Below are 57,671 nucleotides of genomic sequence, written 5' to 3'. Positions count from 1 at the left end.
TTCGCTCAGCCGACGAGCGAGGGCCAGTCGGTGTGCACGGCGCCGAGCTCGGGTTTGTCGACGCGCTCGTAGGTATGGGCGCCGAAGTAATCGCGCTGGGCCTGGGTGAGGTTCTGCGGGAGGCGCGCCGAGCGATAGCTGTCGTAGTAGGCGAGGCTCGACGAGAACGCGAGGCAAGGAATGCCGAGGCTCTGCGCGAACGCGATGGCCTTGCGGAAGCCGGGCTGCGATTTCGCCATCGCCTCGCGGAACCGGTCGTCGAGGAGCAGGCTCGGCAGGTCGGCGCGCTTCGCGTAGGCCTCGCGAATGCCGTCGAGGAACTGAGCGCGGATGATGCACCCGCCCTTCCAGATGCGGGCGATCTCGCCGAGCGGCAGGTCCCAGTGGAAGGTGTCCGAGGCGGCGCGGAGGAGGGCCATGCCCTGCGTGTAGGAGCAGATCTTCGCGGCATAGAGGGCGTCGTGCACGGCCGAGACGATCTCGTTCTCGTCGCCCTGGAACGCGCCGGGCCGAGGCCCTTCGAGGACCTTTGCGGCCTCGATTCGCTCGTTTTTCTTCCCCGAGAGGAGGCGCGCCATGATGGCGGCGTCGATCGTGGGAATGGCGACGCCGAGGTCGAGCGCGACCTTGGACGTCCAGAGGCCCGTGCCCTTCTGACCCGCCTTGTCCAGGATGAGGTCGACGAGCGGCGCGCCGGTCTCGGGGTCCTTGGCGCGGAAGATCTTGGCCGTGATTTCGATCAAGAACGAAGAGAGGACGCCCTCGTTCCAGCGCGCGAAGACCTCGGCGAGGCGATCGGCGGAGAAGCCGAGGCCACGATGGAGGATGTCGTACGCCTCGGCGATGAGCTGCATGTCGCCGTATTCGATGCCGTTGTGGACCATCTTGACGAAATGGCCCGACCCGCCGGGGCCGATGTACGTGACGCACGGGCCGTCGTCGACCTTCGCCGCAATGGCCTCCCAGATCGGGCGAATCTCCTCGTATGCCGCGCGCTCGCCGCCGGGCATGAGCGAGGGGCCCCAGAGCGCGCCCTCCTCGCCGCCGGAGACACCCGAGCCGAGGAAACGAATGCCCGACGCGCCGAGCTCGCGCTGGCGGCGCTCGGTGTCCTCGTACCAGGAATTGCCGCCGTCGATGATGATGTCGCCCGGCTCGAGGTACGGACGGATCTGGTCGACGGTCCAATCGACGGGCTGGCCCGCTTTCACGAGCAGGATGATCTTGCGCGGACGTTCGAGGGCACGCGCGAGCTCGGCCGGGCTGTGCGCCCCGAAGAAACGGAGGCCCTTCGCGCGCGTCGCGAGCAGGTGGTCCACCTTGTGGGGTTCGCGGTTGTAGACGGCGATGGGAAAACCATGCCGCTCGATGTTGAGGGCGAGGTTTTCTCCCATCACCCCGAGGCCGACGAGGCCGATCTTCGCTTGCGCCGCTTCCATGTCCTCCTCCGACGCCGGGTTCCCTCCCGGACGGCGCTACTCTAGCAGGTTGCCCGGGAGGTGTCTCCGGCGGAGGACGACGCTTTGAGGCGATAGGCGACGGGCCGCGGGGGCGGTATGTGGGAAGGAGCGGTGGGGAGGGCCGAGGAATGCTACCGCCGCGCGGGCATCACATCCCGTCGCAGACCGGCGCGGCCGTGGTGCAGGTGCTCGTCATCGAGTCGCACGTGCCGCTGCACTCGTCGGGCGTTACGCACGCCTCGCCGTCGGCCTTCCTGGCCGTGCAGACGCTGGTCACGGAGTCGCAATACGAGTCCTTGCACTCACTGAAGCCAATGCACGCCTCGCCGACCGCTTTCTGCGCGGCACACATGCTCGCCTGGAAGTCGCAATAATTCGTGGCGCAGTCGTCGTCGAACTCGCACGCGGCCCCGGCCGCGCCCCGCGGCTGGCACTTGCCGAGCTCCGTATCGGTATCACCGATGCACACGGAGTCGGCGCCCGCGCACTCGTCGTCGCCACTGCAATCGCCGCCGTCGGCCACCTTGCCAATGAAGACGCTTTGGCATTCGGGGTCGGACTCGAAGGGATCGCCGTTGATCACGGTGCAGGATCCCTCGAGCTTGGTGAGACAGCTCGCCGCGAGATATTCGTCGTATTCCATGCGGCCCGCCCCGACGGCCTGCTTCAGGCGCGGGAGCACGAGCATGTCATAAATGCCCTTGAAGGTCTGCGCGCACTCGGCCTCGTTCTGCGGCTTGGGGGTAATGCCCTCGAACGCCTTGTCCTGTTCGGCCATCGTGCAACAGGAGTAGACCAGCCCGCAGTACAGCTTGGCGGTCCCGGTGCCGATGTCGTCGATGGGGATGAGGACGTCGCCGCCGCCGCCGTTTCCGCCGCCGCCGCCGTTTCCGCCGCCGCCGCCGGGTCCGCCGGTCGTATTGTTCGAGTCGTCGCTGCAGCCGATGAGGGAACCCGCGCCGGCGAAGGCCAGCACGATCAAGGAAGTCACAAAACGTTTCATGTTCGTCTCCTGCCCAGGGTCGAGGCCGATGGGCCGGTCCCGCGGGCGACTCGGGGCTAGCACGCCAGGGGCGCGATGGAAAGCCGGAGCAAGAACGAAGGCGTGCTAGGCTTCGAAGGTGAACTTTCTCCTGCACAGGCACCTCGCGGAGGCGCATACGGGCTCACGCGCGGCGGGCGCAGGCGCGATGCTGCCGGACCTCTGGCGAATGGCGGACAGACGCGTGCGGCCGCGCCACCCAGTCGAAATTGGCAGCTCGCTCGGAGGGCGGCTGGCGGAGGTGCTCGTGGGGATCCGGCACCACGTGGCGGTCGACCATTGGTTTCACGGCGATCGCGTCTTCCTCGAGGGCGAGAAGCTCGTCGCGGCGCGCATTCGCGAGGCGGAGCTCGAGGCGAAACGAATGGGGCTCCTCGCGCACGTCACGTGGGAGATGTGCCTGGACGGCGCGCTCCTCCGGCGAGCTGGCTTCGAGGCGACGCGCGCGGCCCTCACGGAGGGCTTTTCGACGATCGAAAGCGATTTCGAGGCCGCCGCGACGATGCACCATTTCGGCACGCACGAGCGGACCGCGGAGGAGCGCGCCGCGTTCGACGCGCGGATGAAGCGGCTCCGCGCCGAGATCGAGCGGGGACCGTGGATCGAGGGGTATCAATACGGCGAGGGGGTCGCGATTCGCGTCTCCGGGGTGCGCGCGCGGCTCGGGCTCGCGCCGCTCGACGCGACCGATCACGCGCGGCTCGGGCGGGCGCTCGACGGCGTGGCGCGCGAGGCCGACGCGATCCTCGAGGAGATCCTGCGAGCGCCCTCGCCCCTCGGCGATGGACGTGTCCGGCCCTCAGCGGTGCTTGCGCTTGGGGCCTGACCTCCGGAACGGGAAACGAAAACGTGGCTTTCGATCGATCCGTTCGCCCTCGCGGAGCCACGCGAAGGGATCGGCGAAGCCGGCCATCCAGGGCAAACGCTTGTAGGCGAGGAACACGAGCTCGCCGCCGCGGATGCCGGCGTCGAGGCGATCCTGCCAGGCGCCGAGGAGCCGCGGATCGAGGTCCGGGTTCGTCGAGAAGAACGTTCCTTCCTCGATTCGCTCGGGGAAACGGAAGCAGATACCGCCGGAGACGCAGACGGGGTGAAAGAGCGTGGCGGCGACGCGCGTGATGGCCCCGACGCGCTCGTTCTCGGGGAGCGCGAGCACGTCGAGGCTGCCTCGCGAGACGATGACGAGCACGAACGAGCGGCCCTCGACGATCGAGAGGTGGAGGTCGTCCACATCGTATTCATGGCGCAGGAAATCCGGCGCGGCCTTGGTGGCGTGGTGGACCAGGCGCCGGACGGGACGGGCGGCGTCGTAGGGGCTTTTTCCCTGGGCAAACAGGGTGCGTGCCCAGTGCCTCGATTCGGCGAGGGCCTGGCCGGGTACGTCGACGCGGCCGTCGAGATCGTCGAAGCCCTCGGATTGCGCGGTTTCGATGTCGTCTAGCCATTTCATGAGATCCGCCTCGCGAAACGACGAAAAAACGAGCGTATGCGGTCGCGGGGGGATTCGCGAGGTGGTGCCTCGCCGCCCCGGTATCGCTTCACGATCTTCTCGACCCGAAATCCTTCGTCCGGGAGAAACTCGACCCAGACGAGGCCCCAGAAGACCTTGAGGATGTCGTGCCTGGAAAAGAGGACGCCGACGCCGCCACAATAATAGCGGGTCGTGCCGCCGTGCGAGAACTCGAGGCACGCCTCGTACCGGTTGAGGCCGGGGCTCACCTTGCCGTCGGGCAGGCGGGTATGCGAGGGCGGGTAGGTTTTTCCTTCCACGACCGGGCCGTCCACGAGTGCCGCGGAGAGGCGCTTTTCGCCGACCAGCATCGTCTTCGACAAGCCCGCGCGGGGATTTTTCTCCCAGTCGGCGACGAGGGGCTTTTCGCCGTTGCCCTGATCCGGATCGGCCCAGACGACGAGCATGCGCGCCTCGCCCGGCGCGCCGATCTGCGCGAGCATGCCCCGCACGAGGCGCACGATGGCCTGGCACTCCCCCGAGGCGGCGACGTAATCGACCATCGGCCACGCGCCGCCGACTTCGTTGAAATAACGCGGATGGTCGAACTCCGCGGGCACGTCGGGGTTCGGGAGGAGCGCGTAATACGGGAATCGGCGCAGGAAGCTCTCGACGATGGCGTGCGGATCCAGGCTGTTCGCCTGCTTCGCCCATTCCACGGCCTTCGCCACGCGTCGCGGGGTCGCGCCGTCCTCCTTGTAGGGCGCCATGGGCGTGGATCGCGGCGGCCCCATCGTGACGAACATGGGAATGGAGGTGACGGCGGGCGCGAGGACCGCGGCCTCGGACGCGGACCAGCGTACGTCGAACGAGAGAGCGTCGAGCTTGCGCGCGAGCGGATGGTCGGAGACGAGTGTGATCGAGGACGTCCCGGGAGAGATCGGAATGGTTTGTCTAAATTGGATATCGCCGGGGCCCTCGCCCTCGAGGGTGATGGAGCCGGGCGGCGCCGCGGCCGCGTCGAGGGTGAGCTCCAGGCGGACCTTTTCGCCGAGGGTATGGCTCACGGGGACGCGGGACGCAGGCGTCCATTCGGGCTCGGGGCAGGCGCGATCGGACCAGCGCCAGCCGCTCGGCTCATCGCAGCCGCGGAGCGTGCCGTGATCGGAGTCGACCCGGATCGATTCGATTCGAATGGTGTTCTCCGGCCTCGGCGCGGACGTGTCCCCTCCGCGCGGCGGCTCGCCGTTCGGCTCCCCCACGATGGCCTCCCGGGGCGCGAGGCCAGACCGGAAGAGCCACAGGCCTCCGGGCCGCTACGCCGCCCTCACGGGAAACCTCCGGTCGAGCCCCCCCGATCGTCAACTGCCGGGAGGGCGGGCCGAGCCGCGGTTTTCGAAGGCGGGAGAAATCGAAATCAGCGAAGGGCGGCGTGTTTCTCCCGCTCGGCTTCGAGGTAGGCGCGGCCTTCCTCGGCGGTATCGAAGAACGCGAGCGGCACGCCGTGCCTGAGGAGCGCGTCCGTGGCGCGGTTCAGCATCGTCCCGAGGACACGCACGGGGAAGGAGGCGCCGACGACGGCGATGCCGCGGATCGCCTTGGCGCCCTTGGCCTCGCGGACGGCCCAGACGCGCGCGTCGCGGGTCACGGAGATCGAGTGCGCGCTGTCGAAGAGACAATAGACCGCGGGCTCTTCGCGGCCCATCTCGTCGATGCGCTCGTAGAGGGCCATCATGTCGCCCCGCGTGACGTCGCCGCTCCAGCGCACGACGAGGATCGCTCCTTCTCGTCTGGACCAGTGCGCCCCCATCTTCTCGAAGCCGGCATCCATGTTCGCCACGACGGAACGAAGATACACGCTCGCGCGTGGTGATGGAAGGAGGCCGGTCCCATGACGAACAATGTCCTACCACCTGTAATTCGCGCGTGACGAGTTCGTCCAATGGATGCAAGATGGACGCGTTCGATGGGTTCGGCGCGGCGCGGAGAAGTCGCCGGCGCGCCCGATCTCGCGATCGAGTCTTTCGCACCGAGGGCGGACGGACGTCCTCGTGAAACCTCAGAGATCCCGGCACAGGAGGGCCGGTCGGGGATCCTTTTTTCCGGGTCGCCCGAGAACCATATCATCATGCCGCGACGCACCGTTCCCGAGCCGTTTGCACTGAAGGTGGGCACCCGTATCCGTGAGCTGCGCAAGGAGCGTGGATTGTCGCTCGGAAAGCTCGCCGACGCCTGTTATCTGTCGAAGGGCCATCTCTCGAGCGTCGAGCACGGGCTCGCCGCCATCACGATCCAGACGATCGAGCGGCTCGCGTTCGGCTTCGGCGTGCCCCCGCTCTACCTGCTCACGTTCGCCGCGGACGACGAGCGCGCGAAGACGGCGGAGCTGCTCCGCGAGATGTCGAACGCCGACGTGCGCAAGATCCGCCGCCGGATCCAGGAGGAGACCGGCATCCGCGTCAAGCGCAGCTAGGACAAAATTCGTCCCACCGTGCCCCGCGCGCCGCGTCACGGCGCGTCGGGCACGGTAGGACGAAAAGCGTCCGATCCGGGACCATTTTTCGGTTCTCCGTGCGTCCGAGGACGTGCATGATAGCTGGCCCCGTGTGATCCGGCCGATTCACGCGGGATCCATTTCGACGAACTTGCGACTTGCCGGCGTGTTTCGCCGGTCGGGCCGCGCTTTTTTGGCCCGAGAAAGACGAGGACCATGCCCCGACGATCCGTTCCCGATCCGTTTGCGATGCAGGTGGGCGCCCGTATCCGTGAGCTGCGCCTCGAGCGAAACCTGTCCCTCGCCGCCCTCGCGGACGCGAGCGCGCTGTCGAAAGGCCACCTCTCGAGCGTCGAGCACGGGCTCGCCGCCATCACGATCCAGACGATCGAGCGCCTCGCGATCGGCTTCGACGTGCCGCCGCTCTACATCCTGACCTTCCCGGCCGAGGACGAGCGCGCCCACGTGGCGGAGCTGTTGCGGCAGCTCTCGAACGCCGACGTCAAGAAGATCCGCCGGCAACTCCAGGTGGATCTCGGCATCAAGAAGGCGCGCTAGCGCTTTCCGCAGGTGATGATCCCGTGTACGCTCGAGGGCGTGCACGGGACACGCTTTTCGCTTCACGCTTTGCTTTGGACCGCTTCCTTCGGGCTTTTCGCCTGTGGCTCCGGGGATCCGGCGAATCCGGACCCGGGGCCCGCAAAGCCCCCGCCGCCCTCCGAATGCAACGGCCGCGCAGAGCTCTGCGACAGGCCCTTCGATACGGTGGCGTTCCCCGCGACGCACAATGCCATGTCCTCGTTCGAGCTCGGCTGGGCCGCGCCGAACCAGAACTTCGGCATGAAACACCAGCTCGAAGACGGCATCCGCGCGATGCTGATCGATACACACCGCTGGAACGACGATCTCTATCTGTGCCACTCGATCTGCGAGCTCGGGAAGACGCTCCTCGTGGACGCGCTCGTCGAGATGCGTGTCTTCCTCGACGCACACCCGCACGAGGTCGTGACGCTCATCATCCAGGACGGCATCACGCCCGAGGAGACGGCGGGCGTGTTCGAAAAAGCGGGGCTCGCAGGTCGCACGTACGCGCACGAGGACGGAGCACCCTGGCCGACGCTGCGGGAGCTGCTCCTCGATGGAAAGCAGCTCGTCGTGGGCGCCGAGGACGAGGGTCCGCCGCCCGCGTGGTATCACCATTTCTGGGGCATCGCCTGGGACACGCCGTATTCGTTCGAAAGCGTGGAGGACTTCAACTGCGCGCCGAACCGGGGGACACAAGGAAACGATCTGTTTCTCTTGAACCACTGGATCGGGCCGATCCCGACGCCCGAGCGGGGCGAGACGGCGAACGCGTACGAGGTGCTGTCGGCGCGGGCGAAGAAGTGCCAGACGGAGGGCGGGCAGATTCCGAATTTCGTGGCCGTCGATTTTTACGATCTCGGCGGGCTGTTCCAGGTGGTGGACGAGCTGAACGGGTTTTGACTGCGGTACGCGGCGGGACCGACTCCCCTACCCCTGCTCCGAAGCCGGCGTCGGCTGCCTGTGCAACATCAACGAGACGCCGAGCAACATCGCGGCCCCCGCCGCGGCGCCGAGGAACGGAGAGATCGGCCCCACGCGGCTGTACATGAAGCCCCACGTCACGGGCCAGATCGTCCGCGCCCAGCTCCCCGTCGATTGCGCATATCCGAGCACCGTGCCCCGCTGGTCCTCCCGCGCGAACTTCGACGCGAGCGACGAAATGGACGGGTTGTTGATCGCCACGCCCACGCCGATGAGGACGTTCGCGAGGACCATCATCCACGAATGCATCGAGAAGGCCGCGAAGAGCATGCCCGCGAGCATGAGCGCGGCCGCACACTCGACCAGCGTGAGCTCGCTGTAGCGCGCCGAGAGGCGCTTGATCAAGAAGCCCTGGATCACGACCCCGGACACGCCGAAGATCGCGAACATGTAGCCGACCTGCTCCCCGGTCCACCCGAATCGATCATGCGAGAGGAGCGGGAACGCGACGTTCAGGACCGTCATGGCCATGAACGTCAAGAAATACATCTGGAGGATCGTCACGACGCGTTTGTCGGAGACGATCTCCGTGAAGGTCGCCTCCTTCCGGGGCTCGTCCCGCGTGGGGCCACGATAGGCGTCGTGCCCGCCGCGCTCGGGCTCGCGCACGGGCCGCGTCTCCGGCATGAGCGCCGCAGCGAGAATCAGGTCGGCCAAGGCCATCACGGCCGCCGCGATCGGCGGCGCCCAGGACGCGATCTTGGCCGTCATGCTGCCGATCACCGGCCCCATGATCATCCCGAGCCCGATCCCCGCCCCGAGCCGCCCCATGGCCGCCGCGCGATCCTTCTTGTCCGTCACGTCCGCGATCGCCGCCTGACACGCGGCCAGGTTGCCCGCCGTCGCCCCCGCGAGCAGACGCGACACGAACAGGCACCAGAGCACCTGGAAGTGCACCGCCGCGGCGAAAAGCACCATGCTCGCCGCATTGCCGGCCAGGCTGAGCACGATGACCGACCGACGGCCCAGCCGATCGGACAAACGCCCGAGCACGGGCGTCGCCAGCGCCTGCGCCAGCGAATAACTGCTGATCAGCATTCCGGTGACGGTGCCCGTCCACTCCTCGGACACCAGCGGCTTCACGTAAAACGGGAGCAGCGGAATCGTGATCCCGAACCCGACGAGGTCGAGGAACACGGTCAAGACGACGACGAAGAGGACGCGGTCGCGCACCTTCTCGCGCGAGACCGCTTCGGCGGTGGACATGGCTGTTTCTGGCATCGGGAGGGACGTGAGGGGGCGTCCTACCCATGACAGAAAGCCAAGCTGCTGTCACGCGAAAATGTCTAATGCCAGCGGACGAGGCGCGCCGCGAAGCGATCCGGCAAGGACTCGTGCGCAGGGATGACGCGGACGCCGAAAGCGTGCTCACCGCTCTCGTGGGTGGGAATTTCGCCCTCGAAGCGATGGCGGCCGCCGCCGAGATCCGACGCGTGACGCATCGAAGCGCCCTCCGCGCCGCGGAGCGCGCCGTTCGGGCCCGGACGACCATAATGAAGCTCGACGACGACGTCGCCCGGCGAGAGGACGCCGAGGTGGATCTCCGCCGCGACGCGCAAAGGCTCGCCGCTCGGGAGGCGCGAGGGGCCGAGCTGCGCCACGGAATCGACACGTACGGAGCCCCAGGCGGCGCGCACGCGGGCCTTCCATTCGCAGACGGCGCGCGCCGCGAGGAGGCCATCCTCCGTCATGCGGCGATGTCGCTCGAGAGCAGGCTCGTAATACATTTCGGCATACTCGCGCGCCATGCGGGTCGTGTTGAACGCCGGGCCGATCGTGGCAATGCTGCGCTTCATGCGGGCTATCCAGCTCCGCGGGAGGCCGGCGGTGTCACGCTCGTAATAAAGCGGGACGATGTCCTCTTCGAGCAATCGATAGAGGGCCTGGGCCTCGACGTGGTCGCCGTGGCCGGTGTCCGCGTACTCCTCGCCGCGGCCAATGGAAAAGCCATTGTCGCCCGCGTATCCCTCGGGCCACCAGCCGTCGAGGATGCTCGCATTGAGGACGCCGTTGAGGCCGGCCTTCATGCCGCTCGTGCCGCTCGCTTCGAGGGGTCTGCGCGGGGTGTTGAGCCAGACGTCGACGCCCGCGACGAGGGTGCGCGCGACGCCCATGTCATAATCCTCGACGAAGACGATGCGGCCGCGGAAGGGCTCGGCCATGCCCGCGCGCACGATGTCACGAATGAGCTCCTTGCCGCCCCAGTCCTGCGGGTGCGCTTTGCCGGAAAAGACGAGCTGCACCGGGCGATGCGGCTCGTGGAGGATCCGCGCGAGGCGCGCCGCGTCGCGGAGGAGGAGCGTGCCGCGCTTGTACGTGGCGAAGCGGCGGGCAAACCCGATCGTGAGCGCCTTCGGGTCGAGGAGGCGCTCGATCCGCGCCGGATCCTCGGCGCGCCCCTTCTGCGCGGAAAGGACGGCGAGGCGGGCGCGAATCTGCTTCACGAGGCGCTCTTTGCGGCGGATGTGCGCGGCCCAGAGGACCTCGTCGGGAATCTCGGCGATTTTCGCCCAGACGCCAGGCTCGGCGGCACGTTCGAGGAAATCGGGACCGAGGTAACTCGCATACAGCGAGGCGAGATCGCCGTCGAGCCAGGTGGGGACGTGGACGCCGTTCGTGACCGAGCCGATCGGGATTTCGGAGGCAGGGAGGCCCGGCCAGAGGACACTCCACATGGCGCGCGCCTCGCGGCCGTGGAGCATGCTGACGCCGTTGTAACGGTCGGCCATTCGAATGGCGAGGACCGGCATGGAGAACTCGCTGCCGGGCCGATCGGGATCGACGCGGCCGAGGCGCATGGCCTCCTCGGCCCCGAGCCCGAGGCCCTCGCCGAGGACCTTCAGATACGGGAGCGCGAGGTCGTGCGCGAATGCATCATTTCCGGCCGGCACGGGGGTGTGCGTGGTGAAGACGTGGCCCGCCGCGGCCGCCTCGGACGCCACGACGAAAGGCGCGCCGGTGCGCGCCATGATCTGACGGACTCGTTCGAGCGCGAGGAACGCGGAATGGCCTTCGTTCATGTGGCAGACGCGCGGCTCCTCTGCCAGCGCGGAGAGGAGCCGGACGCCGCCCACGCCGAGCAGGACCTCCTGGCAGATGCGGTGCGCGCGATCGCCGCCATAGAGGGTATTCGTGAGCGCCCGATCCTCGGGCGGGTTTTCGGGGATGTCGGCGTCGAGCAAATAAAGCGGGACGCGGCCGACCTGCGCGCGCCAGGCCTGGAGCTTGACCTCGCGCCGGGCCGCCTCCCCGCGCGCGGGGAGCTCGACGGACGTGAACACGCGCCGGCCCTTTTCGTCGTTCACGGGCGAGACGGGCAAATCGTGCCAGTCGTTCGGCGGATATCGCTCGTTCTGCCAGCCCTCGATATCGAGGCTCTGGCGGAAATACCCCTGCGAGAACGCGATTCCCACGCCGACGAGCGGCAAGCCGAGATCACTCGCGCTCTTCAGGTGATCGCCGGCGAGGACGCCGAGCCCCCCCGAATACACGGGCAAACACTCGTGGACGCCGAATTCCATGGAGAAATAGGCCACGGTGCCGCGCGACGCCGCGTTCTTGCCGTATTTCCGGTCGAACCAGGTGGAGCGGTCGAGGTAATCGCGCAGGGAGCGCTCGACCGCGGAGAGGGCCCGGAGATACCCATCGTCCCGCGCGAGCTCGTCGAGGCGGCGCTGCGAGGCGAGCTGGAGCAGGAGGATCGGGTTGTGCGCGACGCGCTCGTACAGCTCGGCGTCCACGCGCCAATAGAGCTCACGCGCGGCCGGGGTCCACGTCCACCACAGATTTTGCGCAATCGTGACGAGCGGCGCGAGCTCCGGCGGTATCGTCGGGAAGATCTGGTACCGGTGGACCGTGAACATGGGCGCACCGTAGAGCATCGAGCGGTTCGATGCTCGCGAGATCGGCGAGCCCGAGATCAATCGCAGTGGCCGGCTCCGTCCGCGTTGAGAAGGCCGGATCGGAGAAATACTTCGAGGCGGCCACGCTCGCCCATACCGAGGAGGCGTGCCCCGCGCGGCGAGACGATCACCGGGATTCTCCGGTCGAACGAGCCCTGCTCCCATTCTTTTTGCCAGGACTCCAGGGTCTTTTTGTCGTTTTCCCCGACGATGAGCTCGGGCAAACCCGCGACGCGGCGGAGCTCGTCGAGCACGCACGAATCGGAGATGTCCCGGGCGTGAACCCACAAGGCCCGATACAAGAGCGTCTTCAAGGACTCCGCGCGGGCCGGGTCGTGCCGGCGAGCGGCCGCGACGAGGAGCGTCGCCCGCTCGGTGTTCGGCCGCGCAGGCGGGGTGCTGATGCTGACGGCAGGCTCGCGTTGCCGCACGGAGAGGACCTCGCGCTGGAGCTCCTCACGCTCGGGGGTCGTGTTTTTCGCGGGGATGGGGAGGTGCGGCATGTGGCGGATGCCGCGCCATTCGACCTTGCGCTCCGCGCCGAGCTCCAGGAGCCGCTCGTTCTGCGCGTGGCAGAATGGGCAATTGAGGTCGCCGTAAAATACGTACGGCGCGCTCGAGGCCGCGCCCTGGGCCGGCTCATTCATGAATGATCACCGTGGTCCCTTCCCCGAAATCGTCGCCCGCGTTCACCGCATGCCAGCCGTCCGGCACGGGCGGGTCGGTCCAGAGGAATACGCGGTGCGCGTCGACGGGGGAGAGATTGACGCAGCCGTGGCTGCGCGGCGTGCCGAAGACGTCGTGCCAGTAGGCCGTGTGGAGCGCGTATCCACTCTCGAAATACTGGATGTACGGGACGTCGCGGAGCTGGAACGTGCCCTCGCCGCGGCGACGCGTGACGCCGTACTCGCCGTCGCCCTTCGTCGGGATCTTCTCCGCGCCTCCGGCCGCGGGGGCGGGTTTGCCCTTCGCCGCGCCGGGCTTCGCGGCGGCCGGCTTCGCCGCGGGTTTGCCGCCCTTCGCAGCCGCCTTCGGGTCGGGCTTGCCGCCGGGCTTTGCGCCTTTGTCGCCGGCCTTCGGCGCCGCGGGCTTGCCGCCGCCGTCAGGCGAATGCGAGGCCGCGACGGTCGTGACCTTGGCGCCGCCCACGCTCGAGCCCTCGTTCGAGTCCATGGTGGCCGTGATGTGCTTGTTGCGAATCTTGAAGACGCCGCGGACCGTGGCCGTGGTCTTCTTGGGATCGTCGAGGCCAGCTTTGCCCGTGGAGACGAGCGTCGCGTAAATGGGGCGCTTGCCCTCCCACATCACGAAGGTCTGGTTCGTGATGGAGATCTCGATCCATTTCTTGCCCTTCTCGGCGTCCTCGGGGAACGAGGCGGGCGGGACGGCGAGGCCGACGTCGAGCTGGCTGAGCCAGCGTTTGTCCTTCGTGCGGTAATACTTGACGCCCTCGACGGTCTTCATGGTGCCGGCGAGCGCGTGGGCGCTGCGCCATTCGACGTCGCTGTCGGGAATGGCCTTGCCCTTGGAGATGCGGTACGTCTTGGCGCCCTGCGTGCGGACGAACGCGAGCGGGAGCGAGAACTCGTCCGTGAGCTCGAGCCCGTGCCAGGGCGAGCCGAGGTCGGGCTTGATCTTGGTATTCGGCGCGAGGCGCAGATCCGTGGTGATCGCGAAGCGGCGATTGAGGTTGTCCTCGCCCGTGGGGAAGGAGCCGATGAGCGAGAGGCCCGTGTGGCGACGCGCGCGGTCGGCGAAGACGGCGAAATCGGGGACCTTGAAATCGCTGATGTTGGGGACGAGGCGTTTTCCGCCTTCGAGCCAGAAAGGAATGGGATCCGCGTCGGTCTCGCCGCCGAGGAGCTGGCCGAGCGCGAGCTCCTGCGAATTTTTCCCGAGGCCCATCTCGCCGATGTGCTTGCCGGGAACGGGGACGCCGCGCTCGTCGATCGGTACGTCGGGCGCGCCGAGGACGACCTGGTTCACCGTGGCCTCGTTCTGCTTGTACCAGTCGAGGTGCTCCTGGAGCTTGAACTCGGAGTCGAACTGCTGCTTGGCCGTCGGGACCTTGATGTAGAGCGGGAGGACGGCCCGGACGAACGCATATCGATACGGCAGCGCTGCCTTGAGGTCCGGGCGCTTGGCGGCGGCCTTGAGGATGGGACTTTCGAGGTCGGTCGTGGCGTCATCCCCGGCGCACACGAAGCCCTTCGGGTGAATCTCGTACCAGCCGCCCGGACAACCGGCCTTGCCGACGGGCTCTTCCGAGCGGGCGACCTTGGCCCCGACGCGCAGATAACCGAGCTTCTTCGCAGTGTCGCGCGGCTCGGCGTAGACGGTGGTGACGAACGCCGTGATGCCGAGGAGCGGTTTGTCCGGAGGCGGCGGGGGCTCGGGGACGGAGTTCTGGCCCTGGGTAGCGGGCGGCGGCGCGGCCGCGTCGTCGGGGACGCCGCCGTCGGCCTGCGCGGTCGCGCCGGGGCGCTTGCAGCCGAGGGCGGCGAGGGCGGCGAGGGTGGCGAGGGTGAAGGCGCCGAGCCGCGCGCGGCCCGAGCCCACAAAAAGCGAGGGTGCGGAGGAGCGAGCGCGCGGGATCATGGGGGATGGATGCCAAAAGATGCGGCCGGATGCAAAGGGAAGGTGCGAGGTGGAGGGAGAACGATCGGCCCGAGGTGGGATGCGACGTACTTCCGTGCGCCGCCGCGCCGTGCGAGGCTTCGCGCGCGAGCCATGATCGACGTGAGCGTGCCTTGCCCATGTGGAGCGGGCGCGCGGAGCGGCTGCTTGAAGGAGGGCTAGACGAGCAGGCCCGGCAGCGGCCCATTGCAATAGGCCGGATTGCCGAACGTCGTGACGGGCACGCCCATGGCGTGGGCGATCGCGATCAGAAGATCGTTGTGGTAGGCGCCGGAATGCTTGAACCATCGCCCGGTGTTCAGCGCGCCGCCCGCGCCGCCCATGAGGAGCAGCGGGACGTCGCGGCGCGCGTGGGTGTTGCCCTGCGCAATGTCGCTGCACCAGAGGATGACGGTGTTGTCGAGGACCGTGCCGTCGCCCTCGGGGACGCTGTCGAGCTTCTGGCAGAGGTACGCGAGCTGCTGCGCGTGCCAGTTGCCAATGTCGATGAGCGCCTGCTGCCGCTTCGTGTCCGAGTCGCTCGAATGCGAGAGCGTGTGGTGCGGCTCGTCCAGCCCGAGCCAGGTGAAGACCTTGCCCGTCTGGACCGTGGTCCACTGGATGCTCGCGACCCGCGTGAGGTCGCAGATGAGCGACATCGCGAGGAGGTCGAGCTGGGTCTTGGCGATCTCCGGATAGTTGTCGTTTTCGAGGGGCTCGACGGGCGCGCCGAGGAGGGGCGGGTTGCAAGAGCCGCCGATGACGCCGGGCGCGTCGAGGCGCTTTTCGATCTCGCGGACGGCCTCGAGGTGCGCGTCGACCTTCATGCGATCACTCGTGCCGAGGCGCGAGGAGAGGTGCTTGTAGTCGCCGCTCACGGCGTCGAGCACGGTCTTTCTCTGCGCGCGCAGGCGCGCGAGGGCCTCGGGGTCGGTTCCGAGGTCCGAGAAGATGCGCTTGTACGCCTGGTACGGGTCGTCCTCGGGCGGGACGGGTTGTCCGGGGCCGCGGTAGGAGATGCGCGCCGAGACGTTGGCGTACTGGACCTGGACGCCGAACTCGAGCGAGGGGAAGCGCGTGGTCTGGCCGAGCTGGTCCGCGAGGAACTGGTCGAGCGAGATGCCGCCGGCCCAGCCGACCATCTTGCCGGGGTTACACGCGTACGGGAAGAGCGAGCCCTCCTGGAGCTCGGTGCCCGTGAGCGCGTGGCCGATGCCCTGCTGGTGCGGGTCGCCGGGGCCGTGGTAGGCGGACTCGTAGTCGACGCCTTCGAGGAGGATCGCCTTCTTCTTGAAGGGCTCGAGCGGCGCGAGGATGGGGCCGAAGGTGAAGTCGGTCTCGGTGCCCGTGGGGATCCACGCGGGTCGGACCGTGCCGAGGCCCGTAAAAAAAACGACAAAACGCTTCGGGAAGGCGGTGGCGCGGGCCGAATCGGCCATGGCCCCGAGGAACGGCAGGCCAACGGCCACGCCGCCGAGGCCGCGAAGGAGCGTGCGACGGCTCAGGGTCCTCTGTTTCATGGTGCCTGCGTCACGACGGCCCGGCGATACCGGAACGCGTCGGTCTGGGTGAGGGCGACGAGCAGCTTCTGGACGTTGAAGCCGCTCTCCGCGAAGGCCTTCTGGATCTCGCTCATCGAGCAACGATCGTCCTCGCCTTCGACTCTGCCGTAGGCGAAGCGGAACCACTGGGTGGCGACACACTGGCGCGCCTCCTCGCTCTGCGCGAGGCGCTGGCCGAGCTCGACGACGCCCTCGAAGGGGCCGTCGATGCCGCGGGTGTCGACGAGCTCGCCGGAGTCGTCGATGGGCAAACCCTGTTCGGTGTCGCGGTAGAGGCCGATGCCGTCGTAGTGCTCGAAGCCGAAGCCGACGGGATCCATCTTCACGTGGCAGCCCGCGCAAGCCGGGTTCTCCGAGTGCTCGGCGAAGCGCTCGCGCGTGGTGGCGTCGGGGCGGATGTCGGGCGCGTTGAAGGCGGCGTTGTTCGGCGGCGGCGGGAGGATCTGGCAGAGGAGGCGCTCGCGGACGAACTTGCCGCGATGCACGGGCGAGGTCTGGTTCGGCTTGCCCGTGGCGGCGAGGACGCTCGCGTGCGTGAGGATGCCGGAGGTCTTCGTGGGATCGAGCTCGACGCGCTCGAAGCTCTGCGTGGCCGGGCCATCCTCGACGCCGTAGAACGAGGCGAGCTCGGCGTTCAGTAGCGAATAGTTGGCGGTGAAGACGCTGCCGATGTCGCCCTGGCCCTCGAAGATGACGTCTTCGAGGAAGGCGAGGGTCTCGGCCCGCCAGAGCGGTCGCAGGCCCTCGTAGTACTTGGGGTACGCGGAGCTGTCCTTCTTGATGTTGTCGAGGTGGGAGAGGCCGAGCCACTGGGCGTTGAAGTTCGCCACGGCCTCGCGCGCCCGCGGATCACCCAGCATGCGGCGCGCTTCGTTGGCGATCTCTTCCTTCGTGCCGAGGCGCCCCTCGTCCGCGGCCGCGAAGAGGGCCTCGTCCGGCATGGTGCCCCAGAGCATGTACGAGAGGCGCGAGGCGATCTCGTGGTGGGAGAGCGGCACGACGTCGGCCTCGACGGGGTCGGGCATGCCGAACTCGACGCGGTAGAGGAAGTGCGGGGACTGGAGCATCACCTGGAGGACGAGCTCGACGCCCTTGGAAAAACCGTCCTCGCCGAGGCCCCACGAGAAGACGTCCTGGAGGCGCGAGACCTCGTCGTCCGTGAGGGGTCGGCGATACGCGCGGCGGCCGAAGGTCTGGATGAAGGTGGTGGCGCACGCCTGCTGCCCGATCGTTTCGGGATTACAGGGGAGCAGGGCGCCGAGGTCCTTCACCGCGCGGGCGGCGATCTGCTCGGCCGCGACCATGTACTGCTCGGCGAGGATCTGTGTGACGCCGAGGGCCGTGGCCTGGTTGTCGAAACCCATGGCCTCTTCCTCGGGCACGAAGCTCGAAGCAGGCTGGGTGTCGTCACCGAGCAGGTCGCGGACGGTGTTGTTGTACTCGAACCGGGTCATACGCCGGATGGGCGATTTGCCGGGGATCGTGCCGACGCACTGGAAGGCAGGAGCCTCCCCGGTATCTTCGCCCGGCGGGTCGCCGATGTGACCCGAACAAGCCGCGAGGGACGCCGCCGCAGAAAGGGCGAGGGCGCCACCGAAAAGCCAGGGCAAGCGCACAGCGTGGGTCATGAGCAAGGATCCGCGGGGGCTTGGCCGCGGCTCTCCGAGCGTAGAAGAAGGTGGGCCGGGCGTCGACCATTTCCTGATGCCGTACGCGTGCTTCGGCTCGACGGCGAAGGAGAGATCGCTACCCTGCGGGCCGTGCCCAGAAGGGGAATCCGCCGCGCCGCCGGGATGCTCGCGCTCACGACCGCCGCCGTCACCGCCTCCGCGGCCGCATCCGCCGCCGCTCCCGCTCCCCCCTCGCCGGTCGGGGGCCGCTTGCGCTTCGGCGTGGAGGTCGCGGCGCGCTGGTTCGCGTACTCGGACCCGCTGAAGGTCGCCACGAACCTGCGGCCGTACGACGTCGTCGGGGTGCCGATGATCTCCCTCGGCGGTGAGCTCGAGCCCTTGCGATGGACACGCGTGCCGGTGCTCGAAGGCGTGGCCATCACGGGCGAGTACACGTTCGCGCCGCACCTCACGTCCGCCGTGACCGAGGGGCGCGATATCCAGACGAGCTGGGATCACGGGAATCTGGGGCTCCGGGTGCCGATCCGGCTCGGGCGCGGGGAGCGCGCGCCGGTGGTCGCGCCGCGCGTGGGGTACGGCTGGCTCGGTTTTTCGTTCCAGGAGACAGGGCCGCTCGCGGCGGAGATCCCGACGGTGAGCTACACGCTCGTGCGCGTGGGCCTCGACGGGCGGATCCGGATCGCGGGGCCGCTCACGCTGGTGGCGGCATTCGAATATCTAGAGCCTACCTCGGGCGGGGCGCTCTACGAGCGGTTTCGGGATGCGACGATCGGCGGGATCGACGCGGATCTCGGCGTCGCATTCGCGCTGACGAAGGGGACGGAGCTCTCGCTTTCGTTCGGGTATACGCGGTTCTTCTCGACGTTCGTGCCCGTGCCGGGCGACGCGTACGTGGCCGGCGGGGCGCTCGATCAATTCGGCGGTGTGAAGCTTGGGATCGACTATGCCCCGTGAAAACCGTCCCCTCGGGCGCGCGCTCGTCTCCGCGCTCTTGCCGCTCGTGATCACGCTGCTCGCCGCGGGTTGCCCCGGCCGGCTGGAAGACCCCGACCGCTTCCTCGACGGCGGCGGCGGCTTCACCTGCCCGGACATCGTGACGGAGCTCTTTCCGAAGAGCTGCGGCGGATCGATCTGCCACGAGGGCGCCGAGCCGGCAGCGGGGCTCGATCTGATAGCGCCGGGCGTGGTTTCACGGCTCGTCGACAAGATGGGACGCGATTGCCCGGGGATCCTGGTGGACCCGGTGGTCCCGGAGTCGAGCTTGCTTTACGAAAAATTGCAGCCGCTGCCGAGCTGCGGGTCGCCGATGCCGATCGGACAACCGACGCTGACGCCGGAGGAGCTCGCCTGCGTACGAGAATGGATCTCGGCGCAGTCGCCGACGGGCGGTGGGAACGGAGACGGCGGGGGCGGGCCGTAGGGATCCGGGCGGCCGTGTCACGCGGCCGTGACAGCGGGCGTCACGCGGCCATGACACCCGTCATGGCGTCGTGTCGATGGGAGGGATGCGCTCGTGGCCGCGCGGCGGAAACCTGCTGCATCCGTCGGCCGTGCGCGACTGGTATCGCCTTTGCGATGGGCTTCGTACCCCCCGACGCGACGGATGGTCGCAAGCGATATCCGCCTCCGCGAGAAAGAAAGCGTGACGAATCCATGACGAAGAAAATTTTTGGTTTGCCGGCGTTCGCCCTCCTTGCCTGCATGCTCCCGGCCTGCGCCGTCGATTCCATGACGGAGGTCGAGGACGGCATCGACATGCCGGGAGCGGCGCCCGCGAGCGCACAGGTGGATGGAAAGATCGCGACACTGGAGCTGTCCGGCGGGAAGGTGATCTTCGTCGACGAGGGGGACGGCGTTGGTTTCTGGGAGATCGGGAACGTCGATCTCTCGTCGCTGCTCCACGAGCAAAATGCCTCTGCGCTCGAGGTCTTCCTCGCGCTCGCGCCGGAAGGGACGCCCGTCCCGTCGCGGCTCGTGGAGCATCACGCCGAGGTCGCCGCGCGGACCGGCACGGTGCCCGCGGAGCCGCGAAAGCTCGCGCCGACGTTCGTGATGCCCGAACTCGCGTATCTCACGAACGAGCCCTTCGACTACCACGGCTCGGGCCTCAACTGCTGGGGCTGGGGAGGGACGCTCAGCGATTACAATGCGTCGACGGGCTACGACTCCTTCGATCTCGCGACGTTCCGGAGCAGCTTCATCGCCGACTCGCAGATCACCGGAACCGTGGCCGCGGTCTCGAACGGCTCCGGCACCCTGTACTCGACGTCCGCGGGCGGCGGCGGGTGGTTCGATACCTCGTGGAGCCACGAGCGCGAAATGGCCATTTGCGCGTCGAAGGCCATCCCGTACGGCCAGCCGGGGAGCTGCGACGGCAATGGCGTCTTCGTGAACGTCACCGTGCAGCGCACGGACGACGCTGTAACGTTCGTGGGTGTCGACACGCTCGACCTCGAAGCGTTCGGCGTGGGCGCGCGCTTCCGCTCGAACGCCACCAATACCGGGAGCCGCGCGCGCAAGTATCGCATCCAGGCCACGTTCAATGCCGAAAACGACACGAGCCCCACCGCCGACACGGAGTGCCAGGACCAGGCCGCGGTGGTCTGGCGGTCGAAGCATACGGGCGGCGGCATCATCCTCCCGTAGACAAACTCTGGTTCCAGGACACTATACGCGACCACGAGTAACGCATTGTCGTGACGCAGCCAACCGGCCATCGCGCGCTGCGCATTTCAGGTCTCGAGCATCTCCACACGCCACCCCGATCGGAGGTATACCGCCAGGGACGTATGCCTGAGACCACCCTCGTGGAGCGCTTGCGTGGTGTGGAGCGGCTCTGCCTGCCGGTATGGGTCTTCGACGTGGAGCGGGCCCGCATGGCCTGGGGGAACGCCGCCGCCCTCGAGATCTGGCGCTCGCCGAGCCTCGACGAGTTCCTCGCCCGCGACTACTCCGATGCCTCCGCCGCAACCCGCACCCGCAACGAGGGCTTGCTCCGCAAGCTGCGCGCGGGCCACGACGCGCACATCGAGCACACGTTCACGTTCTATCCCCGCGGCGAGCCCTTGCACCTGCGGGTCTTCATGTCCGCCATCGAGCTCGACGACGGGCGCTTCGCCCTGCTTTACGAAGGCCACGTGCGGACCGAGGAGCAAGACCCGAGGATCCTGCGTAGCGAAGAGGCGCTGCGGCACGTCTCCGCGATGGTCGCGCTTCTCTCCACGGAAGGCGCAGTACTCGTGACGAACCCGGCCGCCGAGCGCGCCTTCGGCAGGTCGAGCACGCCGTCGGCCTGGTTCGAGGACCCAAGCGCGGCGGCGCGGATCCTGAAGGTCGCCCAGACCCAGGAGGTGCTGCACGAGGAGCTCGTCGCGCTCACGAACGACGGGCCGCGATGGCACGCCGTGGAGGCGCGGCGGACGAGTGATCCGGCGACCGGGAAGCACGCGGTCGTCGTGCATCAGGTGGACGTGACCGAGCGGCGGGAGCGTGAGGCGCTGGTCGAGGCGCAGCAGCGCGAGATCCTGGAGCTGTCGGCGCCGCTGCTCGACGTCGCCGAAGGGATCGTCGCGGTGCCGATCGTCGCGGCCTTGACCGAGGCGCGGAGCGCCGAGCTCGAACGGCGGCTCCTGCCCGGCGTGGCTTCGCGCGGGGCGCAGGTGGTCGTGTTCGATCTGACGGGCGCGACCGCCTCGGAGGGCGAAGGGCTCGCCCAGCTCGTGCGGCTGATCAGCGCCGTGCGGCTGCTCGGCGCGCGGCCGATGGTGACGGGCGTGCGGCCGGCGCTGGCGAGAGAGCTCGTCCAGAGCGGCGCGGAGCTCGCGGGCGCGTCGGTGATGCGATCGCTGCGGGATGCGCTTTCGGCGTCGCGCCCGCCGCAGCGGCCTTTCCGGCGCTGAAGCGCGATTCGGGCGGCGAGGGTCTGTCTCGGTCGAAGGACGGCGCACGTTCGACGGGCCCGATTTTGAACAATCGGGATGCCATGCCATAATGCGTCTGAATTTTGCGTCGAGGGTGGGGCCGGACGGGACGAAATCGGCCGAGACGGAGGGTCGACGCAGGGGGCGCCATGAGTTTGCCGGTCGCAATCGGGGACGTGATCGCGGACAAATACCGCGTCGATCGCCTCCTCGGCTCCGGCGGAATGGGCGTGGTCGTCGCGGCCACGCACCTCGAGCTGCGCACGCGCCGCGCGATCAAGGTGATGCAGCCCCACGTGGTCGCCTCGGCCCTCTGCGTCGAGCGCTTCCTGCGCGAGGCGCGGGCCCTGTCCGAGCTCCGCAGCGCGCACGTCGCGCGCGTCTACGACGTCGGACGCCTGCCGAACGAAGCGCCCTTCATGGTCATGGAGTACCTCGAAGGACAAACCTTGCTTTCGCGGCTCGCCGAGGTCGGTCCGCTGCCCGTGGAGGAGGCGGCGACCTACGTGCTGCACGCGTGCGAGGCGCTCGCCGAGGCCCACGCGCTCGGCATCGTGCACCGCGACCTCAAGCCCGACAACCTCTTCCTGACCCAGGCCCACGACGGCTTGCCCTGCGTCAAGGTGCTCGATTTCGGGGTGTCGAAGCTCCTCCGCGACGAGGGCCCGACCCGCACGAGCACCGGCGCGATCGTGGGCTCGCCTCTCTACATGTCACCCGAGCAGATCAACGCCGCGCGTGACATCGACGGGCGCAGTGACATCTGGTCGATGGGGATCATCCTCTTCCAGCTCGTCACGGGGGAATGTCCTTTCGGAGGCAGCAACGTGCTGCAAATCCTCTCCCAGCTCGCGAACAAGAAGCCGCCCGTGCCGTCCTCCCTCCGCGAGGACCTGCCGCCGGGCCTCGACGCGGTGATCCTGCGTTGCCTGGAGAAAGACCGCGAGCGGCGTTATCCGGACGTGGTCGCCCTGGCGCGTGATCTCGCGCCGCTCGCGCGCCCCGACCCGGAGCCGCCGGCGGCGCTCGTCGCGCGCATCGAGCGTGTCCACGCCCAGGCGACGAAAAAAGCCGCGATGGCGATCGCCGCGGTGCCCGAGGTCGATGCGAGCTTCGCGCTGCGAGCCGATCAAGCGATGGACCTCGCCCGCACGCCTCCGCCGTGGACGAGCCCGGGCATTCGAACGACGATTCCGGCAGGCGGCGCGACGCGCCCGTCGGGCGACGCGCCGACCGAGACGCATGCGGCAAAACCACGGCGCGCCATGCTGCGGCATTTCGCGGCGGCCACGATCGTGCTTTCGCTCAGCGTGTCGCTCGGCGGATTCTTTTACAAGATGTCCCCGGGGGACCATGCGACCGCGTCGCCGGTCCCCGCCGCATCGTCCTTTCTGCTCCCTCCCCTCCCCGCGACGCTCCCGAGCACGGGTTTGTCCGCGCCGGAGGAGGCCCCAAAAGAAGCAAAAACCGTCGCGTCCGCGGCCGCTTCCGTCGGGGTCGTTCCGATTTCGTCGGGGTCGACGCATCCTTCGACCACAGGGCGGACGGTTTTTCCACAGAATCGCTCGACACCCCGACCTCCTCCGCGCTATTGACGAACATCTTCTGCGCGAGGACGGCTGCGCCATGGCGCACGGGGGCTTGCCTACGAATGGTCCTATTGGCTCGCGTGATGATCGGTAGGAATCACCCCCGCGTCGCGGCCCTCTTCCTCGGGGCCACGTTCGCCGTGACGCTCGCGGACAGCGCGTCCGCCGAGGCGCCGCCCGATGTCCGGGCGACCGCGGAAAAACTCTACCAGGACGCCTACGTGCTCGCGCTCGAAGGCCACCACGCGCGCGCCTGCGAGATGTACGAGGAGAGCGATCGGCTCGATCCGGCGAACGGGACGAAGCTCGAGCTCGCCCGATGTTACGAGGCGACGGCGCGTCCCGCGAGCGCGTGGGCGCTCTACGTCGCGGTCGCCGAGGCCGACAAGGCGACCGGGAAAAACCGAGCACGCGAGGCCGAGGCGCGCGCCCGCGCCGACGCCCTCGAAGCCGAGCTGCCGAAGCTCGTGCTGATGGTGCCCGCGTCCGTCGCGGACCGCGCAGGCCTTTCGATCACGCGCGATGGCGTGTCGGTCGGCGAGGCGCTCTGGGGCGCGCCGATGCCGGTGGATCTCGGAAAACACACGATCCGCGCCATCCGGCCGGACAGACTCCCCTGGGAGAGCGTCGTGAACGTGTCGAAGAATGGCGAGACGGTGACCGTGGCCATCCCCCCGCCCGCGGCATGGGCGCCGCCGCGCATACGCGAGGTGCCACGTGGACGCGACGAACGGCGAAGCCTGGGCCCTCCGCCCGTCCTGGCCCTGGCGCTCGGGGGCGTGGCCCTCGCGGGGTTCACGGTCGGCGGCGTGACCGGCGGGCTGGCCTTCGCGAAATGGGAGGAGGTCAAGGAGATGGCGCCCAGGCAATGCGGCGCGCCCGCGAGTTTGTCCGGGTGCACGCAAGCCGTCGCCGACAAGGGGGCCGAGGCGTCGCGGTTCGCGGGCGCGTCGACGGCGGGGTTCGTCGTCGGAGGCGCCGCGCTCGCCGCGGGCGCGATCATCTGGCTCACGAGCGTGCCGGGCAAACGGCCGGCCGCCGGGCGTTTCGAGATCCTGCCGGCCGCGGGGCCTTCGGGCGTGGGCGGCGTCGTGCGAGGAGCGTTCTGATGCGAGGCGCGGCTCGTCCTTCTGGTCTTCGTGTCCTCGGGGCGCTCGCCGTCGCGACCGCGAGCCTCTCGGCTTGCGGGATCGTGGTGGGCATCGAGCCCATCGGCGTCACCTCGGGCGCGGGCGGCAGCGGCGGCAGCGGCGGTGGCGACGGCGGCACCGGCGGCGGCGAGCCGGACGGCGGCACCGGCGGCGCGCCTCCGCAGGGGCTCGGCTGCGACGACGCGATTCCGCTCTTCTTCGTGGATTGGGGCACGGTGGAGTTCGACGCCGAGACGACGGAGGCGCCGGGGACGATCGAGAGTGGCCCGTTCACGGGGTGCACGACGTCGAGCGGCCCGGAGCACGTGTACGTCTTCGACGCGGAGCAGACCGGATATCTGACGGCGAGCCTGCCGGCCACGGCGACGACCTTCGACAGCGTGCTCTACGCGCGCCGGACGAGCTGCTCGAACCCGGACGGGGTGGTGCTCTGCCATGACCAGGTCGCCCTCGGCGGCGAGCTCCTTTCGTTCCCGGTCACGGCGGGCGAGCGGATCTACCTCTTCGTGGACGGCCGGACGTCGGAGGATCGGGGCGCCTACCACCTGACCGTGAGCTTCTTTTCGGGCACGAGCTGCACGGGCCCGGTGCCCGTCGTGCTCGGGACGGCGATCGGCACCTCCGCCATGGTGCTCGGCATGAACAAGGCCGGTCCCGACAACGACGCGAAATGCGGAGCCTGCGCCACGAACGATTGCGCGGGGCAAGGGCGGCAGTCGATTTATTCGATCAAGGCGCCGCTCGCGAAGGAGATCGAGGTGAAGCTCGACGCGACCTTCGACGCCGTGCTCTACGCGCGTACCGATTGCGAGAACGACATGTCCCAGCTCACGCAGGAGGGGTGCATCGACGCGCCGGAGAAGGGCGATGAGGTCATCCGCATCCCGGGCGGCGTGACGCCGACGATCCTGTTCGTCGATACGAACGCAGGGAGCCCCGCGGGTCCCTTCTCGATGCAGCTCACCTTGAAGTGAAGCGATGCCCCAGCGGGCGGGCCCATCCGGTCTCCATGCTTCCGGTTGGTCCCTCCGGACCCCAGGTACGCCGCCGGGGGGAATCATGACGCAAGCCGCGAAGAAGGATCCCAGGGACCTCGGGCAGAAACCTCCGTTCCCGCAGCAGGAGCAGGAGCACCCCGGCGTCGAGTCGAGCATGCAGCCTCGAGCAGACCACGGGGAGACGTCCTACCGAGGGCTCGGTCGCTTGAAGGATCACGTCGCCCTGATCACCGGCGCAGACAGCGGTATCGGGCGCGCCGTGGCGATCGCCTACGCACGCGAGGGCGCAGACGTGGGCATCGCGTACCTGAGCGAGCACGAGGACGCGAAGGAGACGAAGCGTCTCGTGGAGGAGGCCGGTCGGAAGGCCGCGCTGTTCCCCGGAGATCTCTCCTCCGACGCAGCATGCAAGAAGCTCGTGGACGACGCAGTGAAGGCCTTCGGCCGCATCGACATCCTCGTGAACAACGCAGCCGAGCAGGGCAAGGCCGTCGAAAAATTCGAGGAGCTCGACGCCAAGCGCGTGGAGCGCACCTTCCAAGTGAACATCCTCGCGATGTTCCACGTCGTCCGGCACGCGCTGCCGCACATGAAGCCAGGGAGCGTCATCATCAACACGGCGTCGATCCAGGCCTACCAGCCAAGCCCGGAGATCCTCGATTACGCAGCCACGAAGGGCGCAATCGTGACCTTCAGCAAGGGCCTCGCACAAGCGCTGATCAAGCGCGGAATCCGGGTAAACACGGTGGCACCAGGGCCCGTGTGGACCCCCCTCGTCGCGCAGTCGTTCCCAGCAAACAAGAACGCGCGCTTCGGGGAAAACAGCCCCATGGAGCGGCCCGCCCAGCCAGCAGAGCTCGCGCCAGCCTTCGTATTCCTCGCATCGAACGAGTCGACCTACGTGAACGGCGAGGTGCTCGGCGTCACGGGCGGTAAGCCCCTCGGCTGACTGGGGGCCGCTGCGCTGGGGCTTTGCCCCAGGCCCCACCAGGGGCTCTCCGCCCCTGGACCCGGACCAGCGCAAGCGCTGGACCCGGGGTCGATGAACTGCGCTCCGCGCAGTTCATCGAACAGGCCGAGGAACGACCCTCGCCAACCAAGACAGCCGCGCTGACCGTTCGACTGGCAACGTTGTCCCTGGTCTTCCAACGGGCCCGTTGGAAGAACTGCGCATCGCGCAGTTCTTCCATCCCGAGTCCAGGGCTTGCCCTGGTTCGGGTCGAGGGGCGAACAGCCCCCGCGGGGTCCGGGGCAGAGCCCCGGCGCGGCGCCCTGCCCTTTGGCGCGGCGCCCCAGCCTTTGGCCCGGCGGCTGCGCTTCCGCTACCCTGCGGGCGATGCCCTGGCATACCCGCTCGCTCTGGATCGCGGCTCTCGCCGTGGCGTATGCCGCGGTCGCGGGGCTCTGGGCGACGGGCGGGGGCGCGAGTACGTGGTTTGCGCTGCTCTTGCCGCTCGCTTGTGTGGTCGCCTGGAGGCTGACTGCGGAGGACGTGCGCGGCGACGACACGCTCGATCCTGGTGCGCGTTCGGCCACGCGGCTCACGATTGCCGGGGCTGCGCTCTTCACGGCGTCGCGGTGTGGGGCGATCACGCCTGGCTTCGTCGCGGGCGAGAACCTCGGCGTGGCCATGGCTGCGCTCGGCTCGCTTTGGGCCATCGCGCGCATCAAACCGCTCGGGGGGCTCGCGGAGCCGAGTCCTTCTGCGCGCAGGCTCGATGCTGCTGCGTTCGCTGCGTTCTTCTGGGTCGTCGCTGCGACGCTGCCTGGCGCGGCTGCGATGTTTCCCGAGCGCACCGAGGGGCTCGATCCCCTGCTCATCGATTACGCCACCGTGGCTGCTTCGATTGGCTCCCTCGGCGTCCAGCTCTTCGCGGCCGCGCGGCTCGCGGCCACGCGGCGCGCCGAGATCGGCGTCGCGGAGCGGGCGCAGGCGGCGCTCTGGCTCGGCTCGATCGCGCTCGCCGTCGGGATCCTCGCGGCTGCGGCGCGGGTCCTTCCGCCGGAGCGCGTCTTGCCGATCGCGGTCGTCCTCGCTTCGCTTGGCGCCGCGTTTGCGGCGGCGAGCCGCGAGCCCGAGACCGTCCTCTCGGTCCTTCGGCTCACGCTGGCGACGACGGGCCTCGTCGCGCCCATCGCGCTCGGCGCCGTCTATGCGGCCCACGTGCGGCCGGCCATGACGGGACCGATTGCGTTCGGCGCGGCGGGGGCGGCTGCGATCGCGGCGCTCGTCGCGCAGAGGCTCGCGCATCGGGCGGGGCCTGGGAGCGGACGGCTCTTGCCCGCGCTGCAGGCCGCGACGCGCGCGGCGATGACGCCCGATCCGGAAGAAGCGCTCCGCTCCGCGCTCTTCGAGCTCCGCGGCGCCCTCGGGCAAGACGGCGAACCGCCTGCGCTCTACCGGTTCTTCCCGGCCGAGCAGGTCAGCGTCGATCGCGCCGGCTTCCTGCACACGAAAAAGGCCGAGATGCCGCCGCGGCTCGTCTCGCTCGCGGACGCCGAGCCCGAGCGGATCCTGCGGATCGAGGTCATGCACGCCGTCTCGGTCCGGAAACCGGAGGTGCGCCCGCTCATCGCGTGGATGGAGGACCATCACCTCTCGGCCGTGAGCGTGGTGCGCGACGTGGACGGCCCGATCGGGGCGCTCACGGTCCCCGCGGGGGCGCGGGTCGCTCCCTCGACGCTCTCGGACGTGCGGGCTTTGCGGCAGCTCTCGGATCGGCTGGCCGCGGTGCTCGGCGTATCGTCGATGCTGTCGCGCTCGCGCGAGCGTGAGCTCGTCGCGCGGGACGACCTCGAAAAGCTCGAAGCGGAGCGCGCGCGCCTCGCGACGGAGCTCGGGCGCATCGAGGGCCAGTTCGGGGCCGTGGCGAAGAGCTTCGAGCAACGCGCGCGGGTCGCGCTCTACAGCCCCGCGGCGCAGGCGGCGGTGCAGCGGCTCGAGCAGCTCGCGGCCGTGGACGTGCCGGTCACGCTCTTGACGTCGCCCGGGATCGACGCGGTCGCGTGGGCGGCGCTCGTGCACCTCGCGTCGGCGCGCAAGAAGGGCGTCATGGTGATCGTGGACGGGACGAACCCGGCGGAGCACGACACGGCGAAGTGGCAGGATCGGGTGGCGTCGCCGCTCGCGCTCGCCGCGGGCGGGACGCTCGTCTTGCTCGACGCGCACGTGCTGCCGGAGCACGTGCAGATGCGGATCGCCTCGGGCCTGCCCGCGGACGTGGGGCTCGTGGTGGCGCTGCCGGGCACGGTGGACTCGCTGGCGGCGAGCGGGAAGCTCTCGGAGGCGCTGGCGGATCGGCTCGGGGATCGGTCGGTGGCGCTGCCGGCGCTCTCGTCGCGCGGGGAGGATCTGTCGCTCCTGGTGCTGGAGGCGCTGACGCGGATCGGCAAGCGGCTGCGGCAGGCGCCGCTCGGGATCGAGCCGCGCGCGCTCGCGGCGCTCGTGGACCACGATTTCCCGGGGAACGACGCGGAGCTCGAAGGGATCCTGTTCCGGGCCGCGCTCGCGACGCCGCCGGAGGCGCGCGCGGTGACGGTGCGGGAGCTCGAGGTCGCGGGCTTCTCGCCGCCGCCGGGGAGCGAGCGGCGGGCGCGCGGGACGGGGCCCTTGCCGCAGCCGCGGAGGAAGCGGTCGTCGAAGACGTAGTGAGCGAGGGTGAGGGCGGGCGACGCGAGGGTCCGTCCGACGGCGAAGGGCCCGTCAGCCGAAGGGATTGCGCTTGCGGATCCGCGTGAGGTCGCGGAGGTTGTGCCGGAGCAGCGGGTGCCCCCAGGTCTCGCCTGTCCCCTCCACGCACTCCCTGGCCAGGGCCTTGCCGATCTTCTCGTAGCTCATCCCCAGCGCTTTCTTGAGCTCTTCCGGGTGGACGTAGGCGCCGAGGACGAAGACACGGTCACGAAGTGAATCCAGCACCTCCGAAGTGACCTCGGCCCGCCGATCCACCTGGTTGTCGAAATCCACGAGCAAGACCATCAAGCGCTCGGGATATCTCTGCATCTCGCCATTGTGCTCCCGCTCGAAGCTGTCCCGCACGTGGGGCCATCCTCTCGCAGGCGGCAGGACCTGGATGTTCTTGTCCGGGAACGCGAGCAAAAAGCCGTTGGCGATCTGCCGATTGGCGTCGTCCTCGGGAAGGATCAGCCAGTGGGGCTTGTGCTTGTTGACGCTCATGTCTCGACGTCACCTCGCAGGAGGGCCTCGACGAGATCACCCTTCACGCCGATCTCTTCCAGCGACTTGACGCGCGTCGGCTCCAGGTGGCTTCGCCGGTACAAGACGAGCGTGTTTTCATCCGAGAAGCGGCGGATGGTCTCGGCGTTGTGCGAGGTCATCAACACCTGCCCGCCGGACTCGAAGGAGCGCCGGAGCGCGGCGACGAAATGCCCTACTTCGTCGATCGCGAGGTGGCTGTCCGGCTCGTCCCAGAAGCAAAATACAGGACCGTATGCCTCGTTGGCGGCCAGGACGAGCGCGCAGAGGAGAAAGCATTTCTCGCCGTCCGAGAGCGACCCGATCGGGAGGGACAGGCTCCGCGGAGCCTCGCGGAACTGGACCTTCAAGCTCCGCGTCTCCCCCCCGACGAGTGGGTTTTGGAGATCCCAGAAATCAGGCCATACCGTCCGGAGGTAGCCATCGATGGTCGTGTAAACCCGGGGAGAATGGCCGATGAGCCCGGCGAACCAAGCTCCCAGGTTTCGCGCGTCGCGCTCCGGCCAGAGCGTCTCCCCGGAAGATTCTTCCGTGATCAGGCTCGGGATCGGCGCAAGGATGAAGGAGCGCGAAAGCCAGCGCTTGAAGAGGAAGAGCGGGTCGGTCTCCGACTGCTCCTGGATGATGGGCAAAGCAATCAGGTGCCAGTCGACCAGGAACGCTGCCGGAGCCGAGCGCGAAGCCTTGTTCAGGGTGACCTGAGCGTGCTCCCGGGTATAGATGGGCTGCCCGTCCAGCGAGAGCTGCTCGGTCTGCACCCGGAGCTCCTTGAACCCAGGCGGCAACTCCAGGGTGAGTCGGTACTGGTAGAGTCGACCGGCGAGCTCGACATCCACCTCGAAACGCATGGGCTCGTCCGTCCTGCCATGAGTGAAATCGCCTGGCTTGACGAGCTGGCCGACGCGGTTGGTACCCCGAGCCATCCCCGCCAGCAGAGCGAGCGCGTGGCTGATCGTCGATTTGCCCGATCCATTTTTTCCGATGAGGAGCGCCGACGGCTTGTCGCCGATGGGCAACTCGAGGTTCTGCAAACATCGGAAGTTGTGGATGTAAAGGCGCTTGAACATGGGAAACCCTGCCCTGCTGGCAGGGTTCTATCATGATGCAGAGCAGCGAAGACGAGAAAGGGCCCGCGGGCGAGGGCGAACGGCTGCCGCAGCCGCGGAGGAAGCGGTCGTCGAAGACGTAGCGGAAGCGGAGGCGGTCGCGGCCCGTGTGGAGCGACGGCGGCGCATGTAGCCGCTCACCGACACCCGACCATGGTCGGGTTCCCTCGGTTGGTCCGGCTGCGATACACGAGCGACCCCGCTGACGGAGGGAGCGCACGCCCCATGGCCTCCCCGAGCCCATCAAGGAGCTTCAATGACCAACACCGCGATCCCTGGCTACACCCTCGGCACCTCGAGCGTCGCGCGCTCGCCGCTCAGCGACGAGGAGTTCGCCCTCCTCAAGCAGACCGTCCTGCTCGGCGAGGACGACGTGCGTTACCTGCGCATGGCGGGCGAGGTGCTCGATGACCAGGTCGAGGCCGTGCTCGACGTCTGGTACGGCTTCGTCGGCTCGCACCCGCACCTCGTGCATTACTTCAGCGGCGCCGACGGCAAGCCGAGCATGGAGTACCTGGGCGGCGTGCGCCGCCGCTTCGGGCAGTGGATCCGCGACACCTGCGCCGCGAACTACGACCGCGCCTGGCTCGACTACCAGTACGAGATCGGCCTGCGCCACACGAGCGCGAAGAAGAACAAGACCGACGGCGTCGCCTCCGCCGCGCAGTACATCAACCTGCGCTACCTGATCGCCTTCATCGTGCCGATCACGGCGACGATCAAGCCCTTCCTCGCCAAGAAGGGGCACAGCGCGGCCGACGTGGAGGCCATGCACACGGCCTGGTTCAAGTCGATCACGCTGCAGATCACGCTCTGGAGCGAGCCCTACATCGCGCCCTCGGCGTTCTGAGCGCACCTCGCCGCTGCTCGACCGGCGGCGCCCTGCTCCCAGGCGCAACCTCCCGCCGCTCGACCGGCGCCGCCTTGCTCCCGGGCGCAACCTCCCGCCGGCCGACCGGCGCCGCCTTGCTCCCGGGCGCAACCTCCCGCCGGCCGACCGGCGCCGCCTTGTACCTTTCCCCGCTCCGCCCCCGCCCCCCCGGCGGCGCCTCGCTCCTCGGCGCACCCGTCCGCCGGCCGACCAGCGCCGCCTTGCTCCCGGGCGCAACGTGCCGCCGGCCCACCGGCGCCGCCTTGCGCCCGGCGCATTTCCGCCGTCAGCCCACAGGCGCGCCTCCGCTCCCTTCGCCGTCGTCCTCCTCGTGCCCACCGCGCCGCTTGCGCGATACATCCAGGAAGAACGACGCCACGTACCCGCGCTGCCGCGGGAACCGACCGTCGAGCGCGGCCTTCGTCTGCACGAGCTTGTCAGCGGCCTCGACCACGAGCTTGACGGCTTCGCTTTCGAGCTTCGAGAGCACGGCGTCCCCCTGGTCACGCTCTTTCAGGAGCCCCTCTTGCAGCTCGACGCGGGCGAGCAGGTCGCTCTGCACCTTGGCCTTGTCCTCGAACTCGGGCAGGTCCCCGATCCGGGTGATGGCTTCGCGCACGAGGGCAGGCTCATTTCGATGAGGCGCACCGGTCAAATCATCGACACGATTGCCGAAGGCGTGCTCGGCGCCGAGGCCACTTTTCCCTTTGAGGCCGAGCTTCGTTCGCGTATTGCCCGCGCGGACGCCCCGATCGAGGACCTGATCGCCGAGGACGACGGCCGCTTGATTCTGGTCCCCCAGTCCGAGCTCGAAATCCTCGATTTCGCGTTGCTTCGCAGGGAGCGCCTGCCGAAGGGCCACGAGCTTCGCGGCCTCCGCCGCGAAGAACTCACGATCCTCGGGGGACCGATCGATGTCCACCTTCGATGCGATGGTGAGCATGTTGTGCGTGCGGGCGACGGCCCGCGACATCACGCGAATGGGAGAGGTCGGTCCTGCGAGCATGGTGCCTCCGGTTCGTAGGGACGCGGACGGTAGGAGAGGCGGACGGATGGAGGCAAGCGTAATCAAGCACCGCAAGGCGTCGCGCCGGGGCTCTGCCCCGGACCCCGCGGGGGCTGTTCGCCCCTCGACCCGAACCAGCGCAAGCGCTGGACTCGGGGTGGAAGAACTGCGCGATGCGCAGTTCTTCCAACGGGCCCGTTGGAAGACCAGGGACAGCGTTGCCGGCTGAGAGAGGTCAGCGCCGCTGTCTTGGCTGGCAGGGTCGTCGCTGGTCTTGCCTTGGCCTGTTCGATGAACTGCGCATCGCGCAGTTCATCGACAAAAGGTCCAGCGCTTGCGCTGGTCCGGGTCCAGGGGCGGACAGCCCCGGTGGGGCCTGGGGCAACGCCCCAGCGCAGCGGCCCTGGACGCGATCACCCGGCGCGCGCGACGCGCGGGGCGTGCGCGCCTTGGCTGCTGGCCTTTGGCAGGCGGAACCAGAATCGGCTTCCGCGGCCGAGGACGCTGTCGACGCCTACGGTGCCGCCGTGGGCTTCCACCACTTCGCGCACGATCATGAGCCCGAGACCCGTGCCTGCCATGCCGGTGTTTGCCCGCGCGTAACGCTGGAACAGCTTTGGGATCTCGCTCGATGGGATGCCGGTGCCGGTGTCCTCCACGCCCACCTCGATGCACGTATCCGACTCTTCGAGTGTGGCCGTGATGCTGCCGCCGCGTGGGGTGAATTTGATGGCGTTCGAGAGCAGGTTGGCGACGACTTGCCCGAGCCGGCGGCGATCGGCGTGCACTGCGGGCCGCCGCGCGCGGTGCATGTCGAACGAGAGTTCGCCCGAGACGAGCAGCGGGCGCAGGACGTCGGCTACGGTGTCGACGAGCGACACGAGGTCGATCTCTTCCTTCACGAGCTTGAAGTGCCCGCCTTCGAGGCTTGCGAGGTCGAGGAAGTCGTTGATCATCCCCACGAGCGCGCGGATCGAGCCCTGCATCTTGTGTAGATCGACCACGGCCTCGCGCGGGATGGGCCCGTGCTTGCCCATCAGGATGAGCTCGCTGCGCATCAACATTGCGCTGAGCGGCGAGCGCAGGTCGTGCGCGATGATCGAATAAAAATCCAGCCGCCGTACCTCTGCCATCCGCCGGGCGGTCACGTTGCGCAGTGCCAGGATCGTCGAGCCTCCGCCGAGGTCGACGGGGAAGACGCGGACCGTCGGCGCGTACACCTCGCCTTCGATCGTGATGTCTGGCAGGGCGAATGCTTCCATGCTCGTGGCGGCTGCGAAGAGCTCGGCGGAGAGCTCTGGCAGGAGACCGCAGATCGACTGACCGACGAGCTTCTCGGGCGACCAGCGGTGGAGCGCCTTTTGTGCTTCCGGGTTCGCATACGTGATGCGTTGCTCCTCCCCCAGGACCAGGAGAGCATCCGGAACGTTCGCCAATACCTGGCGCACCGTCGCTTCTGCCTTCTCGGCGCGCTCGAGCAGCGTTATCGAGCGCACGAGGGCGTCTACCCGCGCCTCGAGCTCGCTCGTCGCGTAGGGCTTCGATAAGTAATCGTTGGCGCCGGCCGATAGGCCCTCGACCACCTGCTCGGTTTGCTGTCGAGCAGTGAGCAGCAAAATACCCATGCGGGCGTGCGTACTGTTGGCACGAACGAACCGACAAACTTCGATGCCTGAAACGCCTGGCATGATCCAATCGAGGACGAGCACGTCAGGCCGCGCCTGATGGCTCCCCAGCGATTCCAGGACGGCCGTACCGTCGGGAAAAACCTGAACGTCGTAATGATTTGCCAGAGCGCGGCGAGCGCGCTCTGCGTCGAGTGCGGAGTCATCGACGATCCAGACGACCCGCCTCTGGGGAACGCTGCTTGCAGCAGACATGGTGGTACGGGTTCGCTACACTGCGGCCGCCCCCCTGTCAATGTGCCGAGGCCGGATCCTGGCTTCTGGCGAACGAACACACGCACGCTGCAATGCGTCGCCGTCTTTGGAAGTCCAAAGATCACGCTCATTCTACATGAGCGAGCTTGACGGGTTCGGGGAAGGGGGTTAATGGACGGACTCCGGGGGGCGCGTGACGGAAATACTCGTCGTAGACGACAGCAAAGTGATGCGAGAAATGATCGTCGCGTGCCTGCGCGCGGTCGAGGACTTCGCCTTCACCCACGCCGCGAGTGGTCTCGAGGCCATCGAAAAGCTGGCGCTCCAGAGCTTCGACCTCGTCGTGCTCGACCTCAACATGCCCGACATCGGCGGTTTCGAGGTCATCGAGTTCGTCCGTGGTCAGGACAAACTCAAACGCCTGCCCATCCTCGTCGTGACCACGCGAGGAGACGAGGGTTCCCGCTCGCGCGCCCTCGGCGCAGGCGCTTCGCAGTTCATGACGAAACCTTTCACGCCCGATGCAATCCTGGCGAACGTGCAATCCATCCTCCGCCAGGGTGCGGCGGGATTCCATGAGTAGCGGGTTCGACGCGAGCGAATTTCTGGCCGGATATCTGGTCGAGGCCGAAGAGCATCTCTCCGCCTCGACGATGAACTTGCTCGCCGTCGAGGCCTCGCTGCGCAAAGGCGAGAACAATCCGCGAGCCGTGCGCGAGCTCTTTCGCTCGCTCCACACCGTCAAAGGCCTGTCCGCAATGGTGGGCGTCGAGCCCATCGTGGACATCGCCCACGCCATGGAAACGGTGCTGCGCCATGCCGATCGCGCGGCCGGGGCGCTTTCGGCCAAAGCGGTGGAGGCCCTGCTCGCAGGGCTACGCGCCATTGGAGAGCGGGTGCGGGCGCTGTCGGTGAACGCGCCCGTCGCGCCCGCGCCCCCGCACCTGCTCGACGCGCTCGCCGCGCTGGAGATCACGAAAAACGAGGCGCCCCTCACCGTCGAGATCGACCTCGAGCCCGATGTGCTCGTCAAGCTCTCCGCCGCGGAGAGGGCCCAGCTCATTCAAGGCGTGGAAGGCGGACGGCGCGCGCTGCGGGTCGATTTCGTGCCGTCGCCCGCCCGCGCGGCCGAGGGGATGACCATCACGACCGTGCGTGAGCGAATCGGCGCGTTCGCGGAGATCGTGAAGGTCGTGCCGCTCTCGATCCCGGTGAGCGACGCGGCGCCCGGCGGGCTCGCCTTCGCCCTGCTCGTTCTCACGGACGGGCGCGACGAGGAGCTCGCCGCGGCGGTCGGCGCCACGCCGGAGCACGTGCGGGAGGTGCTCCACCCCCGGCCCGAAGGCGGGGCGGATCCGCTCGGCGAGCCGTCGACGGCAGAAGAAGACGTCGGCGAGACCGAAGGGCGGAGGCGCGGGATCGTGCGCGTCGAGGTCGCGCGCCTCGACGACGCGCTCGAGCGGCTCTCGGCGCTCGTGATCACCCGCTTCCGCCTGGCGCGCGCCGTGGACGCGCTCGCCGCGCAGGGCGTGAACGTGGGCGAGCTCGGCGACATCGTGAAGAGCTACGGCCGGCAGGTGCGCGACCTCCGCGGCGCGATCATGCGCGCCCGGATGGTGCCCGTCGCCGAGCTGCTCGACCGCGTGCCGCTCATCGTGCGAGGGCTGAGCCGCGCCACGAACAAGCCGGTCCGCGTCGTGATCGACGCCGGCAAGGCGGAGCTCGACAAGGCGGTGGCGGAGCGGATCTTCCCGGCGATCGTGCACCTCATCCGCAACGCGGTCGATCACGCGATCGAGCCCCCAGCCGAGCGGCGTCGTCTGGGCAAGCCCGAGGAGGGCCTCGTGCGGGTGACGTGCTTCGAGCGCTCCACGAACCAGCTCGAGCTCTGCATCATCGACGACGGGCGCGGCATCGACCGTGAAGCGGTGGCGCGCAAGGCATCCCGCCCCGTGCCCGCGGACGACGCGGGGCTGCTCGATCTCATCACGCAGCCGGGGCTGACGACGCTCGAACAGGCGACGAAGACGAGCGGGCGGGGGCTCGGGATGGACATCGTGAAGCGCGCCGTGGTCGATCAGCTCGGCGGCGAGATGTCGCTGCGCACCACGCTGGGCGCCGGCACCACGTTCACGCTGCGCATCCCCCTCACGATCACCATCGTCGACGCCTTCTCCTTCGTGTGCGGCGATCAGACGTTCGTGGCGCCCGTCGCGGCGATCGAGGAGATCGTCGAGGTCGCGCCGGAGGGGCTCGTACGCGGGCCCGCGCGGCATACACGTTTCGGCGAGGTGAGGTTCCTCGAGCGGCGCGGGGAGATCGTGCCCCTCGTGAACCTCGCGTCCGTCTTCTCGCTCGGCGCCGGGGACGAGCCGAAGGCGCTGCTCGTGCGGCGCAACGGGGCGCCGCTGGCGTTCGGGATCCAGCGGATGGTCGGGCAGCAGGAGGTCGTGATCCGGCCGCTCGAGGACCCGCTCGTCAAGGTGGCCGGCGTCTCCGGCTCGACGGATCTCGGCGACGGCCGGCCCACGCTGGTCCTCGACCTCGTGGCGCTCTCCGGGGCGCTTTCCCAGAACCGCACGGAGGTGGCCGTATGAGCGAGCTCTACGTCGTCTTCAAGGTCGAGGACGGCGAGTACGTCCTGCAGGCCTCGGACGTCCTGCAGATGGAGTCCTTCGCAGGCGCGACGAAGGTGCCGGGGACGCCGCCGTACGTCGCGGGGCTGATCCACATCCGGGGCCGCGTCGTGCCGGTCGTCGATCTGCGGCTACGCTTCGGGTTGCCGAGGATCGAGCCGACCATGGATTCACGGGTGATCGTGGTCCAGAGCGGCGAACGCACGGTGGGGCTGCTCGTCGACAGCGCGCGCGAGATCATGAAGATCGCGCCGGAAGGCCTTTCGGCGCCGCCGTCGTGGATGGGGGGCGAGAGCGCCGGGTTCGTGAAGAGCGTGGCCCACGTCGAGCGCAGGCCGGGCGAGAAGCGCCTCGTGATGCTGGTCAATTTCCAAAAAATCATCGGTCAGGAAGGCATTTATGTCGACGAACGGAACGGCTGAGATCGACCTCGCACTCGCGAAGGCTGCAGAGGCGGAGCGCGAGCTGCGCCGGACGGCGACGCAGGCGAACGCGCTCGAGCAAGCCGCGTCGCGCCTCGCCGCGGGGACCGAAGGGCGGGCGTCGTCGGGCCAGGAGCTTCGCGCCTCGCTGGACGAGCTCGCGGACGAGGTCGAATCGACGAGCATCTCCCTGCAGGCGCTCGCGCGGGGGCAGCAGCGGATCCGCGACGACGCGAGCGAGGTGCTCCGGGGCCTCGAAGCCACGGCGAGCGGGCTGCAACAGCTCGCGCCGAGCATCAACAGCGTCCGGAGCGACACGGAAGCGCTCGCGGCCTCGGCGGAGGGGACGGCGGCAAGTACGGAAGAGATCGCTCGTTCGATCAAGGGCGTCGGCCAGAACGCCGAGGAGCTCGCGACCGCGAGTGAAGAGCTGCTCGCGACCTCGACGGCGAACACGAAGGACCTCACCGATCTCGCCGAGCGGGGCGAGTCGAACGCAGCTTCGATGGAGGAGGTCGCGACGACCATCGAGCAGATGGCCAAGGGCATCGGGAGGCTCTCCGCGGATGCCAAGGGCGTCGGCGAGCGGATCCTCGGCATGGCCACGGCCGTGACGAGCACGGGCGCGGCGCTCGAACGGGTGACGCGGGACGCCGCCGAGATGGCGAGCGCGGTCGAGGAGACGTCGGCCACGGCCGAGCAGATGGCGCGGTCGACCAAGAGCGTCGCCGACCACGCGAAGAGCTTCGAGGAGGCCACGACGGCGAACGCCAGCTCGATCACCGAGATCGCGGCGTCCGTGGAGCAGGTCGCGGTGACGGCCGAGAGGAACGCCGCGGTGATCGAAGGGAACGCGGCGGCCGCGGAAGAGCTCGCGCGCTCGGCGCAGTCGATGGCGCAAGGCGCCGAGCAGATCAATCAGCTCGCCGCGACGAGCGCCGCGGCGTCGGCGCAGGTCGAGGCCTCGACGCGGCGGATCGTCGAGATCGTCGTGAGCGCGCGCAAGACCGCCGACCAGAGCGTGGCGACGGCGCGCGAAGGGGCGGCCACCGTGGGCAAGTCCATCGCGGGCCTCGGGAACATCCGCCAGGCGATGGTCGAGTCGGCAGGCGTGATGAAGGAGATGGGCCGCCGCGCCGAGGAGATCGGCGACATCGTGCAGACGATCAACATGATCGCGGACCGCACGAACCTCCTGTCGCTCAACGCGAGCATCGAAGCTGCGCGCGCGGGCGAGCACGGGCGGGGCTTCGCGGTCGTCGCCGAGGAGATCCGCGCGCTGTCGGATCGCGCGGCCGCGGCGAGCGCCGACATCGCCAAGATCGTCCGGGGCCTGCAAGGCACCGCGCGGGAAGCCGTGAGCGCGTCCGTGGAGGGCGTGAAGACCGCGGAGGACGCCTCGCGCCTCGCCGTCGACGCCGAGCGCGCGCTCGGGACGATCCTCGAAGGCGTGGAGGGGATCGGGCGGTCGGTGCGCGAGGTCGAGCGGGCGAACGGCGATCAGGTCCAGGCCGTGACCTCGATGGCCCAGATCGCCGCGCGCGTGAACGAGGAGGGCAAGGCGATCGCGCGCGGGGCTGCCGAGCAGACGAGCGCCATCCAGTCGCTCGCGCAGGGCAGCAGCGAGATGCGCCGCATGGCCCGGCAGACGAAGGAGGCGACCGGCGAGCAGGCCCGCAGCCTGCGCGACGTCGTCCGCGCCAACACGCTTCTCACGCAGAACGCCGAGAAGGTCTCGCGGGCGATGAGCGAGCAAGCCGCCGGGGCCGTGCAGCTCGCCAAGGCGGCCGTGCAGATGCGCGCGCTGACGCACCAGACGAGCGCGGCGATGGTGGAGCAAACGCGGGCCCTCACGAGCGTGGGCGCGCTCGCGCAGGAGGTCACGAGCGCGGCGCAGCGGATGATCACGGGTCTCAGCGAGCAGGCGGCCGGCGCGGCCGAGGTGGCGCGGGCGGTGGACGACGCGCGCAAGCAGGCCGTGCAGGTCGCCCGCGTCGTGGCCGAGCGTTCGCGCGCGGCCAAGCAGGTCGACGCGGCGTCGCGGCAGGTCGCCACGCTGGCAGCGGCGGTGAAGGCCGCGGCCGTCGAGCAGGCCAAGGCCACCACGGCCCTCGCGAAGGAGGGCGAGGCCGTGCGGCGCATCGCGAAGCAGGCCGCGCGCGCGGTCGCCGAGCAAGCGGAGACGGTCGCCATGCTGGCCACGACCGCGGCGCGGCAGACGACGTCCATGCAGACGATCGCGAGCGCTTCCTCGGAGCAAGCGAGCGCCGCCGAGAAGCTCACGAAGACGTTCGTCGACATGCGCGGGCGCACGCGCGCCGCGGCCGGCGCGCTGCTCGCGCAGGCGCGGGATGCGCTCGCCGCGCGGGACACGCTGGGGCAGGTGGTCGATCAGGTGGCGCGCATCCGGGACGCGAGCGCCGGGCACGCGGACACCGTGGCGAGCCTGTGGTCGGCGCTCTCCAGGCTACGGACGGAGGCGAACGGGACCGCCGGAGGAGCGGCATCGGAGTCATGAGCACGGCCCCAGGGAGCTTCACGTTCTCGGACGCGGAGAAGGAGCGCATCGAGGAGATCCGCACGCTCGAGGCGATGGGCGCAACCGGCGTGCCCGAGCTCGTCGAGATGCTCGTCGACCCGAGCTGGACGGTGCGGCGCAAGGTGGTGGCCGCGCTCGCCGCGATCGGCGACGCCGCGGTGGAGCCGCTCTGCGCCGCGCTGCGCGACAGGCGCGACAACGAGGCGCGTATCGCGGCCGCCGTCGACGCGCTCTCGGCCTCGGCCGGGGATGCCGATCCCGCGATCCTCGCGCTCGCCGACGAAGGCGCCCCCGCGGTCCTCGCCGACGCGGCGCAGATCCTCGGACGTCGCAAGAGCATGCTCGCCCTGCCCAGGCTCGCCGAGCTCGTCTCGCACCCCGACGACAACGTGGCCGTCGCCTCGGTCGAGGCGCTCGGGCGCATCGGGGGCCGGCGCGTGGTGGAGTCGCTCGTGCGGGTCGTGACGGGCGGCAACTTCTTCCGCACCTTCCCGGCCATCGACGTGCTCGGGCGCAGCGGCGATCCGCGCGCCGTGGAGCCGCTCGCCGATCTGCTCCTCGACATGCGGTACATGCTCGAGGCCGCTCGCGCGCTCGGCCGCACCGGCAATCGCGCCGCGGTCGCGCCGCTCGTGCGGCTGCTCGCCCGTCCCGGCGACGCGATCGTCCGCTCCGTGGCCCTCGCGCTCGCGGAGCTGCGCGAGAGGCACGCCGAGCTCTACGGCGTGTCCGCGCCGATCGACGAGGCGCTGCGCCGCGCGGTGCCCGTGCCCGCGACCGTACGGCGGTTCGTCCAGGGCCTGCGCGGCGCGAATCAGGCCGAGCAGATCGCGATCTGCGCGGTGCTGGCGGGGCTCGGGAGCGAAGCTGCGATCCCGGAGCTGCGGCCGCTGCTCGATGGCCCGTCCGCGGTGGCGGCCGCGGCCGCCGGCGCCCTCCTCCAGCTCGGGCAGAGCTCGGACGCGCGTGTGCTCGACGCCCTGCGCGACGGCGACTCGCCTCGTCGCCTGCTCCTCCTGCCGCTCGTCACGAGCCGCGCCGCGATGGCGGAGGTGGTCCGCTGCCTCGGCGACGAGGACCCCGAGGTCAGGGCCGCGGCGTGTGACGCGCTCGGCCGCATCGGCGATCCCTCCGCGGTCCGCATGCTCTTTCCGCTCCTCGCCGACCCGAACGGCCGTGTCGTGCACGCGGCGAGCTCGGCGATCCAGTCGCTCGGCAGCGCGGACACCGAGGCGCTCGCGCTCGAGGCCGCGCGGAGCGAGCGCCCCGCCGTCCGCCGGGCCGCGCTGCGTATCCTCGGGTATTTCGGTTACGACGCGGCGTTGCCGGTGTTCCTCGATGCCCTCGGCGATCCCGACACGCGCGTCCGCGAGGTCGCCATCGCCGGTTTGCCCTACCTCGACGCGCCCTCGGCCCTCGACGCCCTGTTCGCGCTGGCGACCGGTCCCGACCCGCGGACGCGCGCGGCGGCGGTGCGTGCCCTCGGGCAATCGACCGCGGAGCCGCGCGTCGTCGCCTGCCTCGTGGATGCGCTCGGCGACGCGGACGCGTGGGTCCGCTATTTCGCCTGCAAATCGCTCGGACGGCTGGGGGACGAGACGTCGGCCCCGCGCATCGCGGCGCTACTCGACGACGAGGCGGGGCACGTGCGCGTGGGGGCGGTCGAGGCGCTCGCGTACCTGCGGGGCGAGGTCGCCGCGGCTGCGCTGCAAAAGGCGGCGGAGGAGCGAGATCCGGACGTCCAGCGCGCCGCGCTCATCGGCCTCGGCCTCATGGGACGGCCCGAGTTGATTCCGCACCTCGTGGCCGGGATGGCCTCGCCCGACGTCGCGACCCGCATCGTGGCGGTCTCGGCCATCGCGGGCGTGCCTTCGCCCGAGGTCTTGCCTGCGCTCGTGCGGGCGGCGGGGGACGCGGACGAGAGCGTCGCCGCGACGGCGATGGGCATTCTCGCGCAGCGGCCCGGGGTGGAGGCCACCCGGGCGCTCGTCGGCCTCTACGCCGCGAATCCGTCGACGCAACGCGCCTTCGCCGCGCTTTGCGCGCCCTTGCCGGGCCGGATCGAGGGCATTCTGGAGGCGCTCGCGACGGCGGACGACGAGCTGTCCGCGCACCTCGCCTCGGCCCTGGCGCGGATGCGCCGCGAGAGCGCGAACGAGGCGCTCCTGGCGGCGCTTGGCCTGCCAAACCCCGCGGCGCGCAAGGCGGCCGCGACCACGCTCGCGGCGCTCGGCACGCGGCAGGCCCACGCCGCGCTCGAGCAGGCGGCTTCGGTGGATCCGGATCCCGAGGTCCGGCGGGTGTGCTCCCTCGTCGTGGCGCAATGGAGCGCATGAACGGATTGCCGATATCCCCCCAGGTCTTCGCGATCCTCGGCGCCTTGATCGAGGAAAAGCTCGGCATCCACTACGGTCCCCTCGACAAGGACCTGCTCGGCGACAAGGTCGCATTGCGCGCCGTCGAGGCGGGATTCGATTCATTGCTCGATTACTACTACTATCTGCGTTACGATCCCGCGGGGCCGGCCGAACTCGACGCGCTGGCCGACGTCCTCGTCGTCGGCGAGACCTATTTCTTCCGCGAGCTCGATCAGCTCGAAGCCATGATGCGCGAGATCCTGATCCCCCTCGCCGAGGCCGGCGGAGCACGCAAGGCTCGGGTCTGGTCGGCGGCTTGCGCGACGGGAGAAGAGCCGTACAGCATGGCCATGATCCTCGCCGAGCGTGGGCTGCTCGATCGGGTGGAGATCGTGGCGAGCGACGTCAGCGCGCGCTCCCTCGCGGCGGCGCGCGCGGGCGAATACGGCCCCCGCTCGCTGCGCAGCCAGGTGAAGGTCCCGCCTTTCGCCTGGCGCTTCCTGCAGAAGAACGACGGGCGAATCGTGGTGAGCGAGGAGATTCGCCGGGCCGTCGATTTCCGACGCCTCAACCTGCTCGACGGGGACGCCATCGAAAAACTCGGGCTCTTCGACGTCATCGTTTGTCGCAACGTACTCATTTATTTCCAGGACGCGACCGCGCGGCGCGTGATCGACGCGCTCACCGGCGTCCTCGTGCCGAATGGCGCCCTGCTCGTGGGAGTCTCGGAGTCGCTCCTTCGGCTCGGCACGGCGCTCCGGTGCGAGGAGCGAGGCGGAGCCTTCGTTTACCGAAAGGTGGGCTGAGTACCCCGCCATGGAGAAACCCATCCGGGTCCTCGTCGTCGACGATTCGGCCTTCGCGCGCAAGGTCTTGCGGGAGGTCCTGAGCAAGCATCCGGGCCTCGAGGTGGTCGATATCGCGCGCGACGGCCTCGACGCGCTCGAGAAGATCGCCGAGTACCACCCCGACGTCGTCGTGCTCGATCTGGTGATGCCGCACCTCGACGGCATTGGCGTATTACGCGCGCTCCCGACGACCGACGCGCCCGCGGTCGTGGCGGTCAGCATCTCGGACGCGCAGAGCGAGCTCGGCAAGCAAGCGCTCGCGTACGGGGCGGTCGACCTGGTCCAGAAGCCCACCTCGCTCGCGACGGATCGGCTGTACGAGTTATCGAACGACCTCGTGGGTCGCGTCCTTGCAGCGGGCAAACACCGGCGAAGCGCGGCGCCGGACATCGAAGCGCCGGCCGTGCAGCCGCGATTGCATCTGACGAGCCTCGTCGTCGTCGGGGCCTCCACGGGCGGCCCGCAAGCGCTCACGCGCCTGTTCACTTCGCTGCCGCGCGATTTTCCGGTGCCCGTCGTCGCGGCGCTGCACATCCCGCCGGGGTATACCGATGCGCTCGCGCGGCGGATGGACCAGGCGAGCGCGCTTTCGGTCAAGGAGGCTGAGGACGACCAGGAGTTATCTCCCGGCCTCGTGGTCCTCGCGCGTGGAGGCACGCACCTCAGGGTCGAGCGACGGGCGGGGCGGCCTTATGCGCGCATCGAGGACGGCCACGTCGAGGCCTTGCACCGCCCGTCGGTGGATCTCCTGTTCCGGAGCGCGGCCGAGGGATTCGGCGCCGGCGCGCTGGGCGTCGTGCTCACGGGAATGGGTGACGACGGCCTCGCGGGCGCGCGCGCCATTCACGCGGCCGGCGGGAGGCTGCTCGTCGAATCGGAATCGTCGTGCGTCGTGTATGGTATGCCGCGATGTGTTCGAGAAGCGGGCCTTGCCTGCGGGGAAGCGCCGATCGACAAGATGGGCGAGCTCCTCGTGCGGCACGTCGCCTAACCCGCCATTCGCTCGTACAGCGCGTGATAAAGCTCATTCCCCAGGGCCCGCCGCACCGCCGTCTTCGCCCCGCCGAGCGCGCGGGCCCGGAGGAGCCACGCCGGCGACGCGCTCGCGAGAGCCTCGAATTCACGCGGTGACGTGCCCTGACGAACCGCGATCCGGCGGAGCACCACCCCCTCGGGCAAACGCCCCGACCTGTGCGCGCCGACGCGCGAGGAATGGAACACGCGGTAGCCCAGCAGGATCCCTGCCTCCACGTCGAGCGCCCGAAATCGGCCGCCGGGAAACGAGATTTGCTCCACGGCGCGGCCCACGTGGTCCTCGATCGTCGCCTTGGAATCGTGGAGCTCCGTGCGCGCCTCGCCCTCCGGCAGGTCGTCGAGGAATCGATGCGTCTGCCCGTGGGAGCCGATCGACATGCCGAGGTCCGCCATCTCGCGCACCTCGGACCAACCGCAAAAACCCGGACGTTTTCCGATAAAATCGGACGTCACGAAAAACGCCGCCCGGAGCCCTCGCTGCAAAAGGCGCGGCAGAGCGTGCCGGTGGCCGCTCGCGTGGCCGTCGTCGAACGTCAGCACGATACGATCACTCGTATGGAGCCGCCTCGGCAGCGCGGCAGGATCCGCCACCGGGAGCCCCTTTCGCGCGAGGATGTCGAGTTGCTCCTCGAAGGCGTCCACGGAGACGGCATACGGCCGATCCGCCGGGTCGATCGCCTCGAGCTCCTCTTCGCCCTCGTAGAGCGCGTGATACATCAGGACGACGAGTCGGCTCATGTCTTCTCCCAGCGCGCGTCGATGCGGCCCTCGAGGTAGTTGCGCAGCGCCAGCACCGAGGCCCGGTTCAATTCGACGAACACCTCGGCGAAGCTCACGAGCCGGCTCCGGCGCAGCGTCGGGATGGCCGCGCCCACGAAGGAGAGCATGTAAAACGCGCCCTGCAGCGTCGCCGCCGCCCGGTAAAACGGCCCGGGGGCCAGCATGGACGACACGTACATCACGCCGAGCGCGTAAGGCACGAGCAGCCGGAACCATTTGTGCGAGACGAACTGGATCCAGAGCGGGTTCTGCCACGGCACGAACAACCACGAGTGCCGCGCGAACGACTGAAAATTGCCGGTGAGCGTGCGAATCTTCCGTTTTCGCTCCCCGGCCACGTTCTCCTGCAGCTCGTCGTAGATCACGGCCCGCGGCTCGAAGACCACGCGGCGACCGCGGCGCGCGAGGTGCATCGGTTGCTCGAAATCGTCGAGCAACGTGCCCGGTTCCAGGGGCTCGTAGTCCTCCCGCCGGATCGCATACAGCGCGCCGGTGACGCCCACCGTCGAGGCGAAGCGGCTCTCCGCCTTGCGGATCCATTTCTCGTATCGCCAGTAAAGTCCGATGTGCGCCGCGGCCTGCGTCCTCGGATCGACGTGCACGAGCTCTCCGCTCACGGCCCCGACGCGGGGCTCTTGCAAGCGGGCCACGAGGTGGCGCACGGCCCGCGGCGCGATCTGCTGGCGAACGTCCGCGAACACGACGACCGGGGTCTGCACGTGGGTCATCGCCACATTCAGCGCGTGCGCCTTGCCCCGCCGCTCCGGATACCCGAGGAGCGTCACGTCGGGCTCGCGCGAGAGAATGGCCTCCGTCGCGTCCGTGGAGCCATCCGAGACGAAAAGAAAACGCAGACGATCGGGCGGATAATCGAGCGCGCGGAGGTTCGCGAGCTTGGCCTCGAGCCGCGCCGCCTCGTCATGGACCGCGATGACCACGGTGACGGTGGGCCATTCGCCCACGACGTCCGGATCGACGGGCTCCTCGCGTCGCAATCGGGAGAGCGCCCAGATCCCGACGGGATATCCGACGTAGGTGTACGCCACGAACGCAAATGCCAGCCAGAACAAGACCTCCATGGCCCCCCGCCCCCCGATCCCGGCCCCGGCGCGCCACGCGTGACCCCCGCCGGTCTCGCACACGTATCTCTAGCGTCGTGCGCGCAAAGGCGCACCTCGTTTGAGGTCGAAATACCTGCTCAGCGAAGCTCGACGAGCTCGCCGTCCGAAGGAGCGACCTCGACGATCCGCGCGCCCTCGGCGCCGCGGACCTCCACCTTCGTGACGGGCTCGCAGGCCCCGTCCGTGCACCGGCCGAGCGCGCATTTGCCCTGCTTGCACGGCCCCGCGCCCCTCGACGGGATCGTGATCCACAAAGGCGAGACGCCGAGCTTCTTGCCCCCGACGAACACGTCGAGCCCCGGCGGATCCGTCCGCAGCTCGACGGCCGTTTTTCCAACCGCGACATTGGGCCTCGGCCCCTTCGCCTTTTCGAGCTCCGGCAGGGGCGGAGGCGGCGCGGGGCTCGGCGGCGGCGCGGGGAGGACGGGCGGCGCGACGACCTCGATCCGGGGCTCTGGGACAGGGGGTGGAGGCGGCACTGTTTGTCCAAAAAGGTTTGCCCCGACGAGCGCCGCCGGCACCGAGACGCCCCCGAGCACGGCGCCGCCCACGCGCCACGGCGAGACGGGATACCGAGGCGCATGCACCCGCCGGTCCGTCCCGAAGACCCAGAACGTCCGCATTTGCTTGCCCCAGCGATAACGCGCCTCGTACACGGGCACCGCGCGCACGACGAGCCGCTGGCCGTGGAGTTTTTCGTTTTCCGGGAACACGTGCGAAGCAATGAGCGCGTTCGCCGCCGCCTCGACGTCCGCGTTCACCCTCGTAAAAGCTCCACGATAAGGACCGGCCCCGCCTTCCCCGCCACGCCCCGGCTCGATGCGGGCCTCTTCCTCGCTGTGGATCACGTCCCCGCCGGCCAGCCCCACGAGCTCGTCCGGCAGATCCGTCTTCTCGATTTGCCGCGAATTCGTGCGCGTCGACCAGCACACGTGGATACGCCGGAAATGACAGAGCCGCCCGAGCCCCGTGCAGGGGCCGCACGTGACCCTGCCGCTGCCGACGCACGTCGAGCACGTCACGCGCCCGCTGCCCCAGCACCCCGAGCAGGTCGACGTGTACGTCTCGGTCCGCGTCGACGTATTGCCCTGCGCATCCGTCTCCGTGGTGGTGCGCGTCTCCGTGGTCCGGCCGTCGCCGCCGCAGTGCGAGCAGATCACGCGCCCGCCGCCGCTGCACGTGCTGCACGTGACGCGGCCGGCACCGGTGCAACGATAGCAGGTGCGCACCTCGTCGGTGTGCGGCACGCGCACGATGACGCGGTGCTCCTGCGTGAAGAGCGGCGGCATTTGAAGGAGGATCTCCCAGGGCCCCGGCGCCCGCCCGTTCTCGGGGCCGTCGACGCGCCCGCCGGCGTACGGCTCGTGCGTCTCCTCGGGGACGCGCGTCTCGGTGTACGATTGAAACACGACGTCGAATGCACCGCTTCGCTCGAACGAGGTCACGTCGAGCCGCGCCGCGAGCCCGCGCCGCCCCCACGTCGTGGTGCGAACGTGTTGCTCCAGAAAGAGGCGCGCGTCTTCGAGCGTGAGCGCGCCGGGGGACGTGGGCGAGGTCGCGGCGGGAGCGTCGTTCATCGGACTCCGGGGAGCCGAGTCTACCCGAGCCGCCTTGGCAACGCACCGACATCGCTGTAACGTCGACGCGCGCGCGAACGATGGCTTTCTGGATCCGACAAGACCAATTCGAGGTGCTCGAACGCGACGTCGGGATCGCGGAGCTTCAACGCGACGTGATCCGCAGGCTCGGCGAGCGCTCGCCCGGCTGCTTCGCCATCGTGCCCGAGCGCGCGATCGCCGCGGTGACGCGGCTCGGCGTGGAGCGCGCCGCGCGCCGCGGGCTCACCCGCGTGGGGCCGGTGCGGCTCTTCGTGGAGACGATGATCCTTTTCGGCTCCGCCTTCGACGACGACCCGCTCTTTCCCTGGGCCGAAGCCGTGCTCGCCGAGGCGCACCCGACGCAGGCCCAGAAGGCCGATCGCTTGCACGACGCCATGATGGAGTACCTCCGCGCCGTGCCCGGAATCGGCCAGGAGCGCACGCTCGCGGCGATGCGGCGGTTCGAGCCGATCGCCACGCGCGCGCTCTCCATGAGCGTCGCGCCCGAGGCGATGCGCGCGGTGATCTTGCAGGAAACACGCGCGCTTTTCCCCGAGCGGCTCGACTACCTCGGGCCCGAGGGCGAGGCCAGGGCCGTCGACGCGTGGACCGCGCTCGCGGAGGCCCACGGATGCAGCGGCGGCGCGGCGGTCGTCTACGCGCTCCTCGCATGCCTGCTCGGGCACGGCTTCGCGACCGATCCGCTCTTCGCCTGGGCGGACACGTCGCTCCGCGGGTGCGACATGCAGGCGATCGTGAGCGAGGCAGGGCTTTATTGCGAGCGGATCCTCCGCTTCATGCACAAGGAGTGATTGCGATGGGATTTCCGGGCGGAGGCACACCGGAGAAGGCCTCGTCGAGCGGAGAAGCGGACTCGAAGCAGGTCTCGTCGCCTGACGAGGGCAGCGCGGTCAAGCCTTGCCCCTGCGATCCGGAAAAGACGATGAGCCCGCAGATGAAGGCCGACATCGCCGCGGTCAACGCGAAGCTCGACACGGCCATCACGAACAACCAGAACAACCTCGATTCGAAGATCGCGTCTTACAAGAAGAAGGGCTGGTCGACCGAGGGCGATCCGAACCTCGAGAACCTCAAGCGGCACGGCGAGGAGCTCAAGCAACGCAAGAAGGATCTGAACGACAAGATCAACGAGTGCGCCTGCCACGGCGACGGGCTCATGAACCTGGCGAACGTCGTGTACAACGAGGCGGGCTCGCACAGCATGAACGCGAAGACGGCCGTGGCCTACGCGTACATGAACCGCACGGGTGGCGTCCCGCGCGTGCCGAACAACGCCGCCGAGATCTCGCATTACAAATCGATCGGGACGCGCGCCCAGGGCATGAACGACAGCAACGCCGGGCTCTTCGCGAAACAGATGACGGACTCGATCGAGGCCGCCTGCCGCAGGCTCCGCGACAAGGATCCGGCGAAGAACGATCCGACGAACGGATCGACGCACTGGGTGAGCCCCGACGCGCTGCCGAGCTCGGCCAACGGCTGCAGGAACGGCTACTTCGCGAACCAAGGGCGCTGCTTCCCCACCTGGACGGACAAACGATGGGAGCCCGGCGTCAAAGAGACACTCGCCGAGGGCGTGCCCCGCGGCGAGTTCGTCTTCTACAACGGCGTCCGGTACTGAGATTCATACGAAGAGGCGATCGAGCCACGCCGCGAGCTTTTCCTCGTCCGCCGGCTGGCTGCGATAGCCGACGTACCCGTCGGGTCGCACCATGTAAATGCTCTCGGAGCGCGCGCCGAAGCGCCGGTGCACTTCGCCGTCCGGATCGAGCAGGACGGGCACGTCCGCGGGCAAGGCCGTGGGGATCTCGGACCCGGGGACGATGACATACGCACGCACGCGCTCGCCGAGCCGCGCCCGCGCCACGTTCACGACGCGCCCGAGCCGCTCGTAGCCCTCGTTCGTCGCGGCCGCGCCGTCGAAGCAGAGCAGCGTGTGCTGCGTGCCGCGGAGGAGGTTGTGCAGCGTGTCGCTGCCGACCGGCATGTCCGGCACGCGCGCCCCGGGCGCGGGGCCGTCGCCGAAATGGATCCAGTCCGACAAACCCGGGCGCTCGTCCGAGCCGGTGACGCGGATGTTCCACAAGGACGATTGGTCCTGCCCGACGATCGGGCTCTTCGGATAGGCGACCTCGATCTGCGACACCGTCCGGCCCGCGCGCTCTTTCACGAAGCCGAGGCTCGTCACGAAGTTCATGAGGTGGTTGCGGATCCCGATCGTGAGCGGGCTCTTCAGCGTGAGCGCCGTCTGGAGCCCGCGCGTGCTCACGTCCGTGAAGCGCAACGTCTCCGCAGCCACGGGCCGCCGCTCGGCCTCGTACGAATCGAGGAGCGCGTCCTTCGCCACGCCGCGCGCCACGAGCGCGAGCTTCCAGGCGAGGTTGTACGCGTCCTGGATCCCCATGTTCATCCCCTGCCCGCCCGCCGGGCTGTGAATGTGCGCCGCGTCGCCGGAGAGGAACACGCGGCCGACGCGGTAATGCGGGACGATGCGGCAATGAATGCGGAAATCGATCATCCACGCGGGATCCCCGAGGGACGAACCCGCGGGGCCACGCTCCTTCAGTAGCGCCTGGAACGACGAAAGCTCGACGGGGCGATCGTCGTCGGGATCGACGAACGTGAGCATGCGATACCGCCCCTCGCCCGGCAGCGGGAAGAAGGCGAGCATGCCGCTCGGGCCGAGGAAAATCGCGAGCTCGTCCTCGTGCACCGCGACCGGGAGCTCGACGCGGACGTCGGCCTGCATGATGCGCACATCGTAGGTCGAGCCCTCGAACGGAAGGTCGAGCGCCTTGCGAACGGTGCTGTGCGAGCCGTCGCAGCCGAGCAGATACGGCACGCGCACCTCCTCGAGCCAGCCGTCCTCCGCGGCGAGCGCGGCCGTCACGCCGCCCTCGTCCTGCGAAAAGCTCTGGAGCTTGACCTTGCGCTCGACCTTGATGCCGTGCGCGCGTTCGAGGTGCTCGGCGAGCACGAGCTCGGTCTCGCGCTGCGAGAGGCTCAGCAGAAAAGGATACGGCGAGTCGATTCCGCTGATCTCGACCCGCGCGATACGCTCGAGCGCGGGCGTCATGACGCGCGCGCCCCCGACCTGCCGGCCGCGCGCGAGGATGGGGTCGACCACGCCCATGTCGTGAAAACATTCGAGCGTGCGGGCGTGGATGACCTGCGCTTTCGACCAGATCGAAGGGCCTTCGCCCTGGTCGATGATCCGGCACGAGAGACCGTGCCGCGCGAGCTCCGCCGCCATCACGAGCCCCACCGGGCCCGCCCCCACCACGAGCGCATCCAACGCCATCGCCGCTCCCTCCGTTCGCCGCGCCGAACGCCGCAGCCCTCCGGCATCATACTAGGAAATCGGCGTGTTCGAGGGGTAGGATTCGCACGATGCCGGAACGGAAGGACTTCGGGGATGCCCTCGTGAAGGCCGCGCTCGCGCCGATCCAGGCCGCGAACGCGCGCCTCGGCGAGGGGGCGATCGGCGAGGGGATCGCCGCGCTCTCGAAGGCCGATCTGCTCGCCGGTCTGCAGCAGGGCATCGAGAAGGCCGCCGCGGTCTTCAAGTTCCGGAAGGTCGACGTCGAAGCGCTGCTGCCGTGGGACGCGCTCTTGCCCGCGCTCGATCGCCTGGAGGCCGCCCAGATCGCCGCGCTGCGCGCCGTGCAACAGCACATGGCCACGGTGGGCGGCCCGCTCTCGGGCCCCACGCGAGGAGCGGCCTTCGATGCGCGAAAGCAGACCGGCGCCGAGGCGCTCTTCAAAGTCGCGAAGCGGTTCACGACCGATCCGAGGGTCTGCGGGCCCATCGAGCTCTTCGGCACGGAGGTCTCCGGGTGGGAGACGCTCGTCTTGCAGTGCGGCGATCGGCTCGAATCGAGCCCGCTGCACGCGCGGTATGCGCGGCGGAAGCTCCTCGTCCGCTCGGCGCTCGTGATCGTCATCCTCGGATCGTTCTCGGTCGCGTGGCGATCGGCCTACAAGACGAAGCAGATCGAGCAGGCCCGCACCCGCGTCGACGTCGCGCTCCGCGCGGAGGATCCGTGCGCGGTCGAGAAGCTCGCGCCCGAGGACATCACGCTCGCGACGCCGGAGCAGGTCACGGGCGAGAAATCGCGCCTCGAGGCCTGCGCGACCGGGCGGGCCCGCGCCCGGTACGTCGCGGCTTGCGAGACGCTCGCGAAAAACTTCGACGCGGGCAAGCTCTCGGCGGACGATCTCGCGCTCGCCAAGGAGGCGGCGCCGCGCCTCGAACGCGCGCAGAAGCGCGAGCTCGGCGTCGAGGATCTGCTCGCGACGCCGAAGGACATGCCTTGCCAGGACAGCCCGTCGAAGGACCGGTTCTTCGGGACGTACGCGGCGGCGGCGGCGGATTCGACGAAGGCGTGGACCGAGGCGACGCGCGTCTCCGACGACCTGCGCGACGCGCTCCGCGGCAAGGACTTCTCCACGAAGCCGTACCGGGACGAACTCACGCGGCGCGCCGAGCCGGCGGCGGCGAGGGCGATCGTGAGCGGAAAACCCGAGGACATGGAGCTCGGCAAGAAGCTCTGCGACTTCGCGGCGTCGTTCGGGATCGAGCGCGGGAAGAAATGCACCGGGCTCGCGGCGGTCCTCGGGAAGCAGCGGTGAGAGAGGCTTGCTTGAACCTCGAACGATTCTGCATGGCCCACCCAGGCGCTTTCTTGATCCCGGCCGAGCACCTCGACGAGAGCTCCGTCTCGGCCGAGGTGCGGGCGCTGCTCCGCGAGGGGCGTGGTTTGTCGGAGGAGCGGATCGCCCTGTTCGAGCACGGCTACCGGCTCTACCGTGAGCGCGCGGCCTCGCTGCACGCCCGCGCGCCGGGCTCGTGGCTGCCGCCGCGCAAGGCGAACGTCCTCGTCGTCACGGATCCCTCGCGCGTCCGGCCGTACAGCGCGCCTTTCCTCGGCGTCACGTGGACCTTGTACGCCTCGGACCTCGATCCCGCGCGCTCGCACGAGGAGTACGTCTGTTATCAGATCTTCCACGTCGAGCGCCTCGCCTTCCTCAAGGCCCTGCGCGCGGCCGTCTGCTTCAACCTGAGTTACTTCCTCACGCGGACCGAGGACGAGCTGCACGATTTCTCCCGCGCCGCCTCGCGCTCGACGCGGCCCGACGCTCCGGCCTTCGTGGCCCTCGCCCGCGCGCTGCCGTGGATCCGGACGCTGTATCACCTCCCGCTGCGCGAGCCGCCGGCCGGGACGAACGAGCCGCTCGGCCACGTCGACGGCGCGGATCTTTTGATCCCCAAGGGAACACGTCCGGACCTGCTCGCCCTCTTCGGCGCGTTCGACGCCGCGGCCCGCGAGATGGAGGCGACCTTCCTCGCGGCGCAGGCGCCCCGGGCCGCAGGGCGAGAGGCGGTCGATTCCGTGTGCGTTTTCCTTTCGGAGGAGCGCCCGGACGTCCTCCTCGTGGAGCCGCCCGATCGTATCGTGTATCGGCCGGAGGACGCGACGAACCTCGAGGAAGCCCGCAAAGCGCTCGCGCCCCTTGTCTCCCCGCGCGCGGGCGAGAGCTTGCGCGAGGACCTCCGGCTCGCGAGCGACAAGAGCCGCGCCGTGCTCGCGACGCTCCGGGATCCCGACGTGCTGTTTCGGACGAGCGCGGAGGTGGATCTCGAAGGCGGCGTGTACGTGCGCGCGGACCTGCGCCGCATCGTGTACGAGCTGCGCCAGCCCGGCTTCGATCCGCTGCGCGAGGAAGGGCCGCCGTACCACCGGCAGCTCCTCGCCGCGCGCGTGGTCCACGAATGGGGCCACCTCGTGCACGAGGCCGGCCTCGTGCGGATCCCCGAGGCGCGAATGCCCGAATACGCCGAGGCCCTCGCGGCGCTCGAGACGAGCTGGGACACGCTCGTCGCCGCCATGCCCGCGCGCCTCGAAGGCGACGTGAAAAGCGAGCTCGACGAGCTCGGCGCCGATGCAGCCCACCCCGGGCGCGCGCTCGCTCGGGTCATGCTCACGCGGATCGCCGATTACGCGTCGAACGTGTTTTTCCGGAGCTACCTGCAGCCCGAGGAGCTCGAATCGTACGTCCGGACGAACGTGCGCCACCACCTGAACGAGGACCTCGGCCCGCTCGCGCAGCTCACGCGGCACGCGGTCGAAGTGCAGTACCTCGGGCTCGCGTCGTTCCGGGACCCGATCCGTTACTTCCTGGAGACGTCCTACTTCGAGGCGTACTTCGTCCGGACCGGCGTGTTCTCCGAGGAGCACGTGCGGGCGCTCTTCGCGGCGACGGCGCGGATCTGCGCCTGCTACGAGCTCGATCGCGAAGCATTCGTCGACATACCTTGAGGCCGCGCGCCGTTCATCGTTGCAAGATCGCGAATCGCTCTCGCGATTTTGCAACAAAAGAAAGCTCGACTCCGTCCGGTGACATGGCTAGGCGTCGCGCATGCGAGCGGCATCCCTGACATCGATCGGGCTCTTGTACCTCCTCGGGGCGACGGCGTGCGGGGAGCGGAGCGGCGCGCCCGAGGAGCGGCCACGCGACATGGCGGTGCTTCCGAGCTCCGCGACAGCCGAGATGCCAATCGCGCTCCGTGCGGCGGCGATCGCGGCGCGGCAGGCCGAGGCGGGCGAGGCGTATCGTTTCGCCCGGGGAGAGCCGGGGCGACCGCTCCGCGCGGACAATCCGGCGCAAGGGTTCGTCGCGGAAATGAACGCCGCGTCCGTTCGGATCGAGAGCTCGACGGGCGGCGGTGAGGCATTTCAGGCATCGCTGACGTTCGCGGGTTTCGGCTGCGAAGGCGACCTCCGCGCGCCGGCCCTCGCCGAGCCCACGGCCTCCGGGAACCGCACGGAATACCGGCGCGGCGACGTGACGGAGTGGTACGTGAACGGTCCGCTCGGGATCGAGCAGGGCTTCGATGTCGCGAAGGCGCCGGGATGCAAGGGCGAGCTCTCGTTCGAAATGGCCGTGTCGGGCGGGCTCGCGGCGGCGGTCACGACAGGCGGGGAAGCGGTCGAGCTCGTCGATGACAAAGGCGTCGCGCGGCTCCGGTACGGCGAGCTCTACGTCGCCGACGCCACGGGCAAACCCGTGCCGTCTTCGCTCGGCGTGCGCGGCGGGCGCATCACGATCCACGTCGACGACGCGGGCGCCGCCTATCCGCTCCACGTCGATCCGCTCGTGGCCATCCCGCGCTTCCGGTTCACCGCCTCCGACGCGCAGGCGTCGGACTATTTCGGCAGCGGCGTGGCGATCGACGCCGACACCGCTCTCATCGGCGCAGACGGGGACAGTTATGCCGGCGGCACGGACGCTGGATCGGCCTACGTGTTCATCCGCAATGGCCTCACGTGGACCCAGCAGGCCAAGCTCGTCGTGCCCGGCGCGGCCCAGAACGACTTCGTCGGCTCGTCCGTCGCGCTCGACGGCGACACGGCCCTCGTCGGGGCCCGGGGCGACGATACCGCGGCCGGCGCGGACGCGGGCGCGGCCTACGTCTTCGTCCGCAATGGCACGTCATGGTCGCTTCAGGCGCAGCTCGTCGCGTCCGACGCGGCGATGGGTGACGGGTTCGGCGTGTCGGTCGCGCTCGATGGCGACACGGCCCTCGTCGGCGCGGATCTCGACGACACCGCGACCGGCGTGGATTCGGGCTCTGCCTACGTCTTCGTCCGGAGCGGCACCACGTGGACGCAGCAGGCCCAGATCCTGCCGAGCAGCGGGGTCGCGGGAGGGGTGTTCGGCCGGTCCGTCGCGGTCGAGGCCGACACGGCGCTCGTCGGCTCGCCGCACGGGACCGCGGCGGGCCGGGTGTACGTCTATGTCCGGACCGGCGCCACGTGGACGCAACAAGCCTCGATTGGCCCGTCGGACGGCGCGGCGGACGACCGTTTCGGCAGCGCGGTCGCCTTGAGCGGCGACTCGGCGCTCATCGGCTGCCCCTACGACAACACGGGGTTCGGGCTCGACGTCGGATCGGCGTACGTGTTCACGCGAAACGTGAATACGTGGACCCAGCAAGCCAAGCTCCTGGCAGGCAACGCCGTGGAGAACATGATCTTCGGCAACGCGGTCGCGATCCGCGGCGACCGGGCCGTCGTCGGCGCGTACCGCGCCGAGCCCCTGGGCAACTCGGCCGTCGGCGCCGCGTACGTGTTCGTGCGCAACGGCATTACCTGGTCGCAGCTCACGCAGATCGACGGACCGAACGGCCTTGGGTTGTTCGGGTACAGCGTCTCGATGAGCGGCAATCACTTCCTCGTCGGGGCGGTCACCGAGTCCTTCGACGCGAAGGGGGACGCGGGCGCGGCGTACGTGTTCGAGCTCTTCGAGGAGCTCCCGAACGGCGCGGCCTGCAATGTCGCGGAGGAGTGCACGAGCGGCTTCTGCATCGACGGCGTGTGCTGCAACAGCGCCTGCGGCTCCGGGGTCTCGACCGATTGCCAGGCGTGCAGCGTGACCCAGGGCGCGGCCATGAACGGCACGTGTGGCCCTGCGGTGAGCGGAACCGTGTGCCGCGCGGCGAACGGCGGCTGTGACGTCGCGGAGACGTGCAATGGCTCGTCGACGAGCTGCCCGTCGAACAAATACATCGCCGCCGGGACGATCTGCCGCGGCGCGGCGGGCCCGTGCGACGTGACGGAGACGTGCAGCGGGAACGGCGCGGCCTGCCCCGCCGACGTGATCGCCCCGGCGGGGACGTCGTGCCGGCCGTCCGAGGGCGCCTGCGACGAGGCCGAATTCTGCACGGGGTCCGGCGTGGTTTGTCCCGACGACGTCTTCAAGCCGGCCGGCACGACCTGCCGCGCCCAGGCGGGCGTCTGCGACGTGGCCGAGAGCTGTACCGGCGACGCGGCGGCTTGCCCGACGGACACGCTCAAGCCGGCTGGCACCACGTGCCGCGCCGCAGCGGGCGCCTGCGACGTGGCCGAGAGCTGCACCGGGAGCAGCGTCGCCTGCCCTGCGAATACGTACCTCCCGACGGGCACGACCTGCCGCGCGTCGGCGGGCGCCTGCGACGTAGCCGAGGTTTGTCCTGGCAATGGCGCGAGTTGCCCCGGCGATACCTTCCTCGCCGCCGGGACCAACTGCCGCGCGGCGGCGGGCGCCTGCGACGTGGCCGAGGTTTGCCCCGGCAATACAGCCGCTTGCCCCGGCGACGTCCTCGTACCCGCCGGCACCACGTGCCGCGCGGCGGCGGGTGTCTGCGACATCGCCGAGGTGTGCACGGGCGCGAGCGGCGCGTGTCCGAACGACGTCCTCCAGGGTCCCATGGTGATGTGCCGACCCGCGGCCGGCCCTTGTGACGTCGCGGAATCGTGTGACGGCGCGAATGTCGCCTGTCCGCTCGACTTCGTGGCCGACGTCATGACGGTCTGCCGCCCTGCGGCCGGGCCGTGTGACGTGCCGGAGAAATGCGACGGCGTCGGCAAGGGCTGCACGGCGGACGTGATCGCCGACACGACGGTCACGTGCAGGCCGGCCGTGGATCTGTGTGACGTGCCGGAGAAATGCACCGGCGTGTCGACCACGTGCCCGCTCGACATGACGTTCCCCGACGGAACGGCGTGCAACAACGGGGTTTGCCTCGAAGGCGAATGCACGGACGGCACCGGAGGTGGGGGTGGCAGCGGCGGCGACGGCGGTGCCGGCGGCATGGGCGGCGCAGGCGGCAGCGGCGGCGCGGGCGGTAACGGCGGCAGCGGCGGCGCGGGCGGTAACGGCGGCAGCGGCGGCGCGGGCGGTAACGGCGGCAGCGGCATCGCGGGCGGCGGCCTCGGGGACGTCGCGGGCGCGCTCGGCGGCGCCACGGGCGCGGATGCGCTCGGCGGCATGCTCCAGCTCGTCGGCACCTTCGTGTATCCGGCGCTCAAGATGAT

General features: G+C 69.4%; 44 protein-coding genes and 1 pseudogene. 26 read left to right on the top strand and 19 right to left on the bottom strand.

Annotation, left to right across the window (positions count from 1 at the left end; translation table 11 throughout):
* Positions 1 to 5: 5 nt before the first annotated feature.
* Positions 6 to 1,439: an NADP-dependent phosphogluconate dehydrogenase gene (gene gndA / locus QHF83_RS31950; protein ID WP_282421781.1), complete on the bottom strand. Its 1,434-nt coding sequence runs from the start codon at positions 1,437 to 1,439 to the stop codon at positions 6 to 8.
* A 169-nt stretch (positions 1,440 to 1,608) separates the two neighbouring features.
* Positions 1,609 to 2,463 carry a hypothetical protein gene (locus QHF83_RS31945; RefSeq protein ID WP_282421780.1) on the bottom strand — a complete coding sequence of 285 codons (855 nt, stop codon included), beginning with the start codon at positions 2,461 to 2,463 and terminating at the stop codon, positions 1,609 to 1,611.
* Positions 2,464 to 2,581: 118 nt separating this feature from the next.
* On the opposite strand from QHF83_RS31945, the gene QHF83_RS31940 reads away from it, so the two are divergent.
* Positions 2,582 to 3,328, top strand: coding sequence for a hypothetical protein (locus tag QHF83_RS31940; RefSeq protein WP_282421779.1), 747 nt, complete (start codon positions 2,582 to 2,584; stop codon positions 3,326 to 3,328).
* On the opposite strand, the gene QHF83_RS31935 is transcribed toward QHF83_RS31940, so the two are convergent.
* The 3 genes from QHF83_RS31935 to QHF83_RS31925 form a co-directional block, all read right to left on the bottom strand.
* On the bottom strand, positions 3,302 to 3,952 hold the full coding sequence (locus tag QHF83_RS31935) for a hypothetical protein (protein ID WP_282421778.1): 651 nt from the start codon (positions 3,950 to 3,952) through the stop codon (positions 3,302 to 3,304). The two genes, QHF83_RS31940 and QHF83_RS31935, sit on opposite strands and share 27 nt — an antisense overlap.
* The gene (locus QHF83_RS31930; RefSeq protein WP_282421777.1) at positions 3,949 to 5,214 is read right to left on the bottom strand and encodes a hypothetical protein; all 1,266 of its coding nucleotides are present in this window, start codon (positions 5,212 to 5,214) and stop codon (positions 3,949 to 3,951) included. Before QHF83_RS31930 ends, QHF83_RS31935 begins: the two co-directional genes overlap by 4 nt.
* Before the next feature lie 155 nt (positions 5,215 to 5,369).
* Positions 5,370 to 5,783 (bottom strand): STAS/SEC14 domain-containing protein, encoded by a 414-nt coding sequence (locus QHF83_RS31925; protein WP_282421805.1) that lies wholly within the window; start codon positions 5,781 to 5,783, stop codon positions 5,370 to 5,372.
* 297 nt (positions 5,784 to 6,080) lie between these two features.
* Here QHF83_RS31925 and QHF83_RS31920 point away from each other — a divergent pair, with 297 nt between their 5' ends.
* From QHF83_RS31920 to QHF83_RS31910, 3 genes are all read left to right on the top strand, one after another.
* Positions 6,081 to 6,425, top strand: coding sequence for a helix-turn-helix transcriptional regulator (locus tag QHF83_RS31920; RefSeq protein WP_282421776.1), 345 nt, complete (start codon positions 6,081 to 6,083; stop codon positions 6,423 to 6,425).
* Between the two features lie 237 nt (positions 6,426 to 6,662).
* Positions 6,663 to 7,004 (top strand): helix-turn-helix domain-containing protein, encoded by a 342-nt coding sequence (locus tag QHF83_RS31915; protein WP_136929187.1) that lies wholly within the window; start codon positions 6,663 to 6,665, stop codon positions 7,002 to 7,004.
* 234 nt (positions 7,005 to 7,238) lie between these two features.
* Positions 7,239 to 7,931, top strand: coding sequence for a hypothetical protein (locus QHF83_RS31910; RefSeq protein ID WP_282421775.1), 693 nt, complete (start codon positions 7,239 to 7,241; stop codon positions 7,929 to 7,931).
* 27 nt (positions 7,932 to 7,958) lie between these two features.
* Here QHF83_RS31910 and QHF83_RS31905 read toward each other — a convergent pair whose 3' ends face one another.
* The 6 genes from QHF83_RS31905 to QHF83_RS31880 form a co-directional block, all read right to left on the bottom strand.
* Positions 7,959 to 9,218, bottom strand: a complete 1,260-nt coding sequence (locus QHF83_RS31905) for an MFS transporter (RefSeq protein ID WP_282421774.1) — start codon at positions 9,216 to 9,218, stop codon at positions 7,959 to 7,961.
* Between the two features lie 80 nt (positions 9,219 to 9,298).
* Positions 9,299 to 11,875, bottom strand: coding sequence for an alpha-glucan family phosphorylase (gene glgP, locus QHF83_RS31900; protein ID WP_282421773.1), 2,577 nt, complete (start codon positions 11,873 to 11,875; stop codon positions 9,299 to 9,301).
* A gap of 56 nt (positions 11,876 to 11,931) precedes the next feature.
* On the bottom strand, positions 11,932 to 12,561 hold the full coding sequence (locus QHF83_RS31895) for a DsbA family protein (RefSeq protein WP_282421772.1): 630 nt from the start codon (positions 12,559 to 12,561) through the stop codon (positions 11,932 to 11,934).
* Complete coding sequence (locus tag QHF83_RS31890) at positions 12,554 to 14,512, bottom strand: L,D-transpeptidase (protein WP_282421771.1); 1,959 nt, start codon at positions 14,510 to 14,512, stop codon at positions 12,554 to 12,556. Before QHF83_RS31890 ends, QHF83_RS31895 begins: the two co-directional genes overlap by 8 nt.
* Before the next feature lie 197 nt (positions 14,513 to 14,709).
* On the bottom strand, positions 14,710 to 16,050 hold the full coding sequence (locus QHF83_RS31885) for a DUF1552 domain-containing protein (protein WP_282421770.1): 1,341 nt from the start codon (positions 16,048 to 16,050) through the stop codon (positions 14,710 to 14,712).
* Positions 16,047 to 17,720: a DUF1592 domain-containing protein gene (locus QHF83_RS31880; RefSeq protein WP_282421769.1), complete on the bottom strand. Its 1,674-nt coding sequence runs from the start codon at positions 17,718 to 17,720 to the stop codon at positions 16,047 to 16,049. Before QHF83_RS31880 ends, QHF83_RS31885 begins: the two co-directional genes overlap by 4 nt.
* Before the next feature lie 132 nt (positions 17,721 to 17,852).
* Here QHF83_RS31880 and QHF83_RS31875 point away from each other — a divergent pair, with 132 nt between their 5' ends.
* The 9 genes from QHF83_RS31875 to QHF83_RS31835 all read left to right on the top strand — a co-directional run bounded on the left by QHF83_RS31875 (position 17,853) and on the right by QHF83_RS31835 (position 29,030).
* Positions 17,853 to 18,677, top strand: coding sequence for a hypothetical protein (locus tag QHF83_RS31875; RefSeq protein WP_282421768.1), 825 nt, complete (start codon positions 17,853 to 17,855; stop codon positions 18,675 to 18,677).
* On the top strand, positions 18,667 to 19,143 hold the full coding sequence (locus QHF83_RS31870; protein ID WP_282421767.1) for a hypothetical protein: 477 nt from the start codon (positions 18,667 to 18,669) through the stop codon (positions 19,141 to 19,143). Before QHF83_RS31875 ends, QHF83_RS31870 begins: the two co-directional genes overlap by 11 nt.
* Before the next feature lie 233 nt (positions 19,144 to 19,376).
* Positions 19,377 to 20,369, top strand: coding sequence for a hypothetical protein (locus QHF83_RS31865; protein ID WP_282421766.1), 993 nt, complete (start codon positions 19,377 to 19,379; stop codon positions 20,367 to 20,369).
* A 143-nt stretch (positions 20,370 to 20,512) separates the two neighbouring features.
* Positions 20,513 to 21,622: a PAS domain-containing protein gene (locus QHF83_RS31860; protein WP_282421765.1), complete on the top strand. Its 1,110-nt coding sequence runs from the start codon at positions 20,513 to 20,515 to the stop codon at positions 21,620 to 21,622.
* A 170-nt stretch (positions 21,623 to 21,792) separates the two neighbouring features.
* Positions 21,793 to 23,238: a serine/threonine-protein kinase gene (locus QHF83_RS31855; protein ID WP_282421764.1), complete on the top strand. Its 1,446-nt coding sequence runs from the start codon at positions 21,793 to 21,795 to the stop codon at positions 23,236 to 23,238.
* Between the two features lie 77 nt (positions 23,239 to 23,315).
* Complete coding sequence (locus tag QHF83_RS31850) at positions 23,316 to 24,341, top strand: hypothetical protein (protein ID WP_282421763.1); 1,026 nt, start codon at positions 23,316 to 23,318, stop codon at positions 24,339 to 24,341.
* Positions 24,341 to 25,357 (top strand): hypothetical protein, encoded by a 1,017-nt coding sequence (locus QHF83_RS31845; RefSeq protein WP_282421762.1) that lies wholly within the window; start codon positions 24,341 to 24,343, stop codon positions 25,355 to 25,357. Before QHF83_RS31850 ends, QHF83_RS31845 begins: the two co-directional genes overlap by 1 nt.
* An 85-nt stretch (positions 25,358 to 25,442) precedes the next feature.
* Entirely contained in the window at positions 25,443 to 26,330 is an 888-nt protein-coding gene (locus tag QHF83_RS31840) for an SDR family oxidoreductase (protein WP_282421761.1), read from the top strand.
* Positions 26,331 to 26,717: 387 nt separating this feature from the next.
* A complete protein-coding gene (locus tag QHF83_RS31835) occupies positions 26,718 to 29,030 on the top strand; it encodes a hypothetical protein (RefSeq protein ID WP_282421760.1) in 2,313 nt (770 codons plus the stop codon).
* A 54-nt stretch (positions 29,031 to 29,084) separates the two neighbouring features.
* On the opposite strand, the gene QHF83_RS31830 is transcribed toward QHF83_RS31835, so the two are convergent.
* Both QHF83_RS31830 and QHF83_RS31825 read right to left on the bottom strand, forming a co-directional pair.
* Positions 29,085 to 29,555 (bottom strand): hypothetical protein, encoded by a 471-nt coding sequence (locus tag QHF83_RS31830; RefSeq protein WP_282421759.1) that lies wholly within the window; start codon positions 29,553 to 29,555, stop codon positions 29,085 to 29,087.
* Positions 29,552 to 30,661, bottom strand: coding sequence for an ATP-binding protein (locus QHF83_RS31825; protein WP_282421758.1), 1,110 nt, complete (start codon positions 30,659 to 30,661; stop codon positions 29,552 to 29,554). The genes QHF83_RS31830 and QHF83_RS31825 overlap by 4 nt, the downstream gene beginning before the upstream one ends.
* Positions 30,662 to 30,956: 295 nt before the next feature.
* Between QHF83_RS31825 and QHF83_RS31820 the strand changes: the two genes are divergently transcribed.
* Entirely contained in the window at positions 30,957 to 31,550 is a 594-nt protein-coding gene (locus tag QHF83_RS31820) for a protoglobin domain-containing protein (protein WP_282421757.1), read from the top strand.
* Between the two features lie 307 nt (positions 31,551 to 31,857).
* Here QHF83_RS31820 and QHF83_RS31815 read toward each other — a convergent pair whose 3' ends face one another.
* Positions 31,858 to 32,577: a hypothetical protein gene (locus QHF83_RS31815; RefSeq protein WP_282421756.1), complete on the bottom strand. Its 720-nt coding sequence runs from the start codon at positions 32,575 to 32,577 to the stop codon at positions 31,858 to 31,860.
* 413 nt (positions 32,578 to 32,990) lie between these two features.
* Positions 32,991 to 34,457, bottom strand: a complete 1,467-nt coding sequence (locus tag QHF83_RS31810) for an ATP-binding protein (protein ID WP_282421755.1) — start codon at positions 34,455 to 34,457, stop codon at positions 32,991 to 32,993.
* A gap of 193 nt (positions 34,458 to 34,650) precedes the next feature.
* Here QHF83_RS31810 and QHF83_RS31805 point away from each other — a divergent pair, with 193 nt between their 5' ends.
* From QHF83_RS31805 to cheB, 7 genes are read left to right on the top strand one after another with little or no spacing between them, the layout of a single operon-like run.
* A complete protein-coding gene (locus QHF83_RS31805; protein ID WP_282421754.1) occupies positions 34,651 to 35,040 on the top strand; it encodes a response regulator in 390 nt (129 codons plus the stop codon).
* Complete coding sequence (locus tag QHF83_RS31800) at positions 35,033 to 37,054, top strand: chemotaxis protein CheW (protein ID WP_282421753.1); 2,022 nt, start codon at positions 35,033 to 35,035, stop codon at positions 37,052 to 37,054. Before QHF83_RS31805 ends, QHF83_RS31800 begins: the two co-directional genes overlap by 8 nt.
* Complete coding sequence (locus QHF83_RS31795) at positions 37,051 to 37,515, top strand: chemotaxis protein CheW (RefSeq protein ID WP_282421752.1); 465 nt, start codon at positions 37,051 to 37,053, stop codon at positions 37,513 to 37,515. The genes QHF83_RS31800 and QHF83_RS31795 overlap by 4 nt, the downstream gene beginning before the upstream one ends.
* On the top strand, positions 37,493 to 40,033 hold the full coding sequence (locus tag QHF83_RS31790; RefSeq protein WP_282421751.1) for a methyl-accepting chemotaxis protein: 2,541 nt from the start codon (positions 37,493 to 37,495) through the stop codon (positions 40,031 to 40,033). Before QHF83_RS31795 ends, QHF83_RS31790 begins: the two co-directional genes overlap by 23 nt.
* A complete protein-coding gene (locus QHF83_RS31785) occupies positions 40,030 to 42,390 on the top strand; it encodes a HEAT repeat domain-containing protein (protein ID WP_282421750.1) in 2,361 nt (786 codons plus the stop codon). The genes QHF83_RS31790 and QHF83_RS31785 overlap by 4 nt, the downstream gene beginning before the upstream one ends.
* Positions 42,387 to 43,217: a protein-glutamate O-methyltransferase CheR gene (locus QHF83_RS31780; protein WP_282421749.1), complete on the top strand. Its 831-nt coding sequence runs from the start codon at positions 42,387 to 42,389 to the stop codon at positions 43,215 to 43,217. Before QHF83_RS31785 ends, QHF83_RS31780 begins: the two co-directional genes overlap by 4 nt.
* A gap of 10 nt (positions 43,218 to 43,227) precedes the next feature.
* Entirely contained in the window at positions 43,228 to 44,250 is a 1,023-nt protein-coding gene (cheB, locus tag QHF83_RS31775) for a chemotaxis-specific protein-glutamate methyltransferase CheB (protein WP_282421748.1), read from the top strand.
* Here cheB and QHF83_RS31770 read toward each other — a convergent pair.
* The 3 genes from QHF83_RS31770 to QHF83_RS31760 form a co-directional block, all read right to left on the bottom strand.
* Positions 44,247 to 45,032: a polysaccharide deacetylase family protein gene (locus QHF83_RS31770; protein ID WP_282421747.1), complete on the bottom strand. Its 786-nt coding sequence runs from the start codon at positions 45,030 to 45,032 to the stop codon at positions 44,247 to 44,249. The genes cheB and QHF83_RS31770 overlap by 4 nt on opposite strands.
* Positions 45,029 to 46,153, bottom strand: a complete 1,125-nt coding sequence (locus QHF83_RS31765; protein ID WP_282421746.1) for a glycosyltransferase family 2 protein — start codon at positions 46,151 to 46,153, stop codon at positions 45,029 to 45,031. The genes QHF83_RS31770 and QHF83_RS31765 overlap by 4 nt, the downstream gene beginning before the upstream one ends.
* A 119-nt stretch (positions 46,154 to 46,272) precedes the next feature.
* Entirely contained in the window at positions 46,273 to 47,772 is a 1,500-nt protein-coding gene (locus QHF83_RS31760; RefSeq protein WP_282421745.1) for a hypothetical protein, read from the bottom strand.
* 80 nt (positions 47,773 to 47,852) lie between these two features.
* Between QHF83_RS31760 and QHF83_RS31755 the strand changes: the two genes are divergently transcribed.
* Both QHF83_RS31755 and QHF83_RS31750 read left to right on the top strand, forming a co-directional pair.
* The gene (locus tag QHF83_RS31755) at positions 47,853 to 48,605 is read left to right on the top strand and encodes a hypothetical protein (RefSeq protein WP_282421744.1); all 753 of its coding nucleotides are present in this window, start codon (positions 47,853 to 47,855) and stop codon (positions 48,603 to 48,605) included.
* Positions 48,606 to 48,610: 5 nt separating this feature from the next.
* Positions 48,611 to 49,435, top strand: coding sequence for a hypothetical protein (locus QHF83_RS31750; RefSeq protein ID WP_282421743.1), 825 nt, complete (start codon positions 48,611 to 48,613; stop codon positions 49,433 to 49,435).
* Positions 49,436 to 49,438: 3 nt separating this feature from the next.
* On the opposite strand, the gene QHF83_RS31745 is transcribed toward QHF83_RS31750, so the two are convergent.
* A complete protein-coding gene (locus tag QHF83_RS31745) occupies positions 49,439 to 51,115 on the bottom strand; it encodes an FAD-dependent monooxygenase (RefSeq protein WP_282421742.1) in 1,677 nt (558 codons plus the stop codon).
* An 89-nt stretch (positions 51,116 to 51,204) separates the two neighbouring features.
* Here QHF83_RS31745 and QHF83_RS31740 point away from each other — a divergent pair, with 89 nt between their 5' ends.
* The 3 genes and pseudogenes from QHF83_RS31740 to QHF83_RS31730 form a co-directional block, all read left to right on the top strand.
* Positions 51,205 to 52,446: a hypothetical protein gene (locus QHF83_RS31740; protein WP_282421741.1), complete on the top strand. Its 1,242-nt coding sequence runs from the start codon at positions 51,205 to 51,207 to the stop codon at positions 52,444 to 52,446.
* Positions 52,447 to 52,457: 11 nt separating this feature from the next.
* Positions 52,458 to 54,134, top strand: a complete 1,677-nt coding sequence (locus QHF83_RS31735; protein WP_282421740.1) for a hypothetical protein — start codon at positions 52,458 to 52,460, stop codon at positions 54,132 to 54,134.
* A gap of 100 nt (positions 54,135 to 54,234) precedes the next feature.
* A pseudogene (locus tag QHF83_RS31730) lies at positions 54,235 to 57,671 on the top strand (hypothetical protein); the annotation flags it as partial.

Source organism: Polyangium sp. 15x6 (genome assembly GCF_029960785.1).
In the GTDB taxonomy this organism is placed as follows: Bacteria; Myxococcota_A; Polyangia; order Polyangiales; family Polyangiaceae; genus Polyangium.
Note: the sequence above shows the minus strand (reverse complement) of the source record. Positions and strands in the feature narration are given on the sequence as shown.

Bases quoted from the DNA above. Each gene is read 5' to 3' on its own strand.
- QHF83_RS31755 (WP_282421744.1), top strand. From the start codon at position 47,853: ATGGCTTTCTGGATCCGACAAGACCAATTCGAGGTGCTCGAACGCGAC.
- QHF83_RS31860 (WP_282421765.1), top strand. From the start codon at position 20,513: ATGCCTGAGACCACCCTCGTGGAGCGCTTGCGTGGTGTGGAGCGGCTC.
- QHF83_RS31870 (WP_282421767.1), top strand. From the start codon at position 18,667: ATGCCCCGTGAAAACCGTCCCCTCGGGCGCGCGCTCGTCTCCGCGCTC.
- QHF83_RS31920 (WP_282421776.1), top strand. From the start codon at position 6,081: ATGCCGCGACGCACCGTTCCCGAGCCGTTTGCACTGAAGGTGGGCACC.
- QHF83_RS31865 (WP_282421766.1), top strand. From the start codon at position 19,377: ATGACGAAGAAAATTTTTGGTTTGCCGGCGTTCGCCCTCCTTGCCTGC.
- QHF83_RS31885 (WP_282421770.1), bottom strand. From the start codon at position 16,050: ATGAAACAGAGGACCCTGAGCCGTCGCACGCTCCTTCGCGGCCTCGGC.
- cheB (WP_282421748.1), top strand. From the start codon at position 43,228: ATGGAGAAACCCATCCGGGTCCTCGTCGTCGACGATTCGGCCTTCGCG.
- gndA (WP_282421781.1), bottom strand. From the start codon at position 1,439: ATGGAAGCGGCGCAAGCGAAGATCGGCCTCGTCGGCCTCGGGGTGATG.
- QHF83_RS31770 (WP_282421747.1), bottom strand. From the start codon at position 45,032: ATGAGCCGACTCGTCGTCCTGATGTATCACGCGCTCTACGAGGGCGAA.
- QHF83_RS31790 (WP_282421751.1), top strand. From the start codon at position 37,493: ATGTCGACGAACGGAACGGCTGAGATCGACCTCGCACTCGCGAAGGCT.
- QHF83_RS31830 (WP_282421759.1), bottom strand. From the start codon at position 29,555: ATGAGCGTCAACAAGCACAAGCCCCACTGGCTGATCCTTCCCGAGGAC.
- QHF83_RS31935 (WP_282421778.1), bottom strand. From the start codon at position 3,952: ATGAAATGGCTAGACGACATCGAAACCGCGCAATCCGAGGGCTTCGAC.
- QHF83_RS31845 (WP_282421762.1), top strand. From the start codon at position 24,341: ATGCGAGGCGCGGCTCGTCCTTCTGGTCTTCGTGTCCTCGGGGCGCTC.
- QHF83_RS31905 (WP_282421774.1), bottom strand. From the start codon at position 9,218: ATGTCCACCGCCGAAGCGGTCTCGCGCGAGAAGGTGCGCGACCGCGTC.
- QHF83_RS31925 (WP_282421805.1), bottom strand. From the start codon at position 5,783: ATGGATGCCGGCTTCGAGAAGATGGGGGCGCACTGGTCCAGACGAGAA.
- QHF83_RS31800 (WP_282421753.1), top strand. From the start codon at position 35,033: ATGAGTAGCGGGTTCGACGCGAGCGAATTTCTGGCCGGATATCTGGTC.
- QHF83_RS31740 (WP_282421741.1), top strand. From the start codon at position 51,205: ATGCCGGAACGGAAGGACTTCGGGGATGCCCTCGTGAAGGCCGCGCTC.
- QHF83_RS31820 (WP_282421757.1), top strand. From the start codon at position 30,957: ATGACCAACACCGCGATCCCTGGCTACACCCTCGGCACCTCGAGCGTC.
- QHF83_RS31815 (WP_282421756.1), bottom strand. From the start codon at position 32,577: ATGCTCGCAGGACCGACCTCTCCCATTCGCGTGATGTCGCGGGCCGTC.
- QHF83_RS31840 (WP_282421761.1), top strand. From the start codon at position 25,443: ATGACGCAAGCCGCGAAGAAGGATCCCAGGGACCTCGGGCAGAAACCT.
- QHF83_RS31910 (WP_282421775.1), top strand. From the start codon at position 7,239: ATGTCCTCGTTCGAGCTCGGCTGGGCCGCGCCGAACCAGAACTTCGGC.
- glgP (WP_282421773.1), bottom strand. From the start codon at position 11,875: ATGTTCACGGTCCACCGGTACCAGATCTTCCCGACGATACCGCCGGAG.
- QHF83_RS31835 (WP_282421760.1), top strand. From the start codon at position 26,718: ATGCCCTGGCATACCCGCTCGCTCTGGATCGCGGCTCTCGCCGTGGCG.
- QHF83_RS31855 (WP_282421764.1), top strand. From the start codon at position 21,793: ATGAGTTTGCCGGTCGCAATCGGGGACGTGATCGCGGACAAATACCGC.
- QHF83_RS31760 (WP_282421745.1), bottom strand. From the start codon at position 47,772: ATGAACGACGCTCCCGCCGCGACCTCGCCCACGTCCCCCGGCGCGCTC.
- QHF83_RS31785 (WP_282421750.1), top strand. From the start codon at position 40,030: ATGAGCACGGCCCCAGGGAGCTTCACGTTCTCGGACGCGGAGAAGGAG.
- QHF83_RS31850 (WP_282421763.1), top strand. From the start codon at position 23,316: ATGATCGGTAGGAATCACCCCCGCGTCGCGGCCCTCTTCCTCGGGGCC.
- QHF83_RS31765 (WP_282421746.1), bottom strand. From the start codon at position 46,153: ATGGAGGTCTTGTTCTGGCTGGCATTTGCGTTCGTGGCGTACACCTAC.
- QHF83_RS31945 (WP_282421780.1), bottom strand. From the start codon at position 2,463: ATGAAACGTTTTGTGACTTCCTTGATCGTGCTGGCCTTCGCCGGCGCG.
- QHF83_RS31890 (WP_282421771.1), bottom strand. From the start codon at position 14,512: ATGATCCCGCGCGCTCGCTCCTCCGCACCCTCGCTTTTTGTGGGCTCG.
- QHF83_RS31745 (WP_282421742.1), bottom strand. From the start codon at position 51,115: ATGGCGTTGGATGCGCTCGTGGTGGGGGCGGGCCCGGTGGGGCTCGTG.
- QHF83_RS31895 (WP_282421772.1), bottom strand. From the start codon at position 12,561: ATGAATGAGCCGGCCCAGGGCGCGGCCTCGAGCGCGCCGTACGTATTT.
- QHF83_RS31750 (WP_282421743.1), top strand. From the start codon at position 48,611: ATGGGATTTCCGGGCGGAGGCACACCGGAGAAGGCCTCGTCGAGCGGA.
- QHF83_RS31780 (WP_282421749.1), top strand. From the start codon at position 42,387: ATGAACGGATTGCCGATATCCCCCCAGGTCTTCGCGATCCTCGGCGCC.
- QHF83_RS31880 (WP_282421769.1), bottom strand. From the start codon at position 17,720: ATGACCCACGCTGTGCGCTTGCCCTGGCTTTTCGGTGGCGCCCTCGCC.
- QHF83_RS31825 (WP_282421758.1), bottom strand. From the start codon at position 30,661: ATGTTCAAGCGCCTTTACATCCACAACTTCCGATGTTTGCAGAACCTC.
- QHF83_RS31810 (WP_282421755.1), bottom strand. From the start codon at position 34,457: ATGTCTGCTGCAAGCAGCGTTCCCCAGAGGCGGGTCGTCTGGATCGTC.
- QHF83_RS31915 (WP_136929187.1), top strand. From the start codon at position 6,663: ATGCCCCGACGATCCGTTCCCGATCCGTTTGCGATGCAGGTGGGCGCC.
- QHF83_RS31795 (WP_282421752.1), top strand. From the start codon at position 37,051: ATGAGCGAGCTCTACGTCGTCTTCAAGGTCGAGGACGGCGAGTACGTC.